The organism is Billgrantia campisalis, from assembly GCF_022341425.1.
In the GTDB taxonomy this organism is placed as follows: Bacteria; Pseudomonadota; Gammaproteobacteria; order Pseudomonadales; family Halomonadaceae; genus Halomonas; species Halomonas campisalis.
Genome location: NZ_JABFUC010000015.1, coordinates 1 through 57,671 on the forward strand (window position 1 = coordinate 1; position 57,671 = coordinate 57,671).

General features: G+C 65.9%; 42 protein-coding genes and 1 pseudogene (1 of these 43 running past the window's edge). 20 read left to right on the forward strand and 23 right to left on the reverse strand.

Annotated features, from left to right (window positions below):
* Positions 1 to 634: 634 nt before the first annotated feature.
* From HOP52_RS16210 to HOP52_RS16220, 3 genes and pseudogenes are all read left to right on the forward strand, one after another.
* A complete protein-coding gene (locus tag HOP52_RS16210; protein ID WP_238978453.1) occupies positions 635 to 1,135 on the forward strand; it encodes a hypothetical protein in 501 nt (166 codons plus the stop codon).
* A 32-nt stretch (positions 1,136 to 1,167) separates the two neighbouring features.
* Positions 1,168 to 1,281 (forward strand): annotated as a pseudogene (locus HOP52_RS19735) (transposase); the annotation flags it as partial.
* 502 nt (positions 1,282 to 1,783) lie between these two features.
* Positions 1,784 to 1,936, forward strand: a complete 153-nt coding sequence (locus tag HOP52_RS16220) for an MOSC N-terminal beta barrel domain-containing protein (RefSeq protein WP_238978454.1) — start codon at positions 1,784 to 1,786, stop codon at positions 1,934 to 1,936.
* Between the two features lie 144 nt (positions 1,937 to 2,080).
* Here HOP52_RS16220 and HOP52_RS16225 read toward each other — a convergent pair whose 3' ends face one another.
* From HOP52_RS16225 to HOP52_RS16235, 3 genes are all read right to left on the reverse strand, one after another.
* Positions 2,081 to 2,272, reverse strand: coding sequence for an alpha/beta fold hydrolase (locus tag HOP52_RS16225; protein WP_238978455.1), 192 nt, complete (start codon positions 2,270 to 2,272; stop codon positions 2,081 to 2,083).
* A gap of 81 nt (positions 2,273 to 2,353) precedes the next feature.
* Positions 2,354 to 2,803 (reverse strand): GNAT family N-acetyltransferase, encoded by a 450-nt coding sequence (locus tag HOP52_RS16230; protein ID WP_238978456.1) that lies wholly within the window; start codon positions 2,801 to 2,803, stop codon positions 2,354 to 2,356.
* A gap of 89 nt (positions 2,804 to 2,892) precedes the next feature.
* Positions 2,893 to 3,633: a dienelactone hydrolase family protein gene (locus HOP52_RS16235; protein WP_238978457.1), complete on the reverse strand. Its 741-nt coding sequence runs from the start codon at positions 3,631 to 3,633 to the stop codon at positions 2,893 to 2,895.
* 259 nt (positions 3,634 to 3,892) lie between these two features.
* Between HOP52_RS16235 and nosP the strand changes: the two genes are divergently transcribed.
* Entirely contained in the window at positions 3,893 to 6,253 is a 2,361-nt protein-coding gene (nosP, locus tag HOP52_RS16240; protein WP_238978458.1) for a nitric oxide-sensing protein NosP, read from the forward strand.
* A 68-nt stretch (positions 6,254 to 6,321) separates the two neighbouring features.
* Here nosP and nirD read toward each other — a convergent pair whose 3' ends face one another.
* The 5 genes from nirD to HOP52_RS16265 all read right to left on the reverse strand — a co-directional run bounded on the left by nirD (position 6,322) and on the right by HOP52_RS16265 (position 12,668).
* Complete coding sequence (gene nirD, locus HOP52_RS16245; RefSeq protein WP_238978459.1) at positions 6,322 to 6,720, reverse strand: nitrite reductase small subunit NirD; 399 nt, start codon at positions 6,718 to 6,720, stop codon at positions 6,322 to 6,324.
* A 109-nt stretch (positions 6,721 to 6,829) separates the two neighbouring features.
* A complete protein-coding gene (gene nirB, locus HOP52_RS16250) occupies positions 6,830 to 9,358 on the reverse strand; it encodes a nitrite reductase large subunit NirB (RefSeq protein ID WP_238978460.1) in 2,529 nt (842 codons plus the stop codon).
* Positions 9,355 to 10,662 carry an NAD(P)/FAD-dependent oxidoreductase gene (locus tag HOP52_RS16255; RefSeq protein ID WP_238978461.1) on the reverse strand — a complete coding sequence of 436 codons (1,308 nt, stop codon included), beginning with the start codon at positions 10,660 to 10,662 and terminating at the stop codon, positions 9,355 to 9,357. The genes nirB and HOP52_RS16255 overlap by 4 nt, the downstream gene beginning before the upstream one ends.
* Before the next feature lie 285 nt (positions 10,663 to 10,947).
* Positions 10,948 to 11,973 carry a CmpA/NrtA family ABC transporter substrate-binding protein gene (locus HOP52_RS16260; protein ID WP_238978462.1) on the reverse strand — a complete coding sequence of 342 codons (1,026 nt, stop codon included), beginning with the start codon at positions 11,971 to 11,973 and terminating at the stop codon, positions 10,948 to 10,950.
* An 89-nt stretch (positions 11,974 to 12,062) separates the two neighbouring features.
* Positions 12,063 to 12,668, reverse strand: a complete 606-nt coding sequence (locus HOP52_RS16265; RefSeq protein ID WP_238978463.1) for an ANTAR domain-containing response regulator — start codon at positions 12,666 to 12,668, stop codon at positions 12,063 to 12,065.
* Between the two features lie 433 nt (positions 12,669 to 13,101).
* On the opposite strand from HOP52_RS16265, the gene HOP52_RS16270 reads away from it, so the two are divergent.
* Positions 13,102 to 15,849 (forward strand): nitrate reductase, encoded by a 2,748-nt coding sequence (locus tag HOP52_RS16270; RefSeq protein ID WP_238978464.1) that lies wholly within the window; start codon positions 13,102 to 13,104, stop codon positions 15,847 to 15,849.
* On the forward strand, positions 15,809 to 16,762 hold the full coding sequence (gene cobA / locus HOP52_RS16275) for a uroporphyrinogen-III C-methyltransferase (RefSeq protein ID WP_238978465.1): 954 nt from the start codon (positions 15,809 to 15,811) through the stop codon (positions 16,760 to 16,762). Before HOP52_RS16270 ends, cobA begins: the two co-directional genes overlap by 41 nt.
* A gap of 17 nt (positions 16,763 to 16,779) precedes the next feature.
* Here cobA and HOP52_RS16280 read toward each other — a convergent pair whose 3' ends face one another.
* The 8 genes from HOP52_RS16280 to HOP52_RS16315 form a co-directional block, all read right to left on the reverse strand.
* On the reverse strand, positions 16,780 to 19,152 hold the full coding sequence (locus tag HOP52_RS16280) for a putative bifunctional diguanylate cyclase/phosphodiesterase (RefSeq protein WP_238978553.1): 2,373 nt from the start codon (positions 19,150 to 19,152) through the stop codon (positions 16,780 to 16,782).
* A 217-nt stretch (positions 19,153 to 19,369) separates the two neighbouring features.
* Positions 19,370 to 23,986, reverse strand: coding sequence for an EAL domain-containing protein (locus tag HOP52_RS16285; protein ID WP_238978466.1), 4,617 nt, complete (start codon positions 23,984 to 23,986; stop codon positions 19,370 to 19,372).
* A 4-nt stretch (positions 23,987 to 23,990) separates the two neighbouring features.
* The gene (gene nosR, locus HOP52_RS16290) at positions 23,991 to 25,364 is read right to left on the reverse strand and encodes a response regulator c-di-GMP phosphodiesterase, NosR family (RefSeq protein ID WP_238978467.1); all 1,374 of its coding nucleotides are present in this window, start codon (positions 25,362 to 25,364) and stop codon (positions 23,991 to 23,993) included.
* A gap of 115 nt (positions 25,365 to 25,479) precedes the next feature.
* Complete coding sequence (locus HOP52_RS16295) at positions 25,480 to 25,962, reverse strand: peroxiredoxin (protein WP_238978468.1); 483 nt, start codon at positions 25,960 to 25,962, stop codon at positions 25,480 to 25,482.
* 81 nt (positions 25,963 to 26,043) lie between these two features.
* Positions 26,044 to 26,466 (reverse strand): GFA family protein, encoded by a 423-nt coding sequence (locus HOP52_RS16300; protein ID WP_238978469.1) that lies wholly within the window; start codon positions 26,464 to 26,466, stop codon positions 26,044 to 26,046.
* 38 nt (positions 26,467 to 26,504) lie between these two features.
* The gene (locus HOP52_RS16305; RefSeq protein WP_238978470.1) at positions 26,505 to 27,611 is read right to left on the reverse strand and encodes a histone deacetylase family protein; all 1,107 of its coding nucleotides are present in this window, start codon (positions 27,609 to 27,611) and stop codon (positions 26,505 to 26,507) included.
* A gap of 216 nt (positions 27,612 to 27,827) precedes the next feature.
* Positions 27,828 to 29,180, reverse strand: a complete 1,353-nt coding sequence (locus tag HOP52_RS16310) for an MFS transporter (protein WP_238978471.1) — start codon at positions 29,178 to 29,180, stop codon at positions 27,828 to 27,830.
* Positions 29,181 to 29,465: 285 nt separating this feature from the next.
* Positions 29,466 to 30,197, reverse strand: a complete 732-nt coding sequence (locus HOP52_RS16315; RefSeq protein ID WP_238978472.1) for a murein L,D-transpeptidase catalytic domain family protein — start codon at positions 30,195 to 30,197, stop codon at positions 29,466 to 29,468.
* A 168-nt stretch (positions 30,198 to 30,365) separates the two neighbouring features.
* Between HOP52_RS16315 and HOP52_RS16320 the strand changes: the two genes are divergently transcribed.
* Positions 30,366 to 31,991: a L,D-transpeptidase family protein gene (locus HOP52_RS16320; RefSeq protein ID WP_238978473.1), complete on the forward strand. Its 1,626-nt coding sequence runs from the start codon at positions 30,366 to 30,368 to the stop codon at positions 31,989 to 31,991.
* 3 nt (positions 31,992 to 31,994) lie between these two features.
* Here the strand turns inward: HOP52_RS16320 and HOP52_RS16325 are convergent, their stop codons facing one another.
* The 3 genes from HOP52_RS16325 to HOP52_RS16335 form a co-directional block, all read right to left on the reverse strand.
* Positions 31,995 to 33,851 (reverse strand): ABC transporter ATP-binding protein, encoded by a 1,857-nt coding sequence (locus tag HOP52_RS16325; RefSeq protein ID WP_238978554.1) that lies wholly within the window; start codon positions 33,849 to 33,851, stop codon positions 31,995 to 31,997.
* Between the two features lie 108 nt (positions 33,852 to 33,959).
* Positions 33,960 to 35,684 carry a peptidoglycan DD-metalloendopeptidase family protein gene (locus HOP52_RS16330; protein WP_238978474.1) on the reverse strand — a complete coding sequence of 575 codons (1,725 nt, stop codon included), beginning with the start codon at positions 35,682 to 35,684 and terminating at the stop codon, positions 33,960 to 33,962.
* Positions 35,685 to 35,921: 237 nt separating this feature from the next.
* Positions 35,922 to 36,773, reverse strand: coding sequence for a pirin family protein (locus HOP52_RS16335; RefSeq protein ID WP_238978475.1), 852 nt, complete (start codon positions 36,771 to 36,773; stop codon positions 35,922 to 35,924).
* 101 nt (positions 36,774 to 36,874) lie between these two features.
* Here HOP52_RS16335 and HOP52_RS16340 point away from each other — a divergent pair, with 101 nt between their 5' ends.
* Together HOP52_RS16340 and HOP52_RS16345 are read left to right on the forward strand one after the other, a co-directional pair.
* Positions 36,875 to 37,774 carry a LysR family transcriptional regulator gene (locus HOP52_RS16340; protein ID WP_238978476.1) on the forward strand — a complete coding sequence of 300 codons (900 nt, stop codon included), beginning with the start codon at positions 36,875 to 36,877 and terminating at the stop codon, positions 37,772 to 37,774.
* A gap of 103 nt (positions 37,775 to 37,877) precedes the next feature.
* Positions 37,878 to 38,882: a glutathione S-transferase family protein gene (locus tag HOP52_RS16345; protein ID WP_238978477.1), complete on the forward strand. Its 1,005-nt coding sequence runs from the start codon at positions 37,878 to 37,880 to the stop codon at positions 38,880 to 38,882.
* 159 nt (positions 38,883 to 39,041) lie between these two features.
* On the opposite strand, the gene HOP52_RS16350 is transcribed toward HOP52_RS16345, so the two are convergent.
* Positions 39,042 to 39,491 carry a YaiI/YqxD family protein gene (locus HOP52_RS16350; RefSeq protein ID WP_238978478.1) on the reverse strand — a complete coding sequence of 150 codons (450 nt, stop codon included), beginning with the start codon at positions 39,489 to 39,491 and terminating at the stop codon, positions 39,042 to 39,044.
* A 436-nt stretch (positions 39,492 to 39,927) separates the two neighbouring features.
* Here HOP52_RS16350 and HOP52_RS16355 point away from each other — a divergent pair, with 436 nt between their 5' ends.
* The 3 genes from HOP52_RS16355 (at position 39,928) to HOP52_RS16365 (ending at position 42,426) form a co-directional block, all read left to right on the forward strand.
* On the forward strand, positions 39,928 to 41,637 hold the full coding sequence (locus HOP52_RS16355; RefSeq protein ID WP_238978479.1) for a DEAD/DEAH box helicase: 1,710 nt from the start codon (positions 39,928 to 39,930) through the stop codon (positions 41,635 to 41,637).
* A gap of 241 nt (positions 41,638 to 41,878) precedes the next feature.
* Positions 41,879 to 42,136, forward strand: coding sequence for a type II toxin-antitoxin system Phd/YefM family antitoxin (locus HOP52_RS16360; RefSeq protein ID WP_238978480.1), 258 nt, complete (start codon positions 41,879 to 41,881; stop codon positions 42,134 to 42,136).
* A complete protein-coding gene (locus tag HOP52_RS16365; RefSeq protein WP_238978481.1) occupies positions 42,124 to 42,426 on the forward strand; it encodes a type II toxin-antitoxin system RelE/ParE family toxin in 303 nt (100 codons plus the stop codon). Before HOP52_RS16360 ends, HOP52_RS16365 begins: the two co-directional genes overlap by 13 nt.
* A 135-nt stretch (positions 42,427 to 42,561) precedes the next feature.
* On the opposite strand, the gene HOP52_RS16370 is transcribed toward HOP52_RS16365, so the two are convergent.
* Positions 42,562 to 42,882, reverse strand: a complete 321-nt coding sequence (locus HOP52_RS16370) for a hypothetical protein (RefSeq protein ID WP_238978482.1) — start codon at positions 42,880 to 42,882, stop codon at positions 42,562 to 42,564.
* Positions 42,883 to 42,964: 82 nt separating this feature from the next.
* On the opposite strand from HOP52_RS16370, the gene HOP52_RS16375 reads away from it, so the two are divergent.
* The 6 genes from HOP52_RS16375 to HOP52_RS16400 all read left to right on the forward strand — a co-directional run bounded on the left by HOP52_RS16375 (position 42,965) and on the right by HOP52_RS16400 (position 52,980).
* Entirely contained in the window at positions 42,965 to 43,906 is a 942-nt protein-coding gene (locus HOP52_RS16375; protein ID WP_238978483.1) for a pirin family protein, read from the forward strand.
* 171 nt (positions 43,907 to 44,077) lie between these two features.
* The gene (hsdR, locus tag HOP52_RS16380) at positions 44,078 to 47,590 is read left to right on the forward strand and encodes a type I restriction-modification system endonuclease (RefSeq protein ID WP_238978484.1); all 3,513 of its coding nucleotides are present in this window, start codon (positions 44,078 to 44,080) and stop codon (positions 47,588 to 47,590) included.
* A gap of 238 nt (positions 47,591 to 47,828) precedes the next feature.
* Positions 47,829 to 48,989, forward strand: coding sequence for a Fic family protein (locus tag HOP52_RS16385; protein ID WP_238978485.1), 1,161 nt, complete (start codon positions 47,829 to 47,831; stop codon positions 48,987 to 48,989).
* The gene (locus HOP52_RS16390; RefSeq protein ID WP_238978486.1) at positions 48,986 to 50,641 is read left to right on the forward strand and encodes a class I SAM-dependent DNA methyltransferase; all 1,656 of its coding nucleotides are present in this window, start codon (positions 48,986 to 48,988) and stop codon (positions 50,639 to 50,641) included. Before HOP52_RS16385 ends, HOP52_RS16390 begins: the two co-directional genes overlap by 4 nt.
* Positions 50,638 to 51,957, forward strand: coding sequence for a restriction endonuclease subunit S (locus HOP52_RS16395; protein WP_238978487.1), 1,320 nt, complete (start codon positions 50,638 to 50,640; stop codon positions 51,955 to 51,957). Before HOP52_RS16390 ends, HOP52_RS16395 begins: the two co-directional genes overlap by 4 nt.
* A 72-nt stretch (positions 51,958 to 52,029) precedes the next feature.
* Positions 52,030 to 52,980 carry a DUF4268 domain-containing protein gene (locus tag HOP52_RS16400; protein WP_238978488.1) on the forward strand — a complete coding sequence of 317 codons (951 nt, stop codon included), beginning with the start codon at positions 52,030 to 52,032 and terminating at the stop codon, positions 52,978 to 52,980.
* Between the two features lie 176 nt (positions 52,981 to 53,156).
* On the opposite strand, the gene HOP52_RS16405 is transcribed toward HOP52_RS16400, so the two are convergent.
* Complete coding sequence (locus HOP52_RS16405; RefSeq protein ID WP_238978489.1) at positions 53,157 to 53,891, reverse strand: glutamine amidotransferase; 735 nt, start codon at positions 53,889 to 53,891, stop codon at positions 53,157 to 53,159.
* Between the two features lie 34 nt (positions 53,892 to 53,925).
* Complete coding sequence (argE, locus tag HOP52_RS16410) at positions 53,926 to 55,083, reverse strand: acetylornithine deacetylase (protein ID WP_238978490.1); 1,158 nt, start codon at positions 55,081 to 55,083, stop codon at positions 53,926 to 53,928.
* Between the two features lie 164 nt (positions 55,084 to 55,247).
* Here argE and HOP52_RS16415 point away from each other — a divergent pair, with 164 nt between their 5' ends.
* A complete protein-coding gene (locus HOP52_RS16415) occupies positions 55,248 to 55,607 on the forward strand; it encodes a DUF1428 domain-containing protein (protein ID WP_238978491.1) in 360 nt (119 codons plus the stop codon).
* Positions 55,608 to 55,783: 176 nt separating this feature from the next.
* Positions 55,784 to 57,671, forward strand: the 5' portion of a protein-coding gene (gene katG, locus HOP52_RS16420) for a catalase/peroxidase HPI (protein WP_238978492.1). The gene runs 302 nt beyond the window's last position; 1,888 of the gene's 2,190 nt are visible here — the first part of the coding sequence; the start codon lies at positions 55,784 to 55,786; its stop codon lies off the right edge, out of view.

Genomic DNA, 57,671 nt, shown 5'->3' on the forward strand with positions numbered 1-57,671 from the left:
TCACACCTCTACCTGCTCGGCGGGGAGAGCTACCGGCTGAAGCAGAAGACGCTCAGCTGACGGTCATGGGTGGGTCAATTTTGTTGACCGCTGGTGGGTCATTTCTGATGGCCATTGACACCAGCGAATCCCCCAGCGTCAGTTCGACCCCTCGAGGTGGGGCGCCAAGCGCTCATACTCATCCCTCGGCAGGGCCGCCAGCAGGTGATTCTGACGAGGATCATGCGGCAGGACCATGGCTGATACTCCCGTATCGGTAAGCCAGCCCCGACCCCAGGGTCCGGAAAGTGAGCTTGCCTGATGGTGGTTGACGTGAGGAGGCAGGCGCGCAGGAACCGAAGCCCATGCTATGTACGCCAGCGCACAGAAGCGATCCCGTCACGCCACTACGCTCGTACGCGCCAAGACGCAAGCGGCAGGTCAGGAAATTCCGTCCCACCGGGGCGCCGGAACGGGGAACCGACCCATGGCACTCTTATCGCTCTGCAATGATAGCGCCTGTTTTCACACGAGCGCGAGCGGCACACCGGGCGTGGCGGCGCAGGCTTCACCTCTAGGAGTGGTTGTAGGGGTGGTTTCCCCTAGGCCCAGCCTCGGGGTATCGACCACTATAATAAGGCAGGAATCCCACACCATGAATGATTTGACAGCCCTCACCCTGCTGCCACAGGAGCAGCTCACCCTGGCCAGCTACCATGAGCTCGCCGAGATGCATCGCTACCGCAGAACCGCCCTGTGCTTCTTGCCCACCGCGCGACACGTCAGCCGGCTGATGGCAACGCTGGGCATGGAGTGTGAACAGCGTCTCGAGCGATTGCGCTCGGTGGCCGAGCAGCTGGAGTTGAGCGCCTGCGTCGCCGCCGACCGGCGCCTGCCCCCACCCTCAACGTCCGAGACCGCAAAGCACTTCTTCATCGTCGACGATGCCATGGCCGCCCTGCGGCTCGACCAAACCCTAGACGCCGCCTGCCACTCGCGGCGCTTCTACGACCGGCTCCTGGAAACCAACGCCACCTCCGAGCTCCACCGCATCCTACAGGCATTCGCCAGGCAGAAGCAGGCCGAATGCCAAGTCCTTGCGGAGTTTCGTGCACAGTGGAATGAAGTGGTCCCCGAAAATCGGACCAGGCGCTAAGCTCTGATCAGATCGACCAGGAGTGCCTGATCATGAGCAAGATACGTCGGCACTACAGCAGTGACTTCAAGGCCAAGGTGGCCCTCGCCGCCTTCAAGGGCGACCAGACGACCTCGGAGCTGGCCGCCCGCTTCGAGGTGCCCCCCTTCCATGGATCGCCAGCAGACCCAACGCCTGGAACCGCACCAGCGCACGCCCCACGGTTTCTTCGGTAAGCCCTTCTCGCAGCCCTGAGAGTTTCGAACATAAGTGGCTGTGCAAATATTTTCGCGCAGCATTTTCGGCAGTTCGATTTAAAATCAATAGGTTGCGCGTGTTCCTTGTTGGAGATTCACTGCACAACCACTTAGGGAACCACTGATCAATTCGTCTTTGAGCGGCTGAAGGGCTCAGAGTGGTACAACCACCGCGCCAGCGATCATTGAATTAACCGCACTAAGCGCATCAGCTGCCAAGCTGAAAATTGATCAGCGGTTCCTTAGGAGAGAAGCACTGGCGTTGACAACCACGGTATACCGGGCATAGCCGCCCGGAGTGGCAACCACGCGAGCTCTGGTACACTCGCTCCATGACAGAGGTAGACAGATATCCAATTTAAATGAATCTTTGCCAGTTCGACCAGCAGATTTGCCGTGGGACCACCCGGCTATGAAAATTACCCAACTCAATATCTATCCGGTCAAGTCGCTGGGTGGCATCAGGCTCGACGAAGCCGTGCTCACGGCCGAGGAGCTTGCCTGGAAATCGCCCCAGTGGCTTCGGCAGACGAGCTCTATTCCGGAAAGTATGCCAGCTGCATGAATGAGTCGGGCGGTGTCACCGTCAATATGATGAACTGCACAGTGAGGAAATCCGGACAACCTTCAGTGGCGTTGACAGCACAGCAGGTAGGCGGTTTCCTTCAGGGTTTCATACTCCTCCAGCGACATTATGGTGGCGTGCCGATCATCCGCTCCAGCCATGGATGAAGATGAGCGTCGGTTCGCCACTACCCTGCACTTCGTAGGCAATCGGCACACCGTCCGCTGAGTCGGTCATTCGTGGCCAGTTGACTTCGGCTGCCAGCGCTTGATTGGTAAGCGCCAACAGCAGAATCAGCCCCAAGTAACCCACGCCGTGTAACGCATAGCCCCTCATGACGCTCTCCCTATCATTATTCGTGGCTGGCGAGGTTGCCGCATCGGCGGTGAGCATCAGCCTGGCCGCCGCTCGTTCTCGTCAACCCCTGATCTCGGCGATGACCTCGCCGGTCTCCTCGTCCAGCCCGGTCTCGGTGAAGCCAAGGCTGGCGTAGAAGTCCCGGGCGACCTGGTTGGTTGGTACGTAACAGATCGCAATCCGCTCGAAGGGACCCTTTGCCCGGATCTCGTCCACCACACACCGCATGGCCTTGTGCCCGATGCCTCTTCCTTGTTGATGCCGATCGACCATGAGACGGAAGATATTGTAGGCGGGCGGCCTACCATCGTGGTCGAAGGACTCGTACATCAGAAAGCCGACCACTTCCCCGTCACAATAAATGGCGCGGGGTCGATAGGTCGGATGGACGCTCGACTCGGCAATGGAATACAGGTTGCTCGCGACATAGTCGCGCTGTGATTCCGCGACCTCCAGCGTGATGATGGCGTCGAAGTTCTCCCGCGTGACGTCCTTCAGCTCTACGTACATCGTGATGACTCCAGACGGGATATGATCTGTGTAGTGTGGCATGCCGGGCGCCTCGGCGAATCACCGCTGTCGCGAGCTGAAGCTGCTTCCTACAGCGTCTCTTCCAGGAGCATGGCGAGCCGCTTGTGATGCAGGGCGTCGGCGGTTGCGTCAAAGGAGGGGGCGTCCTTGGCCGTGAAGCCGTGGGCGGCACCCTTGTAGAGCTCCGTGGTGAAGTGTACGCCGGCCTTGGCCAGCGCCTCGTCCATGCGGGCGATCTGCTCGGGGGGCAGCAGTTCGTCCTTGTCGGCGTGGCCGAGATAGACGCGCCCCTCGATGCTGCCGACTACGTGGACTGGGCTGTTCGGGTCGTCGGCCTCCGCCAGCCGGGCCGAGTGGAAACCTGCCGCGGCGGCAATGCGGTCGGGGTGTTCGGCCGCCATGCGCAGCGCGAAGGCGCCGGTCATGCAGTAGCCGACCACGCCGATCTTGCCGTCCGCGAACTCGGCCTCGTTATCGATGCAGCCGAGCAGGGATGCGAAATCGCGGCATTGCGCCTCGGGCGTCAGGTGGCCGGCATACTCGAACAGGGTGGGACGCACGTCCGGATCGCGGAAGGTTTTGCCCGCCGGCACGACGGCGCCTCTCGCATCCCGGTAGTAGACGTTGGGCATCAACACGGCATAGCCGTTGTCGGCGATCTGCTGGGCCTTCTCGTGATAGCAGGGACGCAGGCCGCCGATATCCGTGAACAGCACCACTGCTGGCAGTGGACCTGCGGCGTTCCCGGGCGTGAAGACATGGGCGTCGATGGTGCCGTCGGCGGCGGGAATGTCGATAGCGCGAGACATGGGCGGGCTCCGGGGTGTCGATGGGATCCAAGACGCATCTAACCAGAGACGGGCCCTGTTGACGAGGCTGTTTCTCTTCCGCTCCTGGCCGATTTCTGGCGCTTGTGCCGATCGCCGGTTAGCGTGCCGGCCTGGGGGCGTACAGCCTGCTCTGACAATGCCGAGCGTTGAGTGAATCGCTGACCCGCGCAGTCAGTGAGCCGGGGGTTAGGTGATACCCTGACCCTGCCGATCGATGACGGTCACTGACGGAGGCGCCATGAGCCAGATCTTGAGCATGCAGACCTGCGCAGGCGATGCCCGCAGCGCCGTTCGCGAGTTCTACCAGGGTGTCATTCAGCCCGATACCGAGCTGGTGATGTTCTTCTGTTCGAGCCACTATGACTTGACGGCGCTGGCCGACGAAATGAGTTGCCTGTTCGGCGACATACCGGTGGTGGGCTGCACCACGGCGGGTGAAATCGGCCCCTTGGGGTATCGCGACCACACGCTCACTGGCGTCAGCTTTCCGGCTGGCAGCTGTACGGCGGTGACGGGGCGGCTGGATTCCCTGCAGCGATTCAGCATCGGCCGGGGTCAGGCATTCAGCCAGTCGCTCCTGCAAGACCTCGAGGCGCGAACCACGAGGCCAAGCGGTGGCAACAGCTTTGGTTTCCTTCTGATCGATGGCCTTTCCGTGCGCGAAGAGCAGGTGGCACAAACGCTGCAAACGACACTGGGCGATATCGTGCTGGTGGGTGGCTCGGCTGGGGATGACCTGCGCTTCGCCCAAACCGGGGTCTACCATGACGGGGTCTTCCACCGCGACAGTGCCGTACTGGTTCTGCTGAACACGGACTTTGCGTTCCGCCTGTTCAAGACCCAGCACTTTCTCTCCCAGGAGGAGCGTCTTGTGGTTACCCGGGCCGATACGGAACGGCGGGTCGTACACGAGATCAACGGCATGTCCGCCGCCCAGGCCTATGCCGATCTGATCGGCGTCACAGTGGACGTGCTCGATCCCGGTCATTTCGCCGCCGCGCCGGTGGTGGTGCAGATCGATGGCACCGATTACGTGCGCTCGATTCAGAAGGCCGAGCCGGACGGTAGCCTTACCTTCTACAGCGCCATCGACGAGGGACTGGTTCTGCGCGTGGCGCAGGGCCTGGACCTGGTCTCCGATCTGAAGGCGACGATGGCGCAACTCCGTGATGAGCTTGGCCCACTGCAATTGGTGCTCTCCTGCGACTGCATCCTGCGCAATCTGGAGGTCACCCAGAAGGAGAGCAAGGCGGCCGTGGAGGCGGTTTTCATGCGCCACCGTGCGGTTGGCTTCAGCACCTATGGTGAACAGTACGGTGGCGTTCACATGAACCAGACGCTGACCGGCATTGCCATTGGCAGTTCTCCTCGCAGCGCAATGAGTGGATCGTCGAATTGCCTGAGCGAGTCCCACCCTCAGCGGCAGCGGAGCTCACGGGCCGCTGGGCCCCCGCTGGAACCGCTGCGGCAGATCGAGACCGCAAGGCTGCACCGAATGATTCAGGCGCTGATGGACCGTGCCGAGCGCAGCATCAGTGTGCGCAGCTCGGACTTCAGTCTGTTCCAGACCGCGGTGATGCTGGAGGATCAGGTACGAGCGAGAACCGGCGAGCTGGAGGTGGCGCTGCGTGAGAATGAGCAGATCAATCAGGCCCTTCAACTGGCCCAGGAGGGGATGGCGAGAGAGATACGCGAGCGGCGGGAGGCCCTCGAGGCCCTGGAGCGGGAGAGGGAGGAGCAACAGGTTCTCATCCGCAAGCTCGAGGAAGCCCATAACCAACTGCTGCAGTCGGAGAAGCTCGCGTCCATCGGCCAGCTTGCCGCGGGGATCGCTCATGAAATCAACAATCCCATCGGCTTCGTCAATTCCAACCTCAACACCCTGAGCCAGTACATCGATGATCTACTGCGATTGATCGCTGCCTACGAGACGCTAGAGCCAACGTTGACGACCGAGGACGCGGGGAAAATCGACGCCCTCAAGAGGGAGCTCGAACTGGATTACCTGCGCGAGGATGTCGGCTCGTTGCTCGCCGAGTCTATCGATGGTACCGCACGGGTATGCCGCATCGTCCAGGACCTGCGGGACTTTTCCCGCACCGGTGCCGCCGACTGGCAGTTCGCCGACCTCCACCAGGGGCTCGATAGCACGCTCAACGTGGCGGCCAACGAGATCAAGTACAAGGCCAAGGTGGTGCGCGAGTATGGTCAACTGCCTGAGATCGAGTGCGTGCCGGCACAGCTCAACCAGGTTTTCCTCAACCTGCTGGTCAACGCGGCACAAGCGATCGAAGAGCATGGCACCATTACCGTTCGAACCGGCTGCGAGAGCGATCAGGTCTGGCTCACCTTTGCCGACAATGGAAAGGGAATGCCAGACGAGCTGCAGTCGCGGATCTTCGATCCCTTCTTCACCACCAAGCCGGTGGGCGAGGGGACCGGTCTCGGTTTGTCGCTCTCCTATGGCATCGTGCAAAAGCACGGCGGCCGCATCGAGGTGGATAGTCGGCGCGGTGCGGGGACGACCTTTACCATCTGGCTGCCGGTTCGGCGTGCCTCCTCGGACGAAAGCGCCTCAGCGCTTGAACGGCCGCAATAACCCGCCGATGCGCGGATCCAGCCTATCCGGAGCCGCCGCGCCCTGCAGCGCTGGCGGCTTCTCATCTCTCACGCCTCGATCCACACCTCATCGCCCTTGAAGCACACCTTCCAGGTGCGCAGCGCCACGCTCTCCTCTTCCAGGCACTGGCCGTCTTCCAGGCGGAAGTGCTGCTTGTAGATCGGCGAGGCGACAACGGGCTGTCCCTGGATATCACCGACGATGCCGCGGGCGATGACGTTGGCGCCGGAGAAGGGGTCGTGGTGGTCGATGGCGTAGAGCTCCTGGGTTCGGCCGGGGAGCTGCGACGTGCTCGGGTCGTGGGGAAGGTAGAAGAGGGCCACCTGGGCGGGGCCTTCCGGGGTTTCCACCCAGGCGGCGACGCCGGAAAAGGGCACCAGGTCGGCGCGGGTACACAGGGTTTGCCAGGTTTGGGTCATGGTCTTGGCTGCGGTTGCGGTGTTCATGGAAGTGTCCTTGTTCGTTCGGCAAATGCGAGGCCAGGTATCCAGTAAGGGCGGCGCTGTGCGCTGCTTCGCCCGATGAATCGGCCTCCCACAAAGCCAGGAGGTGCCGTTAGGCGGGCCTTAGCTGGCCGCGCTCGCTGGTGTATATGATGTCCGGGTCGGGGCGGGCGTCGTTGACGAAGCTGCGGAAGCGCTTGAGCTTCTCCGGGTCGCTGATGGCGCCCGCCCACTCGCATTCGTAGGCGTCGATGACGGTCTGCATCTGCCGTTCCAGCTCCTCATTGATGCCCAGGCTGTCCTCGAGGATCACCTCCTTGAGGTAGTCCAGGCCGCCTTCCAGGTTCTCGCGCCAGACCGAGGTGCGCTGCAGGCGGTCGGCGGTGCGGATGTAGAACATCAGGAAGCGGTCGATGATCCGGTAGAGCTGCTCGTCGTCGAGGTCGGTGGCGAAGAGCTCGGCGTGGCGCGGGCGCATGCCGCCGTTGCCGCAGACATACAGGTTCCAGCCGTTCTCGGTGGCGATCACGCCGATGTCCTTGCTCTGGGCCTCGGCACACTCACGGGTGCAGCCGGAAACGCCGAACTTGATCTTGTGAGGCGCGCGCAGGCCCTTGTAGCGGTGCTCCAGCTGAATCGCCATGCCCACGCTGTCCTGCACGCCGTAGCGGCACCAGGTGCTGCCCACGCAGGACTTCACCGTGCGCAGCGACTTGCCGTACGCGTGGCCGGTCTCGAAGCCGGCGTCGATCAGCTCGCCCCAGATCGCCGGCAGGTCCTCCAGGCGGGCGCCGAACAGGTCGATGCGCTGGCCGCCGGTCACCTTGGTGTAGAGCTCGTACTTCTGCGCCACCTGGCCCAGCACCACCAGCTTGTCGGGGGTGATCTCGCCGCCCGGCACCCGCGGCACCACCGAGTAGGTGCCGTTCTTCTGCATGTTGGCCATGAAGGTGTCGTTGGTGTCCTGCAGCGGGATGTGAGCCGCGTCGGTGATCGGCTCGTTGAAGCAGGAGGCGAGTATCGAGGCCACCGCCGGCTTGCAGATATCGCAGCCAAGGCCCTGGGTTTGGGGAGAGCCGTGCTTCTCGATCAGCTCGCTGAAGGTCTTGATGCCCTCGACGCGCACGATGTCGTAGAGCTCCTGGCGGGTGTAGTGGAAGTGTTCGCAGATCGACTTGTCGACCTCCACGCCGCGGCTCTCGAGCTCGTGGTCCACCAGGGTCTTGAGCAGCGCGGCACAGCCGCCGCAGCCGGTGCTGGCGCGGGTGGAGCCCTTCACCGCGCCGAGGTCCACGGCGCCGCCATCGATGGAGGCGCAGACATCGCCCTTGGTGACGTTGTGGCACGAGCAGATCATGGCGGTGTCGGGCAGGGCGTCCGGCCCCAGCGTGGGGGCGGCGTCGCCGCCGGCCGGCAGGATCAGTGCGGCCGGGTCCTCGGGCAGTTCGATGCGGTTGGCGTAGTACTGCAGCAGGGTGTCGTAGACGCTGTTGTCGCCCACCAGCATGGCGCCCACTACGCGCTTGCCGTCGCTGGATACTACTAGCTTGCGGTACTGCTGCTTGATGGGGTCGAGGAAGCGGAACTGACGCGCGCCGGGGGTGCGGTCGCCGTGGGCGTCGCCGATGGAGCCCACGTCCACGCCCATCAGCTTGAGCTTGGTGCTCATATCGGCGCCGCGGAAGGCCTCGCCGGGGCGCTCTCCGGGGGAGGCGAGCAGGGTGGAGGCCGCGGCCTTGGCCATCTGATAGCCGGGGGCCACCAGGCCGAAGATGCTGCCCTGCCACAACGCCACTTCGCCCACGGCGAGAATCGCCGGGTCGCTGGTCAGGCAGCTGTCGTCGATCACCACGCCGCCGCGCTCGCCGATCTCCAGGCCGCAGTCGCGGGCCAGCTCGTCGCGGGGGCGAATGCCGGCGGAGAACACGATGAGGTCGGTCTCCAGCACCTTGTCGTCCTGGAACACCATGCGGTGGCGGCTGGCCTCGCCGTCGATGATCTCCTGGGTGGCGCGGCCGGTGAGCACCTGCACGCCCAGCGCCTCGATCTTCTCGCGCAGCAGCTCGCCGCCTTCGCTGTCCACCTGCATCGGCATCAGGCGCGGGGCGAACTCCACCACGGCGGTGTCGAGGTTGAGCCCGCGCAGGGCGCCCGCCGCTTCCAGGCCGAGCAGGCCGCCGCCCACCACCACGCCGGTGGTGGCGCTGTCTGCGGCGTCACGAATGGCGTCGAGGTCTTCCAGGGTGCGGTAGACCAGGCAGCCTTCGCGGTCGTTGCCGGGAATCGGCGGCACGAAGGGGGTGGAGCCGGTGGCCAGCACCAGGCGGTCGTAGGGGAAGCGGTGCTGGTCGGTGACCACTTCGCCGACGTCCCGGTCGATGGCGAAGACCGCCTCGCCGAGGCGCAGCTCGATGCCGTGCTCGGCGTAGTACTCCCGAGTGGAGAGCGCGAGCGAGTCGGCGTCGCGGCCGCTGAAGTACTCGGAGAGGTGCACCCGGTCATAGGCCAGATGGCGCTCCTCGCCGAACACGGTGATGGCGTAGCGCTGGGTGGCGCCCTGTTCGACCAGCTGCTCGACCAGATGGTGGCCGACCATGCCGTTGCCGATGACGATCAGTTGCGGTTTAGCGGGCGTGTTCATGCGGCCTCCTTCGCGGGGCAGTGCGGTGATTCGTTCGATTCGTCGAGCAGGGCCTGGGCGTCGGTGGCGCCGAGCAGCAGGGCCGCGCGGCAGGGGCCGAGGTCGACCCCGGCCAGGGCCTGCTCGAAGTACCAGGGGCCGGAGGCGGTATCGCCATAGAGCACGGCGCCCTCCAGGCGGCCATTGCGCAGCAGCAGGCGGCGGTAGTCGCCCTGCTCGGGGTCGTGATAGGCGAGCACCTCGTGCTCGGGGTCGGGATCAATGGGGCCGAAGGCGTAGAGCGACACGCCGCTGACCTTGAGCTTGGTGGCGCTGGGCTGCTCGACATAGCCGTCGACCGTCTCGCCGGCCAGGTGGGCGGCGAGCACCTCCACCTGGCGCCAGATCGGCTCCACCAGGCCATAGGTGGTGCCCTGGAATTCGCAGCATTCGCCCAGGGCGTGGATCGCCGGGTCGGCGCTGGTGAGAGTCTCATCGACGACGATGCCGCGGTTCACGTCGAGGTCGGCGCGACGGGCCAGGGCCACGTTGGGCACGATGCCGATGGCCACCACCACGCAGTCGGCGGCGAGCCGGGTGCCGTCGGCCAGGTGCACGGCGCCTACGCGGCCGTCGGCGCCGGCTTCCAAGCGCTCGAGCTGGGCGTGGGTGTGGATGTCGAGTCCGCGTTCGCGCAGCTCGCTTTCGAGCAGGCCGGCGGCGGTGGCGTCGAGCTGGCGGTTCATCAGGCGGTCGTCGCGCTGCAGCAGGCTGACTCGCATGCCCTGTCCGCGTTTACGCAGCCCCTCGGCGGCCTCCAGGCCCAGCAGCCCGCCGCCGATCACCACGGCGCTGCCGCCGCGCCCGCCGGCCGGGTTCTGGCTGTAGTGAATCAGGGCTTCGGCATCATCGAGGTCCCGGAAGACGTGCACCCCGGGGAGCTCGAGCCCCGGCACCGGCGGACGGGCCGGGCTCGAGCCGGTGGCCAGCACCAGGCGGTCGTAGGCCAGGGTGCGGCCCGCATCGGTGGTCAGCCGCTGGACCTGGCGATCGATGTCGCTGACCCGCTCCCCCAGGATCAGCTCGATGCCCTGGTCGGCGTACCAGTTGGCGTCGCGCAGGGTCAGGGCGTCGCGCTCCATCTCGCCGGCCAGCAGCGGTGAGAGCAGGATACGGTTGTAGGCCGGGTCGGGTTCCTCGCCGATCACGGTGATCCGCGACGGGCGCCCCGGCTTGCCGACCAGGGCTTCCACCAGGCGATGGCCGGCCATGCCGTTGCCGACGATCACCAGGTGTTCGGTCGGTGGGTAGGTGGCTTGGTGCATGGTCTGGCGCCTCCGCAGCGTCGAATAAGGGTCACGAAAAAAACGAAGGCGCCCCGGCGCGTCGCCTCCCGGAGGAGGGTGCGCTGGGACGCCTTCGTCCAATGCATGTCGGTGTGTCGAAGGTGATCGCCATTGATCACCGGGCGGTTCGACTTCCAGGTTCTTCCAGGTTTCTTTCAAGAACCTGGCCAGGGCGCCATTTCTTTGGTTTTTGTCCTTGTTTTTCAGTTGTCTATGGCTGGTTCGGTGGGGCCGGGTGGTGCGCTTCGATCCACGCGGTGCACATCACTGGTGCATGGCGGCATCGAAATGCACGGGCGCGTAGCACTCGTGCAGGGTGCGAATATCCAGCCGGCGAGCGCTGCCGGCCAGGTGACGGGCCAGCGGGTCGGCCACCCGGCCCATGGCCTCGATGTCGGGGCGCAGCACCCCCTCGCCGAACAGGCGCTGGTACAGCGGGGCGCTGTTCAGGCGAAGGTCGTCGAGATGGCCCACCGAGCGGTCGAGGTAGGGGGGCAGGGCGAGCCAGTCGCGGGCCTGGCGCTGGTGGTCGGGGGCGGTGGCGAGCCACTGGCTGGCCGCCACCACCGCCCGGATCAGGGCGGTCAGGGTGGCCGGGTAGCGTCGGGCCCAGGAGCGGGTCACACCCAGTACCTTCTCGGGATGGTCGGGCCACAGGTCGGCGCCGCCGGCGACAATCTGGCCGACGCCGTCGTGCTCGGCCAGGCTGCCCCAGGGTTCGCCGACGCAGAAGCCGTCGATGGCGCCCTCCCGCAGCGTCGCCACCATTCGCGGCGGGGGCAGCACCACCAGTTCCATGTCGCGATCCGGGTCAAGCCCGCCCAGGGCCAGCCACTCGCGCAGCAGGTAGTGCTGGCAAGAGTAGGGGTAGACCATGGCCAGCCGGGGCCGGCGGCGGGGGTGCTCGGCGAGCCAGGCGGCCAGGGCGCGGGCGCTGGCGCGGGGCGGCGTGCCGCCTGCGGCGCCGCAGGCGTCGGCGAGCGCCGTGGACAGCACCAGGGCGTTGCCGTTGCGGGACAGGGTGACGGGGGCCAGGGTATCGCAGGGCGCGCGCTCCAGGCCCAGGCTCATGGCCAGCGGTAGGGGCGAGAGCATCTGGGCGCCGTCGAGCAGGCCAGCGGCCACCTTGTCGCGCAGCGTGGACCAGGTGTTCTCCCGGGACAGCGTGACCTCCAGCCCCTGCTCGGCGAAGAAGCCGTACTCGCGGGCGATGATCAGCAGCGCCGCGTCCAGCAGCGGAATGAAGCCCAGGGTCAGGTGTGGCAGTTCCGGGGGTTGGGATGTCTCCATGGTCGCCCTCTTCATGGTTGCCCTCTGTGGATGGTCGTTTCCTTCGGGCGGTTTGGGGGAAAGGTCCGCGCTAGCCATGGCGGGGTCTCCTACTGCGCATCGGGCGGTCGCATGTTCAGGCGTTCGAGGATATCGATGACGCTGTCGGCCACCTGAGCGATGCGCTGGCCGCGGTCCATGGCCAGCTTGCGCAGCATGCGGTAGGCCTGCTCCTCGTCGCAGTCCTGGTGTTTCATCAGCAGGCCCTTGGCACGCTCGATGCGCTTGCGCTCGGCCAGCTGGTTGCGCGTGCGGTCGAGCTCCTGGCGCATGCTCTGGAAGGCATCGAAGCGGGCAATGGCCACCTCGACGATGGCCTCGACCCGCTCGGGTACCAGGCCGTCGACCACATAGGCGCTGACCCCGGCCTTGAGGGCCGCTTTCAAGGTGTCGGAGTCGTGCTCATCGGCGAAGAACACCACCGGCCGGGGGTTCTCCCGGCTTAGCAGCGCCATGCTGTCGAGGGTGTCGCGGTCGGGCGATTCCATGTCGATGATCACCACGTCGGGCTGGTGGCGCGCGACCATCTCGTTGAGGCTGGCGGGGCTCGTGAGCCGGCAGATGACCCGGTGTCCCTCGGCCATCAGCGCTTCCTCGACCATGGCGGCGCGAACCACTTCGTCGTCGACCAGCAGTATGTTCAGGGGGGAGGGCATAGGTCGTCGCTCGTGTCTGGCTTAGGCTCTGTGTCTGTGTCCATTAAGCAAGAAGTATTCCACTTGCAGCTTCGGTGGCGTCTTCCGCCGCTTTTGGCAGGCCTTCGACGAGGAAAATCGCTGAGCCGTCGCGCTGCAAGCGGCTTCCCGGCACCGGCCTGGTGCATGGGGCTCTCGCTCGTGCCTGCTTATGGTGCGTAGCAGCATCGCGGGCGACCAAAGGGCCCCTGTGATCTGTGCCATCTCGCTGAAAGTGTCAGGTTATTCACGGTATGGCATGCATTCTGCTTGATACGTGTCAGGTGAATTTCGACAGGGCGCCACGTTGTGTGCCCGAACGGCAACGACGCCCGCCAATACGCCCCCTCTCAACACGACCCCGGGGAGCGTTGGCGGGCGTCGTCGTTTCGAGAGCGTTCCAGAGGAGATCGACATGCACGAGGCCCGAACCACCTGCCCCTACTGCGGCGTTGGCTGTGGCGTAACGGCCTGCGTCGACAACGACGAGATCGTCGAGGTGCAGGGCGACCCGGAGCATCCCGCCAACTTCGGCCGGCTGTGTGTGAAGGGCTCGGCTCTGCATGAGACGCTGGGTCACCATGGTCGATTGACCCGGCCCATCGTCGACGGCGTCGAGACCGACTGGGCCACGGCGCTGGAGACGGTGGCCAAGCGCCTGACCGAAGTACGCGAGGCGCAGGGGCCGAAGGCCCTGGCCGCCTACCTCTCCGGGCAGCTGCTCACCGAGGACTATTACGTCGCCAACAAGCTGTTCAAGGGCTTTCTCGGCACGCCGCACCTGGATACCAACTCGCGGCTGTGCATGGCCTCGGCGGTGGCCGCCTACAAGCGGGCCTTCGGCGCCGACGCCGTACCCTGTCGCTACGAGGATATCGAGGAGGCCGAGGTGGTGGTGCTGGTAGGGTCGAACCTGGCCTGGAACCACCCGGTGCTCTATCAGCGTCTGAGGACCGCCAAGCAGCGCAATCCGCTGCTGCGGGTGGTGGTGATCGACCCCCGGGTGACCGATACCTGCGAGATCGCCGATCTCTATCTGGGCGTGAAACCGGGCAGCGATGCGCGCCTGTTCAACGGCTTGCTGGCCTGGATGGCCGAGCGTGACAGGCTGGATCGGGTCTATCTGGAGCGGCACACCAAGGGGTTTGAAGAGGCGCTGGCCGCGGCTCGCGAAGGCGACGGTTCGCTCGAGGCCATCGCCGCCGACTGCGACCTGGACCCGGAGCGGCTGGAGACCTTCTTCTACTGGTTCGCCAGCCACCTGCATGTGGTGACCCTCTACTCCCAGGGCATCAACCAGTCCTCCAGCGGCACCGACAAATGCAACGCCATCATCAACTGCCACCTGGCCGGCGGCAAGCTGGGGGTGCCCGGTGCCGGGCCCTTCTCGATCACCGGCCAGCCCAACGCCATGGGCGGGCGTGAGGTGGGGGGGCTGGCCAACCAGCTGGCTGCCCATATGGACTACGATACGCCCGGCGCGCGGGACCGGGTGGCCCGCTTCTGGGCCACCGATGGCCTGACGCCCGAGTTGCCCCAGGGGCCGGGCCACAAGGCCATCGAACTGTTCGAGGCGATCGAGCGCGGCGAGGTGCAGGCGCTGTGGATCATGGCCACCAACCCGGCGGTGAGCCTGCCGGAGGCCAACCGGGTGCGTGCAGCGCTCGAGGCGTGCCCGCTGGTGATCGTCTCGGAGTGCATGGCCGACACCGACCTGCTGCGCTATGCCGATATCGTGCTGCCGGCCTCGAGCTGGTCCGAGAAGGACGGTACCGTGACCAACTCCGAACGATGCATCTCGCGCCAGCGCGGCCTCTTGCCGCCACCGGGGGAAGCCCGCCACGACTGGTGGATCATCACCGAGGTGGCCAGGCGGCTCGGCTTCGGCGAAGCCTTCGCCTACGCACATCCCGGCGAGATCTTCGATGAACACGCCCGGCTCTCCGGCTTCGAGAACGCGGGTGACACCCCGGACGAGGGGCGGCGACTGTTCGATATCTCCGGGCTGGCCGGGCTGGACCGCGCCGCCTATGATGCCCTGGCGCCGATCCAGTGGCCGGTGACCGCCGCCGCCCCCCGCGGGACGCCGCGGCTGTTCGAGGACGCTCGCTTCGCCACCCCGGACGGCCGGGCGCGGCTGGTCCCGGTGCGCCCTCGGGGGCCCGAGCAGGTGCTGTCCGAAGCGCGGCCGCTGCGTCTTAATACCGGCCGGGTGCGCGACCAGTGGCACACCATGACCCGCACCGCTCGCTCACCGCGGCTGATGAACCACCGGGCCGAGCCGTTTATCGAGATCGCCCCGGAGGATGCCCAGGCCTATGGTGTCGATGACCAGCAGCTGGCGCGGCTCGTCGGCGCCGGCGGCGGCGAGTATCGGGGACGGGTGCGGCTCTCCAAGGGGCAGCGCCGCGGCGAGGTGTTCGTGCCCATGCACTGGAGCGATCGCTTCAGCGGGGCCGCACGCATGGGCGGCCTGCTGGCGGCCCACCTCGACCCCGTCTCCGGCCAGCCGGAGTCCAAGCACGGCGCGGTGGGGCTCGAGCCGCTGGCCCCAGGCTGGGAGGCCACGCTGCTGGTCGCCGAGGCGCTGGACGATCAGGCGCCATGGCGGGAGGGCGTCGACTACTGGGCACGCGTTCCCCTGGCCCAGTGTCAGCGCTGGCAGCTGGCCGGCGGCGAGCCGGGGCAGGTGCCGGAATGGCTGGCCTGGCTGGAGGCCACGCTGCCGGTGGCACCCACCCTCTGGTGCACCGACCCGTCCAGCGGACGGCTGCGCGCCGCGGGCCTCGATGCCCAGGGACGCCTGCGCTGGTGGTTCATGTCGGGGCCGCCCAGGGAGCTGCCCAACCTGGCCTGGCTCGCCGAGCGCTTCGGCGAGGCCGCCAGCGGCGATACCCTAGCCACCGAGCATCGCCGTCGGCTGCTGGCCGGCTGTGACGACGGCGCCGTGGACACAGGCCCGGTGGTCTGCAGTTGCCATCAGGTGGGTCAGCGCTGCATTCTCGAGGCTATCCGCGGCGGCGACGGCAGCGTCGAGGCGCTGGGGGCCCGGCTCGCCTGCGGCACCCAGTGCGGCAGCTGCATTCCCGAGCTGAAATCGCTTATCGAAGAGGAGAAGGTCCATGCGCGCGCTGAGCCAGCTCAAGACCCTGCTGTCGCCTGAGCGTTTCCAGGTGCAGTCCCCGAAAGCGCTGGGGCAGGCTGCCCTGTCGCGCCTGCACGGCCTTGGCCATATCGTGCGCTCGCCGTTCGGCGGCGCGCGCCGCACCCCGGCACCCACCGTAACCCTGGACGGCGAGTGTCGCCCCGGCTGCGTCTATCTGGTGGGGGCGGGCAGCGGCGATGTGGAGCTGCTCACGCTCAAGGCCGCGCGCCTGCTGCAGCAGGCCGATGCGGTGGTCTACGACCGCCTGGTGGGCGACGATGTGCTGGCACTGATTCCCGTCGGCCGCGAACGCTACTACGTGGGCAAGGAGCGCGGCCACCACAGCGTGCCCCAGGCCGAGATCGGTGCGCTGCTGGTCAAGCTGGCCGGGCAGGGCAAGTCGGTGGTGCGGCTCAAGGGCGGCGACCCGGGCGTGTTCGGGCGCCTGGGCGAGGAGCTTGCCGCCCTGGCCGAGGCCGGTGTGGAGGCCGAGATCGTGCCGGGGATCACCGCCGCCTCGGCTGCTGCCGCCGGCATGGGCATTCCGCTCACCGATCGTGCCCACGCCCAGCAGCTGCGCTTTATCACCGCGCAGCTGTGCCGCCAGGACGGCGAACCCGACTGGGCCACCCTGGCGCGCCAGGATGAAACGCTGATCTTCTACATGGGACTGACCAAGGTCGATGCCATCTGCCGTGGGTTGCGCCATGCCGGTTTGCCCGACGACTGGCCGATCATGCTGGTGGCCAATGCCAGCCTGCCCGAGCAGGCGTCGCTGGTGGGCACCCTGGCCGACATGCCCGGAAAGCTAGCCGCCTCGCCGCTGCCGTCGCCGTGCCTGATCGTGGTGGGCAGCGTGGTGCGCATGGTGGAGCAGCGCCCGGCGGCCCTGCAGACAGCGCTTGGGCAAGAAGGAGAAGCGCCACTCTGAGGCGTGTCATCCCGCAGTCAGGACCGTGGCCACGGCGTCTCAGCCGCCAGCGTCGGCTGTCGGCTGGTTAGCAGATCCTCGAAGCGGCAGGGGCGATGCACGCCATTGCCCTGAACGTAGTCCACGCCCATCTCCTCGAGCAGTGCCAGCGCCTCCCGGGTTTCCACGTACTCCGCGACGACGGTCTTGTTTAGGGTCCGGCCGATCTCGTTGATGGCGCGCACCATGGCCAGGTCGGTCTCGTCGTTGGCGATGTTGCGCACGAAGGTGCCGTCGATCTTGAGGCAGTCCACCGGCAGCCGGCGCAGGTAGCCGAACGAGGAGAGTCCGGTGCCGAAGTCGTCCAGGGCGAAGCTGCAGCCCCGCTCGCCAAGCCGCGTCATGAAGGCGGCCACATCGAGCAGGTTGCGGGCAGCAGCGGTCTCGGTGATCTCGAAGCAGAGTTTCTCGGCGGGCAGGGCGTAGCGGTCGAGCAAGCCGATGACGAAGTCCTGAAAGTCCTCGTGATCGAAGGAGCGTCCCGAGAGGTTGATATGGCAGGCCTCCAGGGCCGCCAGGTGGTCGGGGTGCGCCGCCAGCTGGCGGCAGACCTGCTCGATCACCCAGCGGTCGATCTGGTGGGCCATCCCGAAACGCTCGGCGGCCGGGAGAAAGGCGGCGGGAAGCACCGTGTTGCCCTCTTCGTCGAGCAGTCGCACCAGGACCTCGTAACGTAGCGAGGCTGGCCGCTTGAGGGAGACCAGACGCTGGGTGTCCAGATACAGGCGCTGTTCATGCAGGGCGGCACGAAGGCGGCTCAGCCAGGCCATCTCGCCGCGTCGCTCGGCCAGTTGCTGGTCGTTATCGCGCAGCAGGTAGACGCGGTTGCGTCCCTGCTCCTTGGCCAGGTAGCAGGCGATATCCGCCGCCTGTAGCAGGTGGCCGGGGTCGAGGCTCTCGGCATCGACCAGCACCACGCCGATGCTGCAGCCGGCGTTGAAGGAGGCGCCTTCCCAGTGGAAGCGGGTATTGGCCACGGCGGAGCGCAGCTTCTCGGTGACCTCGCGTGCCCCCTCCAGATCGCAATCGGCGAGGATGATGGCAAACTCGTCGCCGCCGAGGCGGGCCAGCAGGTCGCCTTCGCGTAGCTGGCGATGCAGGGTGTCGGCAATCTGGCGCAGGAACTGGTCGCCGGCCACGTGCCCCGCGGTATCGTTGACCACCTTGAACTGATCGAGATCCACGAAGCACAGCGCATGAACGGACTCCTCGGTCCGTGCTTGGCGCAGTACCTCCGCCACGCTGCGTTCGAAGGCGCGGCGGTTGTAGAGGCCGGTGAGGGGGTCGTGGTTGGCCTCGTGCTGGAGCTTGGCGGAGAGGCGGCGCGGCTCGGACACATCCTCGAGGATGGCCACATGGCAAGCCCCCAGGTCGTCGTCATTGCGGATCTTCGACACCGTCAGCTTGCCCCATACGGTGTCGCCGTCCCCGCAAAGCAGCCGGTGCTCGATGGTATAGCTGTCTAGCTCACCGCTGTTGATGCGACGCTGTTCCTGGCGGCCGATCTCCTGGTCATCGGGATGCACCAGGTCCGGGTAGCGCTGGCCGACCAGTCGGGCCCGCGGGTAGCGAAGAATCTGGCACAGGGCCTGGTTGACGTCGAGCAGGTGGCCCTTGCCATCCACCTGGGCCATGCCCACCGCGGCCTGCTCGAAGGTGGCCCGGAAGGTGCGTTCGGCGGCGGTCAGCGCCCGGGTCAGGCGCCAGGTCAGCAGCCAGGCGATCAGCACCAGCACCAGCAGGAAGAGCACGCTGGCGGCGGTCAGCAGCTGTGCCAGCCAGCGGGCGGCGTCGGCGATGGCCAGGCGAAAGGCCGCGCTGAGCGGTGTGAGCGCCTGGTCGACCTCATGGAGGCGCACGCGCAGCGCCGCCAGTCGAGCCGGCGAGGGAGCGCTTGACTCCCATTCGGCCTCCAGACGGTCGGCCAGGCTTGCGAGCTCGAGAATGTAGGGATCGGAATCCCGCCAGACCGCCACGGCCTCGCGGAAGTAGGGGGCGGTGGCGAAGTGGCGGAACAGCCGGATCATGTTGGGGATATCGTCGGGGTGGTTGCGCCCCTGCAAGAGACCGTCGCGAGCCGCCTCTCGGTCCAGCTCGGCTGCCTCCATGGCTCGCCGCGCCTGGAGATCGCCGAGTGGGATTTCCAGCCACTCCCGCGCCTGCGCCAGTGCGGCGCTGTCGTCACTTTGCGCATAGCGGTCGAGATGCTGAACCGTGGAGACCTGGGCCCGCGACCAGATGCTCTCGCCGCTGACATAGGCGGACGCCGCCGCCTGCATCTGCACCACCACCACGTTGAAGCCGGTGGCCAGCGCGGCCAGCAGCAGCAGACCCGCGATCAGCGAGAACATCTTCAAGCGCTGTGGATCCCTACCGCGATCACGCGCCTTTCGCCATTGCATCGCAGCCTCGCAGAGTGGGGAGGAGGGGGGCGGTGGCCTCCGTACTGCTTTCACCATAGCAACCGGGGCCTGAGCGAAGGGCCTGAGGATTCAACGCTGATCTCAGGAGTGTCGAGACGCTGCTGTTCGCCTTGCCTGATCGTTATCCTGCGTGCCAGCCGAGGGGCTAGCCGTCGTGGCGCTCCTTTGCCTGGTCGCGGACCTTGAGCATGGCCGCCTTGCGGAAGGCCTGTTGGACCACCAGACGCAGCTCGTCGTCGTCCCAGGGCTTGGTGAGGAACTTGTCGACGGCGCCCTCGTTGATGGCGGCCGTTACCGACTTGAGGTCGGTATAGCCGGACAGCACGATCTGGATGGTCTGGGGGTAGAGCTCGGTGACCCGCCCAAGGAACTCGGTGCCGCTCATTTCCGGCATGCGCTGGTCGCTGATGATCACCTGTACCTCCTCGGTGGCCAGCACCTCGAAGGCCTGCTGAGCGGTCTCGGCGGTGAAGATACGGTAGCCGTCGCGGCGCAGCGTGCGTGTCAGAGCGCGCAGGATATTGGCCTCGTCGTCGAGTAGCAGCAGCGTCTGGCTGCCGGCGTCGCCGTTCTGGCGCGCCTGCTGCAGTCGCTGGGTAGCCTGGTACTCGCGCAGGAAGCCCTCCAGTTCGGCCAGCGGCATGGGACGGGCGAAGTGATAGCCCTGGAAAGCATCGCAGAGGTGTTTCTTCAGGTAGGCGAACTGGGCCTGGGTCTCGACCCCCTCGGCGACCACCCTGAGCTGCAGCGGTCCGGCCATGGAGAGAATGCCCTGCACGATGGCGGCATCGCGATGGTCGCTGATCACCTCGCGCACGAAGGAGCGGTCGATCTTGATCTTGTCGATGGGCAGCTGCTTCAAGTAGCTGAGACTGGAAAAACCGGTGCCGAAGTCGTCGATGGCGATGTGGATGCCTCGGCGGCGCAACTCGTGGAGGCTGTCGATGGCGCTCTCGGAGCTGTCCATCAGCACCCCCTCGGTGAGCTCGAGTTCCAGCAGCCTGGGGGGCAGCTGAGAGGCCTCCAGGGCCTCGAAGACGCTATCGAGGAAGTGCGGGCGATGGAACTGCATGGGCGAGACGTTGACTGCCATCAGGAAGTCGCCCAGACCCAGGCCGTTGAGGTGGACGCTATCGCGGCAGGCGGTGTTGAGCACCCAGTGGCTGATCGGAATGATCTGGCCGGTATCTTCTGCCAGGCCGATGAAGTCGATGGGCGAGATATAGCCGCGCTGCGGATGACGCCAGCGAATCAGCGCCTCGAAGCCGATGATCGCGCCGGTGGCGCCATCGACCTGGGGCTGGTAGTAGAGTTCGAACTGCTGTTCGTCGATGGCGCGCTGCAGGGCATTGCGCATCGCGACGCGCTCGCTCACCTTGTGGTTGAGGTCTCGGGTGTACCACTGGTAGGTGTTGCGCCCCTGGCGCTTGGCCTTGTACATCGCCAGGTCCGCCTGCTGGATGAGGCGCGCGGGCTGACTGATCTCGCCCTCTCCCATGGCGATGCCGATGCTGGCGGTGAGCCGCAGCTCGCCGCTGCCGTCGTGGTAGGGGCGGGCGATGCTGTCGAGCAGCCGCTCGACGACGGCCAGCACATCGTCTTGGCGGGCCAGGTCGGGAAGCAGGACCACGAACTCGTCGCCCCCGAAGCGCGCCACGGTGTCGCCAGGCCGGACTCCCTGCTCCAGCCGCCTTGCCACCTCGACCAGGATACGGTCGCCGAGCTCGTGCCCCAGGGTATCGTTGATCGGCTTGAACTCGTCCAGGTCGACGAACAGCACGGCCAGGCTGCGTTCGTAGCGGCGGGCGAACTGGCAGCTCTGCACCAGCCGGTCTTCCAGCAGCGCCCGGTTGGGCAGGCCGGTGAGGGCGTCGTGGCTGGCGTGGTGGGCCAGCTGCGATTCGTACTCGCGCTGGGTGGAAATATCGCTCTGCACCCCGATGAAGTGGGTTACCTCGCCTCTGTCGTCCTGCACCGGGGAGATATAGAGGTCGTTCCAGAAGGGGCTGCCGTCCTTGCGGTAGTTGAGCAGGGTAACGTGCAGCTTGCGCCGGGCCTGGAGCGCCTGGCGGATGGCCTGCCGTGTGCCGGGATCGGTGTTACTGCCCTGTAGAAAGCGGCAGTTGCGACCCATGACTTCATCCCTGGTGTAACCGGTGATCTGCTCGAAGGCGGCATTGACATAGATGATCGGCAGCTCCGGCTGGCGGGCATCGGCGATCACCACGCCGTTGACGCTGGCCTCGACGCTGCGCTCCAGGATGCGCAGCTGTTGATCGGCGGCCTTGCGCTCGTTGATGTTCTGGAAATAGACGGCCAGCCCCTCGTCGGTAGGGTAGGCGTGCACCTCCACCCAGAGATCGAGACGCGGATTGTACTCTTCGAAGGCGACGCTGATGCCCTCGGCCATGGCCCGCCGATACTCCGACTCGAAGAGGGTGCCGAGGGCCTCGGGGAAGGCCTCCCAGACGTTCTGGCCCAGCAGGCGGTCGCGCCGGTGGCGAAGCAATTTTTCCGCCTCGCGGTTGAGGTAGGTGAAGCGCCACTGGGTATCGAGGGTGAAGAAGCCGTCGGTGATGCTCTCCAGGGTGTTGGTCAGCCGCTCGGCGAGCTGCGAGACCTCAAGCTGTAGGCGCCGGTACTCGGTGATGTCCTGGGTGGAGCCCTGAGCGCGGATGATTCGGCCCTGGTCGTTGCGTACCGCCTCGCCGATCACCCGCACCGTGCGCTGTCGCCCCTTGGCGGTGATGATCTCGAACTCCTCGTCGAACGGCTCCCCTCGGTGAGTGCAGCGCTCGAAGGCCCGTAGCATCCGATTCCGGCAGTCGGGGGTGTAGTAGGCGATGGTGTCTTCCAGGGTGGGCTGGAAGCCGGGCGGCTCGTCGTGAATGCTGCACAGCTCGTCCGACCAGATCGGCATGCCCTCGTCGAGGTCGATATACCAGCCGCCGATCTGGGCGGTACGCCCGGCGATCTGGAACAGCCGCTGATCGTGCAGGCGCTGCATTTCGTTCTGCTTGCGCTGGGTGATGTCGCGGGCCACCACATAGATGACCTCCTCCTCGCCGAGGTCGGCGTTGATCTCTACCCAGTGCAGGTGGCCACGGGTATCGGTGATTCTCGCCTCCAGTTGCTGGACGCGCTGCCCTCCGGCCAGCTGCTGGATGGCAGCGTTGATCAGCGCGTGGTCGTCCACGACGATCAGTTCGCTGTAGTGATGACCCACCAGTGCATCGGGAGCATAGCCCAACTGCTGCTGGAAGGCCGGATTCACCTGCAGGAATCGCCCTTCCAGGTTCATGCGACAGAACAGCTCCAGCGACAGGGTGAAGAACTGGTCACGCTGCTGCATGGCCTTGCGCAGCGCCCGCTGGTTGGCATCGAGGTGGCGTCGGCGCTGGTTCGACAGCTGATAGAGTTCCTGGCGGGTCATCAGCAGGAAGGCGAGCAGCAACCCGCTCATCAGCAGGCCGCTGGGCAGCAGGGCACTTTGCATCATCTGGCGCCGGGGCAGCAGCACGGAGAGGGTCCAGGAGGTCTCGCCCGGCAGCGCGATCTCGGCGCGGCTGACAGGATTCAGGCGGTCGGTGGCGACCTCCGGATGGCTGGAGAAGAGCAGGCTGCCGCTCTGGCTCAGCTGGATGACGTACTGGCCGGTATAGGGGGCCTCACGGCTGAGCAGGGTGGGAATGTCCAAGCTGGTGAGCAGCCAGTGGCCAGGCCGGTCGGGCAGTGCCAGCGGCAGCGCCAGCAGGTTTCGACGTTCGCCATGGGGGCCCTCGATGAGGGGGCTTAGCCGCTCTTGGCCGCCCTGTTCGCGGCTGGCAAGCCAGCCGGTGAGGGCGGGCTTGCCCAGGGTCTCGTCGAGCCAGGCGGCATCGATGCCAGGGTGTCGGGACTCCAGGCGCCAAGTGGTCAAGGTGTTGTCCAGCAGGGCAATGAAACCCAGCGAGGGGTAGTCGTCGAGGTAGCTGTTCAGTTCGTGCTGCCAGAGGGGCGCCTCCGGGAGTCGGCCGAGGGCCTCCCAGCGTCCGACCTGACGATGCATCAGCCGGATGCGCTCGGCCAGGGTGCGCTGGATGGCGGTTTCGATCTGGGCGATGGCGACTTCACCGCCCCGATCGAGGCGCTCCAGGCTCTGACTGCTGAGCAGATACCAGCCGCTCACCGAAAGCAGTGCCCCAAGCGCGCCGGCGGCAATCGACCGGGGGGAGGGCGGAGCAGCGGGCTGTCGGTCGGGGTGTGCCAGATGGGCCAGCGTCAGGCCGGTGCCGACAATCACCAGGCCGGCGATACCCGCCGTGTGGTAGTGGGTAAAGAGGGCCTCGGACAGCCCGGTGAGCCAGCCGGTGAGCAGGAACAGGCCGCCCACCAGGGCGACCCCCCTGCCCAGCCAGCGGCAGAGGCCCAGTGATCGAGGGGTGTGAAGGCCCAGCAGCAGCAGGCCCATGGCCAGCAGGGCGAACAGCAGCGCCATGGCATGGGGCATGCTGGTGTCGGCCGGGAGCCAGGGGCTGGCCGAAGTGGTGGCCAGCAGCGCCGCGGCGGCAGCGCCGGCGAGCCGCCGGCGGCCGTGCAGCGACAACAGCAGGGCGAGGCCCAGCAGCGCCGTGGCCAGCCCGCCGTCGGGATGGATCAGCGAGCGAGAGGCGGCCGAGAAGGCCTGCAGCCAGCCGTCCAGCAGGGCGATGGCCCCGATCGCCAGGCAGGTTATCGCCACCAGGTAGGAGAGGGTGCTATGCGTCAGAGACTTCGTTGACATGAGATTAGGGGTTGCGCTCGGACTGGGCGAGGTGGGGCTCGGCGTTGGCCGCCTCGGGCGGGTGGACCAGCAGGGAGAGCTGGGTGTCTTCCAGCTCCTCCAGGCGGATCAGCTTGTCGATCAGCTGGCGGGTCAATGCCTTGCCCTGGTTCAACAGCAGCATGCCGCTCGGCGAGTGCAGGTCCTGGGCCAGGGTCATATCCGGCTCCAGCTTGCGGGGCGGCAGCGACAGCACCTTCTTGCCGGCGAGCCCCAGGTCGGGGGCCTGCTCGATGCACAGGGCCACGAAGGACTTGCACAGGGCGGGGTCGTAGACCCGTCCCGAGAACTTGCGCAGCAGGTCCAGGGCATCCTGGCGCGGCACCTTGCGCGGCAGGATCATGCCGCGCTGCAGCTCGATGAAGTCCACTGCCAGGGCCAGCAGGCGGGCGCCGTAAGGAATCGCCTCCCCCTGCAGATGATCGGGATAACCGCTGCCGTTCCAGCGCTCGCGGTGGTGGCGAATGAGCCGTGCGGCTCCCTGGAGGGGCTCGAGGGTCATCAGCAGGCCCTCGCCGGTTTCGGGATAGTGCCGGTAGGCGGTCTGCTCCCTGGCAAAGAGTCGCTGCGCCGGGGTGCTGAGCAGGTGGTCGTCCCAGGTCAGCTTGCCCAGGTTATAGAGGGCCGCGGCCATCATCAGCTCACGCTGCAACTCTTCTTCCAGGCCGTGGGTTTCGGCAAAGGCCTTGATCAGATCGCCGACCTGGGCGTTGGTCTGCAGGTGGCGGGGCAGGCGCTGGTTGAGCAGCGAGGAGAAGACCTGGGTGGCGGTGACATAGCTGTGTTTGAGGTCGCCGTAGGCGGCATCGAGCATGTCGGCGACCTGCTGAAGCTCCTGGGTGCGGGCGGCCACGCGGGCTTCGAGGTTGGCGTTGAGCTCGACCAGTTCGCGGTTCTGGGCCTGGGTCAGGGCTTCCAGGCGCTGCTGTTCGCGCTTGGCCTGCTGGTGCGCCAGGGCCTGGCGGATCGTCAGGCGCAGCTCGTCGTCGTCCCAGGGTTTGGCGATGAAGTGGTAGATGTGGCCCTCATTGATGGCCCGTACGGTGGCCTTCAGGTCGGCCCGACCGGTGAGCAGCATGCGCAGGCAGTCGGGCCAGCGCCGCTGGATATGGCCGAGCAGCTCGGCGCCGTCCATGCCAGGCATCAGGGAGTCCGATACCACCAGGTCGACGGACTCCGTGTCCAGCAGCGCCAGCGCCTGTTCGCCATCGGCGGCGGTGAGCAGACGATAGTGCTCGCGGCGCAGCGCCCGTTTCAGTGCCGAGAGCACATGGGGCTCATCATCGACCAGCAGCAGCGTGGCGGTGGGGCGTTCCTGGGGGGCGTCGTGCTCCTGCATGCTGTCTCCCTGGGCATCGCTCGGCCCGCGCTGAATAAGAAAAACTGCATATTACTAGGTGTATCGGCCAAACGTTGCCGGGCTTAAGGCCTACCTTGGGACTAGGGTCGGCGGGTTAAAGATGCGCCAGTACGGCGTCAACGCTGCTCTGGTCGACCACCCCGCGCTCGGTATCCACACCGAGGAAGCGGACCACGCCGTCCTCGGCGACCAGCGCATAGCGCAGGCTGCGCATGCCCATGCCGGCGGCATGGCGGTCGTTCTCCATGCCGATGGCACGGGTGAAGTCGGCATTGCCGTCGGCCAGCATCAGGATCGACTGGGCGTTCTGGCTCTGCTGCCAGGCACGCATCACAAAGGCGTCGTTGACCGACAGGCAGGCCAGGACGTCGACGCCCCGGGCCAAGAGCACATCGGCCTTGACCACGAAGCCGGGCAGATGGGTCTCGGAACAGGACGGGGTGAAGGCGCCGGGCACAGCGAAGAGTACCACCCGCTTGCCGGCGAACAGCTCGCCGGTGGTGACCTCCGCGATGCCATCAGCGCCGTGGGATTTGAGGGAAACGTCGGGCAGGGTGTCACCAACGGAGAGGGGCATCGGCAGGTTCCTGGTCGATCGGGCCGGAGTGGCTCTCTCCCAGCCTACTGCAATGCCGCCGCCGGTCCAACAATGCTGCCGTCAACTCCCCTTGTAGGCCTCGAACACCTGCTGGCCGGTCAGGTCCTGGGTCTGGTTGGCGAAGGTGTAGAACTCCGGCTTCTCGTCGATGAAGATCTGGGTGTCGAAGGTCCAGGCCTGGCCGTTGTCCACCAGCCCCACCGGCACGGCGTAGTGGTTGCCGGTCTTCAGCCGGTAGAAGAGGTGGGTGCCGCAGCGCCGGCAGAAGGCGCGCTCGGCCCAGTCGGAAGAGGGGTAGATGGTGACGTTGTCCTCACCCTCGATCTCCACTCGGGCCACCGACTCCAGCGCCAGCAGCGGGCCACCGCCCCAGGTGCGGCACATGCGGCAGTGGCAGGCGCCGAGATTCTGCTTGCGGGCCTCCACGGCCAGGCTGACGGCGCCGCACAGGCAGCTGCCTCTTGCCGTCATGGCATCCTTCATGGTCTCTCCTCCTTTGGGTACTTGGTTGATGTTGATCGTCAGCGGCTCTCCTGGGAGAGAAACGCCGGCGCATGGAAAGCGGCGGCGGTGTCGACTTCCGCCAGGCCGCGGGTGCCGGGCTCCGGTGAGGGAGCACCGGCCAGCACCTCGAGCACCGTTCTGACCCCGCGTGACAGCGACAGCAGGTGGTAGCCGCCCTCGAGCACGAAGACCAACTGCCCCTTGCAGTGCCGCTGTGCCAGCTCCTGGAGCAGGCCGGTCATGGCCGCAAAGCCGTCGTAGGAGACGTTGAGGGCCAGGTCGAAGCTGTGGGGGTCAAAGCCCGCCGAGACCAGGATCAGGTCCGGCTGGAACCAGTCCGTGGCGGGCAGCAAAATCTCGTGAAAGGCCTTGAGGTAGGCCCGGTCGCCGGCCCCCGCCGGCATGGGCACATTGATGGTGGTGCCTTCCCCCAGCCCCACGCCAACCTCTTCGAGTTTGCCGGTGCCGGGGTAGAAGGGGGGCGCGCGGTGGATATCAAAGAGCATCACGTCGGGGTCGGCCCAGAAGATGTCCTGGGTTCCGTTGGCGTGATGGGCGTCCCAGTCGACGATCAGCACACGCTCGCAGCCGAGCTCGGCCCTGGCATGGGCCGCCGCCACCGCCACGTTGTTGAACAGGCAGAAGCCGCGGGCGCGAACCGGTTCGGCGTGATGGCCGGGCGGCCGGACCAGGGCGAAGGCGCTCTGGGTTCGCCCCTGGACGACGGCTTCTACCGCGGCGATGGCGGTGCCGGCGGCGACTTCCGCCGCTTCGACGCTGCCGGGGGAGACCGCGGTGGTATCCATGTCCAGCCAGGCGTTCTCGCCGCGCAGTTCGTAGACATGGTCCAGATAGGAGCTGGTATGCACTCGTCCCAGCTGCTCGCGGGTGGCGGCCCGGCCGCTTTCGAATAGCAGCCCGGGGACCGGTTCGAGTTCGAGTAGCTGTCGAATCGCGGTCAGTCGCCCGGCATGTTCCGGATAGACCCAGGGCACGTTCAGCGCCGAGAGCAGTTCACGGACACGCTTATCCATGCGCCCAGGAAGGAAGGGCGCATCGCTATTCGGCTGGTGCGCCAACATGCGCTCATCGAAGAAGGCGATCACGCGAGTCTGGTCGGCCATCGGTAGTGCTCCCTGAAGTTCTCGGCGGGCCGGGGAGTCGCCCCGGCGCATGTCCGCCGTCCTGTCGAAGGATAGTCGCCAGGGCGTGAGGCTGCCTTCTTGCCTCGCTGCTTGCCGCCTGGTTTGGGGTGGTGGGCGCCAACGCAAGGCCGCCGCCCGTAAGGGGCGGCGGCCGGTTGCGCCATGAGTCTGGCCTGGTGTCGCCAGCGGATGGGCTCAGCGCAGCGACAGGGCGCCGGCGCCGGTGTCATCGCCCACGGCATCCTGGTAGGCCTTGGCCTCTTCGGCTTCGGTTTCATCGGAGAAGCGCACCAGCAGGGCGCAGGAGGCCAGCACCAGCACGGTCAGACCCAGGTAGAAGAGCCCCTGCTGGTAGGTGATGGCTTCGGAGCGGAAGAGGAAAGCGGCCGCCACGGCGCCCACGTTGCCCCCGGCGCCGACGATGCCGGCCACGGCCCCCAGGGCCTTCTTGTTGATGAAGGGCACCACGCCGTAGGTCGCACCCTCGGCCATCTGCACGAAGAGGCTGAACACCAGCATGATGCCGATGGCGTAGGAGAGCACGTGCATCTGCGAGAAGGCGACCAGGGCGATGCCCTCGCAGATCAGGGCGATGAACAGCCAGCGCACCCGGCCCTTGAGGCCGCCCTGCTTGGCGAAAAGGTCTGAGAAGATGCCGCCCATGGTGCGGGCGAAGATGTTCATCAGGCCGAACAGCCCGGCGATCAGGCCGGCGGTGGCGAGTGTCAGGTCGAAGTGGTCGAAGAAGTAGATGGCGGCAATGTTGTTGATGGTCAGCTCCACGCCGAAGCAGATGGCGTAGACCACGAACAGTGCCCAGACGCGAATGTCCTTGGCGGCGGCCATGAAGGTCTGGCCGGCACCGCTGTCACCGTTGGCCTCCGGCAGTTCGCCCCGGGCGCGCAGCTCATCGAAGTTGCCGTTGGGAGCGTCCTGGGTGAACAGCCAGTAGCCGATGCCGGTGGCGAACATCACCACACCCGGTACCACCATGGCCAGCCGCCAGCCCAATGTCTCGCTGACCCCCAGCATCAGCAGGCCCGAGAAGATCAGCGGCATCAGGATCTGGGTGGTGCCGCCGCCGAGGTTGCCCCAGCCCGCGCTGGTGGCGTTGGCGGTGCCCACCACGTTGGGGGCGAACATCATGGTGGTGTGGTACTGGGTGATCACGAAGGCGGCGCCGATGGCGCCAATGGCCAGGCGGGCCAGCAGGAAGGTCTCGAAGCTGTTGGCAAACCCGATGCCCATCACCGGGATCGAGCCCAGCAGCAGCAGGCCGGAATAGGTTTTGCGCGGCCCGATGCGGTCGCAGAGTACGCCGATGGCCAGGCGCACGATGACCGTGATCAGCACCGAGGCAATGATGGTATTGCCGATCTGGGTCTGGGTCAGGTTGAGGTCCTCACGGACCACCGCCATGAGCGGGGCGATGCCGAACCAGCCAAAGAAGCAGATATGGAAGGCGAACCACGAGAAGTGGAAGGCGCGCATCTGGGGGGTGCTGAAATTCAACAGGCGAATCCTGTTGGCCTTGTTGAGAATTTCCATGGGAACAAACTCCTGCTGTGACGATTACATGAACGTGTCCTTCAGCGTTGAAGGTCAGGTTCGACGCACTCGTACTCCGGGGAGCCTGGTCCACGCCTACCAATGTTTGATATGCATCAAGCAAGGTGCTTGCCGGAATTTTTTTTTATTTTAAATATCAGGTATTTATTATCTTTAAGAGGGTGGGGAGGGGCGCCCCGTCCGGCTCGGAGGGGGGCGAGATGGTGCGGTGCAAAAGGGTCATGCCCCGTCATGGTGCCGCCGCAAGTGCGGCGGCGGTAGGCATCACTGCATGGCCAGCTGGCGGGATTCGCGCTGACAGTCCAGGAAGGCGGAGCTATTCAGCCACTGCTGGTCGGGGTAGTAGACGAACAGGTACTGCTCCTCCTTGATGCTGTCGATCAGCGGGTAGGTGACCTCCTGGCGTACCGCGGGGCAGCCGTGGCTGCGCCCGAGCCGGCCGGTCTGCTCGATGAAGGCGTCGCTGACGTAGTCGGCGCCGTGGATGACGATGGCGCGCTGGTAGGCCAGATCGTTGATGCCGGCTTCCAGTCCTTCCAGGCGCAGCGAATAGCCGTTGCGTCCGTAGTAGGTGTTCATGGTGCGAAACAGCCCCAGGCTCGACTGGTAGCTCTCCGGGGTGTTGGAGAACACCGTGGCCTCGGCGTCGCCGGACCCGCGGCCGTGGGAGACCAGCTCCTCGAACAGCAGTTCCTGCTCGGCGAGATCGAAGACCCACAGGCGCGGCTCGGTGGAGGGGCGGGAGTAGTCGATCACCGCCAGACGCTCGGCATCGGGCTCGGCGCAGGCCAGGGCGCGGGCGGCAAGCCCGAGCACCTGCTGGTCGGCCGCGGGAGCCAGACGTGTCAGCGTGTTGTCCAAGGTGTGCCGGGTGTGCTGGTCGGGGTGAAGCGCCTGGGCCAGGAAGTCATCGGCCAGCAGGCTGGGCGGTATCAACAGCAGGGAAGCTGCCAGGGTGGCAAGCGGCAAGGGAGAGAGCGGTCGCGTTCGAGGCATGGGAAACCTGTCGTGTTCAAGGGAGCTGGCCATGTCGGGCCATGCCGTAGGCGGCATGGCGCGGACACACGAAACGGGGCCCGCTTCCCTGTGGCCCCGTGGCAGCCACCATTATGAAGGCGAGGGCCGGGAAGGCTAGTTGAGCTATCAACGAAGCAGGAGGCGAATATGCGAGCATTTCTCGCTATGGGCACTGTCCTGGCCGTGCTGGTCGGGTTGCCCGGTACGGTGCTGGGCGACACGCCGTCGGCCGGCGACCGGGCCTCAGTGCCGGTAGCGGCCCAGATCGAGCGTCTGGTCGAGGATGCCGGCAGCGAGCTGCAGGCGTTCTATGCGCTGCGCGACCATCGCCCGGCGTGGCACGATCGCGAGACCGTGGCGGCCTTCGCCGCGGCGCTGCACACCCTGGATGGCGATGGCCTGCGGCCCGCGGATTATCGGCCGGACGCGCTGGTGGCCGGGCATCGACAGGCCGATGCCTCGGAGCAGCCGGGCGAGCAGGCGCGTTTCGACCTGCACGCCACCCGCATGCTGATGACCGCGCTCGAGCATCTCCAGCGAGGCAAGGTCGACCCCAGCGGGCTCGAGACTCACTGGGAGGTGCCCGTCGAGGCGCCCGCCCTCGACCCGGCGGCCATCTCCCGGGCCATCGATGGCCAGCGCTTCGAGCAGGCCTTTGCCGAGGCGCGACCCTCCTATGCCCCCTACGAGCGGCTGCGCACGGGGCTGGCCCGCTACCGCAACATCGAGCGGCTCGGCGGCTGGGAGCCCTTTCCCCAAGAGCCCCGTGTGCTGCGTCCGGGCGATGTGGATGACGCGGTGGTGCTGCTGCGCTCGCGGCTGGCGGTGATCGGCGAGCTGGAGGTGATGGCCGCCAACGTCGACGCCTTTCCGGAGGCGCGGCTCGAGACCCCCGACCTGCGGCGCTATGACACCACCCTGGAGGCGGCGGTGAAGCGCTTTCAGCGCCGTCACCTGCTGGAGGTGGACGGTATCGTCGGGCCCCAGACCCGCCGCGCCCTGAACGTGCCCGTGGAGGCGCGCATCGACCAGATCCGCGTCAACCTGGAGCGCTCCCGCTGGCTGCTCCACGGCCTGCCGGAGACCTTCGTGCTGGTGGATATCGCCGGCTACCAGCTGCGCTACTTTCGCCCCAATGGCGAAGTGTGGCGCTCGCGCATCGTGGTGGGGCGTCCCTATCGCCGCACCCCCTCGCTGCGCTCGGAGATCACCCACATGACCGTCAATCCGAGCTGGACGATTCCTCCCACCATCCGGCGCAACGACGTGCTGCCCGAGGTGCGCCGCGACCTCGGCTACCTGTGGCGCGAGCGGATCCAGGTGCTCAGCCCCTCGGGGCAGCCGCTCGACCCCTGGGAGGTGGACTGGGACAATCCCGGCAACGTTGTGCTGCGTCAGGCGCCAGGGCCGCACAATGCCCTGGGCAAGGTGGCGATCCGCTTCCCCAACGATCACATGGTCTATCTCCACGATACCCCGTCCCAGGGGCTCTTTTCTCGCCAGCAGCGCGCCTTCAGCTCGGGCTGTATCCGGGTCGAGGGGGTGCTGGAGTTCGCCCAACTGCTGTTCGACGATACCGACAGCGGCCGGAATATCCACGGGCTGATCGAGGCCGGGCGCACGCGCAACGTCTCGCTGGGCGAGCCGGTGCCGGTGATCCTGCACTACTGGACGGTGAACCCTGACGAGGACGGCGAGCTGGCCTTCCGCCCCGATATCTACGAGCGGGACGAGGCGCTGCTGCGCGCCCTGGACCGCCCCCTGGCGCTGTAGGCGTTATTCATAGCCCTTGGCCTGCAGCCGGAAGAGCCGGGCATAGCGGCCGTTGGCGGCCAACAGCGCCTCGTGGTTGCCCTGCTCGATGATCTCGCCGCCGTCGATGACCAGGATATGGTCCGCGGCGCGCACCGTGGAGAAGCGGTGGGAGATCAGGATGGTCATCTTGTCGCGGCTGTGTTCGCGGAAGTCGGCGAATACCGCCGCCTCGGCGGCGGCGTCCATGGCCGCGGTGGGTTCGTCGAGCACCAGGATGTCGGCGCTCTCGCGCATGTAGGCCCGCGACAGGGCGATCTTCTGCCACTGACCGCCGGAAAGCTCCTGGCCGCCCTTGAACCAGCGCCCCAGCTGGGTGTGGTAGCCCCCCGGCATGTCGGCGATGAACTCCTCAGCCAGTCCGCGGCGGGCGGCCTCCTGCCAGCGCGCCTCGTCCTCGAAGGCGGCCACGTCGCCGGCGCCGAGGTTCTCGCCGACCTTCATCTGGTAGCGCACGAAGTCCTGGAAGATCACCCCGATGCGCCGGCGCAGGGTCTGAACGTCCCAGTCGCGCAGGTCGCTGCCGTCGAGCAGGATGCGCCCTTCGCTGGGCTCGTAGAGCCGCGTGAGCAGCTTGATCAGGGTGGTCTTGCCCGAGCCGTTGGCGCCCACCAGGGCCAGGCTCTCCCCCGGCTTCAGGTGCAGCGAGATGTCCGCCAGCGCCGGGGTCTCGGCGCCGGGGTAGGTGAAGCCGACGTGCTCGAAGCGGATGCCGTCGCCGGGGACGCTGCCTTGGGTGAGGGTGCCACGCTGGGGGGCCACCGGCTGCTCCAGGTACTCGTAGAGATTGGAGAGGTAGAGATTGTCCTCGTACATGCCGCTGATCGCGGTGAGGCTCGCCGACAGCGCCGACTGGCCCTGCTTGAAGACCATCAGGTACATGGTCATCTCGCCCAGGGTGAGCCGGCCGGTCACGGTCTCCGCCACCACCCAGGCGTAGGCGCCGTAGAAGGCCAGGGTGCCGAGCAGGCCGAGCAGAAAGCCCCAGGTCTCGCGGCGGATGGTCAGCCGGCGGTCCTCGGCGTAGAGGGTGTCGAAGATGTCGCGATAGCGGCCCAGCAGCAGCGGCTCCAGCCCGAACAGCTTGACCTCCTTGATGCTGTCCTCCCGGGCCAGCACCGTCTCCAGGTACATCTGCATGCGGGTCTGGGGCGAGCGCCAGCGGAACAGCCGGAAGGCATCGCCGGAGAACTTGGCCTCGGAGAAAAACACCGGCAGCGCGCCGATCACCAGGATCAGGATCGCCCAGGGCGAGAACTGCACCAGCAGCACGCCGAAGCTGATCAGCGAGATGGCGTTCTGGGCCAGCCCGAAGGTCTTGTTGACCAGCCCCAGCGGGCGGATCGAGGCCTCGCGGCGGGCCCGGGTCAGCTTGTCGTAGAACTCCGAATCCTCGAACTGGGCCAGCGTCAGGGTGCCGGCCTTCTCGAGGATCATCACGTTGACCTTCTGGCCGAGCAGGGCGCGCAGCAGCGACTGCTGGGCCGAGAGGCCGCGCTGGGCCATGGCGATCAGCGCGATCACCCCGGCCTCGGCCAGCACATAGCGCAGCACCGGCCAGGCGGTGGCAAAGCTGAGGGCCTCGCCGGTTTCCCGGTGGTAGGCCATGGCCTCGACCACCGAGTCGACGATCAGCTGGCCGATCCACGCCGCCACCGCCGGCAGCACCCCGGCCACCAGGGTGCAGACGGCGAGCCCCAGGGTGAGCGGCCGCGAGGTCTGCCACACCAGGGTCAGCGCCCGCCGGCTGTAGCGGAACACCCCGAAGAAGGCGCTCAGGCGGTTGCCATCGGGGGGCGGGGTGGGGATGGCTCGGCGCATATGGGGCGAGGACAAGCGGGCTCTCCGAGGCGTTTAGCGAAGCGGGCGCCGAACGCGCCGACGCCCCGCTGGCGTGCGGGGCGTCGGCAGGTGGGGCGAGCGGCGGCCTCAGCCCTCGTCGTCGTCGGAGCGCTCGGCGGTGCTGGCTACCACCGGCCCGGTTTCGCCGCTCTCCAGCACCGCCAGCAGCGGTTCGGCCTCACGCTGGAAGGCCATCAGCTTCTCACCGGAGAGGCTGGTGTTCTCCGGTAGATCCACGGTCATTGGGTTGACCTGGCTGTTGCTGACCAGCACCTCGTAGTGCAGGTGGGGGCCGGTACTGCGACCGGTGTTGCCGGAGAGCGCGATGCGCTCGCCCATCTCGACCCGGTCGCCGCGGCTGACCAGCGGGCGCGACAGGTGCAGGTAGCGGGTCTGGTAGCCGTTGTCGTGGCGGATGACCACGTAGCGGCCGGCCACCGGATGGTTGGCGACCTTCTCCACGCGACCGTCGGCCGGGGCGATGATCGGCGTGCCGATGGGCATGGCGAAGTCGGTGCCGCGATGGGGGCTCACCCGGCCGGTGACCGGGTGCTTGCGGCGCGGATTGAACGACGAGCTGATGCGGTAGCTGCCCTCGAAAGGGTAGCGGGCGAAGGCCGGGTCGAGGCTCTCCCCTTCGGGGGTGTAGAAGTTGTTGTCGGCGCTGTTGCGCACCACGGTCAGGTTCATGCGCGCGCCCTCGTACTGGATCGCCAGCACTCGGGAGTCGAAGCTTAGACCGTCGATGATGTCGGATTCGATCAGCACCTGAAACTGATCGCCGCGACGGGTATCGCGGCGAAAATCGAGCTTTTTCTCCAGCAAGCGGGCGACCTGGGCGACCTCGGTGCTGGACAGGCCGGTGGCCTGGGCCGAGCGGGCGAAGCTGCCGCTGACGCTGCCGGCGAACAGCCGCTGGGTGGCCTCGCCGGCGCGCTCGATGCTGGCCACCTCGAACTGTTCCTCGTCACGTTCGACCCGCACCCCTTCCCGGGCGTTCTTCATCATCTGAAGCTTGAGCAGGCGCCCGGTTTCATCGAGCTGGTACTCGAACTGGTTGCCGACCCGCCAGTGGGTCAGCAGGCGCTGGTCGGGCAGGCTCTCAAGCAGCCGTATGGCCTCGCTGTAGCCCAGGCCGAGCCGATTCTGGGCCAGCACCGCGAAGGTGTCGCCGGACTGCACGGTATAGGTTTCCCATTCCGGTACGAAGGCCTCGGTGGCGGCGAGCTCCTGTTCGAAGACGATGGGGCCATCGTCTAACAGGCCGAGTTCCTCGTCGGGAATGTCCTCGTAGGAGGTGGCGTCGGCGACCAGCGCTTCGTCGAGCGGGTCGTCGTCCAGCAGCCCGCTGGCCAGGGTGCCGAGCACCAGTGCCATATGCAGCGCGCCGGGATCGAGGATCTCCGCTGGGGCGATAGGCTCCACGGCCGCGGCATCGGCGGTGAGGGGGGCGGCGGCCAGCGACGCGGGTGGCGCGGTGGCGGCGTCTTCGGCCTTGCCCGGTGTGCCGAGATCGACGATTTCAGTGGGGCGAAGCTGGGAAAGCGGGATGGTGTTGCGGGTGGCGTCGAGGGTCTGGGTGGCGATCTCCAGAGCATCGGCGACCGGGAAACGCTCGGAGTTCAGTGACGGCAGCCCAGGCTGGCTTTCGGGCGACAGGGGCAACAATAGAGTGTCGGCGGTTTGTGGCTGTCGCTGAGAATCTTCGACGAGGGTGACGATCTTGTGTGCGCCCAGCACAGTGACCATGGTGGCGACCGGTAACAGCAGCAATTTATGCGTGCGGGGCAGCGAATGGAGGATTCGCAACATGGGTAAGGGCCATATTAAAAATAAATGAAAAAAGCAAAAAAAGGCAGTGGAACCTTAACCCATGACATATGGCCTGCCTAGTCTGTATATCCATACAGAAAGCCACGCCTCGCCGGGACCTCGAGGGCCTGACGGGGCGTGGCGTTTGGCGTCATAGCCGTCGAACGCTGTTCCTTAATCTCTCCATAGTGAACGCGAACGGCGTTCGAAATTCAACCCGTATCGATGCCGGCGGCGTTAGCCGCTGGTAAAGGTGCCGTTACGATAGTCGCTCAGGGCCTGTTCGATCTCACGCATGTCGTTCATCACGAAGGGGCCGTAGTGGGCGATGGGCTCGCGATGCGGGGTGCCGGCGAGCAGCAGCGCCTGGCCGCCACCGGCACTGGTCAACGCCAGGGTCTGGCCGTCGCCAAGCCGGCCCAGCTCGCCGGCACCGAGGCGCTCGCCGGCGATCTCGAGCTCACCCTCGAAGACATAGACGGCGAGGGTGTCGTCGCTTGCCGCCAGCGTCATCTCGCCGCCGGCCTCGAGGCGCAGGTGTCCGATGGCGGCGTTGCCGGCCAGGGCGTCCAGGGGGCCGTTCACGGCGTCGCCTTCGGGGATCTGCCAGCGGCCGCCCAGCGCGATCAGCTCGGCGCCCGCCGCGTGCAGGTGCGGCATCTCGACGCCGCGCACGTCCCGGTAGGTGGCCGGGCTCAGCTTGTCCTTCGCCGCCAGGTTGATCCACAGCTGGAAGCCGTGCAGGCCGTGGCTGTCGGTGAGCGGCATCTCGGAGTGGATGATGCCGCGGCCGGTGTGCATCCACTGGGCGTCGCCGGCGCGGATGGTGCTGGAATGCCCAAGGTGGTCCTCGTGGGTCAGGCCGCCATGGAGCACATAGGTCAGCGTTTGCATGCCGCGGTGGGGGTGGGGCGGGAAGCCGCCGATATAGTCGTCGGGCCGGTCCGAGCCCAGCTCGTCGAGCATCAGGAAGGGGTCGAGGCCGCCGCCGAAGTCATGGATGCGCTTGATCTTGACACCGTCGCCGTCCTGGCTGGGCTGGCTGGTCAGGCGACGCTCGATATGGCGTAGCTGAGTGGAGGCTGTCATGGAATCCGTCCTCGGGTTCAGGGGATATGTCTGGCATTCTAGAACGGAATTTTCGAAAATTAAGCGCATAGTTTCGCTGTTACTGTTCGAGGGAATCGAAAATGTCGCGAGTCACCCTGGCCCAATGGCAGATGCTTGCCGCGGTGGTCGACCACGGCGGCTTCGCTCGTGCCGCCGAGGCGGTTCACAAGAGCCCGTCGACGCTCAACCATGCGGTGCACAAGCTCGAGGAGCAGCTCGGCGTCAAGGTGCTGGAGCCGGTCGGCCGCCAGGTGCGCCTCACCGAGGCCGGCGAGATGCTGCTGCGCCGGGCGCGCCAGCTGATCGAGAGCGCCGAGGCGCTGGAGGATGTGGCCGGGCGGCTGGCCGAAGGGCTGGAGGCGGAAGTGGTGCTGGCCCTGGATCAAATCTTCCCCAGCGACGCCCTGGCCCTGGCGCTGGGGCGATTCTCGGCGGCCTTTCCCCATGTCCGCATCCAGCTGCACGAGACGGTGCTCAACGGCGGCATCGAGATGCTCTACGACGGGCGCGCCGACCTGGTGGCCTCGGGGCTCGCCGCCCAGGGGTTTCTGGGCGAGCCGCTGGTGACGGTCAATTTCATTGCCGTGGCGCACCCCGACCACCCGCTGCATGGGCTGGGGCGTCGGCTCGATCTGCGCGATCTACAGCGCTATCGCCAGCTGGTGGTGCGCGACTCGGCGCTGCGCCACTCGATGGATGCCGGCTGGCTCAAGGCCGAGCAGCGCTGGACCGTCAGCCACCTGGAGACGTCCCTGGACATGGTGCGCCGTGGCCTGGGCTTCGCCTGGCTGCCGGAGACCCGCATCCAGCCTGAGCTCGAGTCGGGCCAGTTGATTCCCCTGCCGCTCAGTGCCGGGGGCCTGCGCGAGGCGCCGATGCAGCTGATCTATCGCGACCGGGACCGGGCCGGTCCGGCGACCCATGCCATGGCGCAGGCGCTGCGTGAGGGGGTGGCCAGCGCCTGCCCGGGCAGCGACTGAGGCGTCATTCGATTTTTTCGAAGAAAATTCGGGAAAAACTGCGCTTGAGCGTCGATCGAATCGGCCTATTCTGGGAGGCAATCTACTCAGAACCGGAGGCACCATGGGCCTGTTGATCGACGGCAAGTGGCACGACCAGTGGTACGACACCGACAAGCACGGTGGCGAGTTCGTGCGCGAATCCGCCAAGCTGCGCGACTGGGTGACCCGCGACGGGGCCCCGGGGCCTGATGGCCAGCCGGGCCTGCCGGCCGAGGCCGATCGCTATCACCTCTATGTCTCCCTGGCCTGTCCCTGGGCGCATCGCACCCTGATCCTGCGCAAGCTCAAGGGGCTCGACGCGCTGATCGGCGTCTCCCACGTCAGCCCGCTGATGCTCGGCGAAGGCTGGAGCTATGACCGGGAAACGGGCTCCAGCGGCGACCCGGTCAACGGCGTGGCGTACCACCGCGAGCTGTATACCCTGACCGATCCGCGCTACACCGGGCGAGTGACCGTGCCGGTGCTGTGGGACAAGCAGCAGAAGCGCATCGTCAACAACGAGTCGGCGGAGCTGCTGCGCATGCTCAACGACGCCTTCGACGACCTGGCCGGCAATCGCCTCGATTTCTACCCGGCGGATCTGCGCGAGACCATCGATGCGGTCAATGCCGATGTCTATGAGCACATCAACAACGGCGTCTACAAGTCGGGCTTTGCGACACGTCAGGCGGTCTACGACAAGCACGTGGTGGCGCTCTTCGAGGCGCTGGAGCGCATGGAGGCGCGCCTGGCCGAGCGCCGCTACCTGGCCGGCGAGTGGCTCACCGAGGCCGACGTTCGGCTGTTCACCACCCTGATTCGCTTCGACGCCGTCTACCACGGCCACTTCAAGTGCAACCTGCGCCGCATCGAGGACTATCCGAACCTGTCGAACTACCTGCGCGAGCTCTTTCAGTGGCCGGGCGTCAAGGAGACGGTGGACTTCGCGCATATCAAGCGCCACTACTACTACAGCCACGACACCATCAATCCCACGCGTATCGTGCCGAGGGGCCCGCTGCTCGAGCTCGAGCGTCCCCACGACCGGGAGCGGCTGGCGGGGCAGGGGATTCGCGAGAAAGGGTGATCAGGGTCGAGGAGCGAGGTGAGAGGAGCAAGGAAACCCCTTGGTTTGCTCCTCTTGCATCCGCAAGCCTGTTTGTCGAACCTCGAACCTCGAACCTCGAACCTCGAACCTCGAACCTCGAACCTCGAACCTCGAACCTCGAACCTCGAACCTCGAACCTTACCGTTTCTTAGCCAACCACCTGTCGAGGGCATTGGCAAATTCGCGCCGGTCGGTGTCGCTATAGCCCTTGGGCCCGCCGGTGTGTTCGCCGCTGGCCCGCAGGGTCTCCATGAAATCCCTCATCTGTACCCGCGCCTTGATATTGCCCTTGTCGAGCATCTCGCCGCGGGTGGTCATGACCGCCGCGCCTTTTTCGATGGCCTCCAGGGCCAGCGGCAGGTCCGAGGTGAGCAGCAGGTCGCCGGCCTGAATCCGTTCGACGATCTCGTTGTCGGCGGCGTCGAAGCCATGGCTCACCGAGAGCGACTTCACCCACTTCGATGCCGGCAGCGGCACGCTGTGGTTGGCCACGAACCAGGTGGGCGTGGCGGTACGCTCGGCGGCTCGCACGATAATGTCACGCGCCACCTTGGGGCAGGCGTCGGCATCGACCCACAGGGTTGGCATTGGCAGGCTCCTCGATCAAGGGTGACATGGCCGTTAGCATTGAAAGTACTGGCCAGGGGGGAGCGCCGATGATAGCATGCGCCCTCCTCGCATGTGCTGACCCCGCCATCATGACGATTCGCCGGTGCTGACGTTGCCCGAGCCGAATCACCGAGACCTGCGGTCATCTACCGACAGTGTCCGAGATGTGAAGATGGAGCGCCATTAGATGCCGCCAACCGGCGACATCGGCGCAGAAAGGTCGCCTTAGCGGTTCGCAAGCCCCAGGGCGCGAACCGGATGCCAGGTGCGACCGGCGTCCCCGATACCGTGACTCGCTCTGCCCTTCGGCCGCTGATGGCCCTCGACAAGCGCAGCGCGCCCGACCGTTGTTGATTGCGTCGGGGATGCCTCAATGTGATTTGCCGGCCACTGCCGGCCTACCAAGGTGTGATTGATGACCTCGACTTCTGTCGCCTCGCCGAGCTTCGGCGATCTTGCTCTGCTGCCTGCCGTTCTCTCTGCCGTCGAGACCCTGGGCTACCAGACGCCTTCTCCGATTCAGATCCAGACCATTCCGGCGCTGCTGGAAGGTCGCGATATGCTCGGCCAGGCCCAGACCGGCACCGGCAAGACCGCGGCCTTCGCGCTGCCGATCCTGTCGCGTCTCGAGCTGACCCGTCGTGAGCCCCAGGTGCTGGTGCTGGCGCCGACCCGCGAGCTGGCCCAGCAGGTGGCCGTCTCCTTCAGCAAGTACGGCCAGAACCTCCAGGGCCTGGAAGTCGCCACCCTGTGCGGCGGCCAGGAGTACCGCGAGCAGCTCGGCGCGCTCAAGCGCGGCGCCCAGGTGGTGGTGGGCACCCCGGGCCGGGTCATCGATCACCTGGACCGCGGCAGCCTCAAGCTCGACGGGCTCTCCTCGCTGGTGCTCGACGAGGCCGACGAGATGCTGCGCATGGGCTTCATCGACGACGTCAAGCGCGTGGTGGCCGACACGCCCAAGGACGCCCAGCGGGTGTTCTTCTCCGCCACCCTGCCGACCGAGATCGAGCGCATCGTCAACCGCTATCTGGTCGACCCGGTGAAGGTGGCGATCGAGTCGCGCACCACCACCGGCGAGAACATCGAGCAGCGCCTGGTGCGCGTCGACGGCGGTGCCAAGCTGGAGGCGCTGTCGCGCATCCTCGAAGTCGAGGCGGTGGATGCCGCCATCGTCTTCGTGCGCACCCGGGCCGCCTGCACCACCCTGATGGAGCAGCTCTCCGCCCGCGGCGTCAACGTGGCGAGCCTCTCCGGCGACCTGGACCAGAGCCTGCGCGAGCGCACCATCACGCGCCTCAAGCGCGGCAAGGTCGACGTGCTGATCGCCACCGACGTGGCCGCCCGCGGCCTCGACGTGCCGCGCATCACCCACGTCTTCAACTACGACCTGCCCCAGGACAGCGAGGCCTACACCCACCGCATCGGCCGCACCGGCCGGGCCGGGCGTACCGGTATCTCGATCACCTTCGTCGGCTTCCGCGAGGGCCGCAAGGTGGGCTGGATCGAGCAGGCGACCGGTCAGAAGATGACCGAGATGGCGGTGCCCGACGAGGCGGCCATTCGCGCCCACCGCGACGAGGTGTTCCACCAGCGCGTCATCGCCGCCCTGACCGCCGGCGCCGAGGAGCAGCAGGCCCTGGTCGAGCGGCTGGTCGAGGAAGGCCATGACCCCATCGAGCTGGCCTGCGCCTTCGCCCGCCTGGCCCGCGCCGACGAGGCGCCGATCGGTCGCCTGCAGGCGCCGCGCAAGGAGTCTCGCAACGAGCGCGCACCCCGCGACGGCAAGCCGCCGCGTCGCGAGAGTCGCGGTCCGAGCGAAGGCATGACCCGCTACCGGGTGGCCGTGGGCCACAAGGACGGCGTCAAGCCGGGTCAGCTGGTCGGCGCCCTGGCCAATGAGGGCGGTATCGAAGGCGCGCGTATCGGCCGCATCGATATCCGCAACGCCTTCTCGGTAGTGGAGCTGCCCAGCTCGCTGCCGGCCAGCATCCTGGCCAAGATGGCTCGCGCCCGGGTCGCCGGCCGCCCGCTGGAGATCAGCGAAGACGGTGGCGCCCCCGAGCGTGCTCCGCGTCGTCGTCGTGACGACGGCGAGGCGCCGATTCGTCGCCGCAACAGCGCCTGAGTGTCGCCGGGCCCCAAGGCCCGGCACCGCACGTAAAAGCCCTGACACCGTCTGACGGTGTCGGGGCTTTTCGCTTGTTGGATCTTCATGGGGCCGCTCAGATAGGGGCCGCAGCGCACCGATGGCCCGGAGGACGGGTTGCGACGCTTTGCGCCGTGCGGTTCCGCATGCGCGCTGATTGTCTCACTCGGGGAGTGATACTATAGTGTCACTTGCAGGCCGACTCAGGCAGGGAGACCCCATGAAAGTTGAACTCGTTACAAACCTTAAGCGCCAAGCGACAAAGATTCTTGCCGAACTGCACGTGTCGAAAGAGCCAATACTGATCACGGAGCACGGTCAGCCCTCTGCTTATCTCGTTGATGTGCAGGATTTCGAGTTTATGCAGCGACGACTTGAGTTGCTTGAGGGGCTCTCCCGGGGAGAGCGTGCTGTACTTGAGGGCAGGACGTACAGTCAAAGTGAGGCCAGGGAGAAACTGAGTAAGTGGCTGAAGTAACCTGGACGGAGTCGGCCCTCCAGGATCTGGATGCTATCGCTGAGTACATCGCTCTGGATAATCCCGCAGCGGCAAGGCATCTGGTTGAGAAAGTGTTCGACAGGATAGGGCGCCTGGAGGAATTTCCGCAATCCGGGCGGATTCCTCCGGAGCTACCCAATTCCATTTACAGGGAAGTGGTGGTGCCGCCCTGTCGCATTTTTTACCGTGAAGATGAGAATCGAGTGCTTATTCTCTATGTGATGAGAGATGAGCGGCAGCTTCGCGCATACATGCTGGAAAACAGCTAAACCAGACGCGGCCCGTGGATGCCAATATCTCCGCTTCGCTGCGCCAGAGTCACCGGTGCGCTTCGGCGTTATATCAGGTCTTTCTGAACATCCGCTGCCGGCCCGGCAGCGGTCTCACGCCGTGATCGTGTCCGATCACTGCCCGGCGCCGATGGTCAGGCGCAGGGCCTGCAAGCCGTCCAGCTCCAGGCGCACTTCGTCCGAAAACACCGGGTGGCCGATGATGCGGATATCCAGGGTGGCCTCGGCGCCGCGGTAGTGGACGGTCGCCGAGACACGGCTGTCCGTGCTGGCGGGGGCCAGCAGGCCATAGTCGATGCGCTCCACCTCCAGCGCGGCGAGGCCGAGGGCCTCGAGCTGCCGTTCGATGGCCTGCTTGGCGGCGACACCGTAGTAAAAGTAGAGCCCGCCGTAGGCCAGGCCCGCGATCACGATCAGTGAGAAAAGACGGCCCATGGAGTCTCCCTGGCGGCTTGCCGTTTGTATCCTGCGTGTTGGAGGGTTATACCACAGGAGACGCCACCCGGAGGAAGCACTCATGAGTAACCTGATCAAGGACGCCTCGGCGTCATCATCGCTGGACTGTCCGGTGGTGGACGGCCGGCGCCAGATACAGCACGTGGCCGCGCGCGTGGCCGACGTGGGCGGTATCCCGATCCACCGGGTGCTGCCGTCTCGCCAGCGGCGCCTGGTGGGGGCCTGGTGCTTCCTCGACCATGCCGGGCCGGCGGTGTTCAAGGGCAACAGCGCCGGCATGCGCGTGGGGCCCCATCCCCATACCGGCCTGCAAACCTTCACCTGGATGATCGCCGGCGAGGTGCTGCATCGCGACAGCCTGGGCAGCGAGCAGGTGATCCGCCCGAGGCAGGTCAACCTGATGACCGCCGGCCGCGGCATCAGCCACACCGAGGAGTCGCGGCTGGAGGACCCGCAGCTGCATGCCGCCCAGCTGTGGATTGCACTTCCATACGCCCATCGCGATACCGCGCCGCGCTTCGATCACTACCCCGAGCTGCCGGTGTGGCGTGAGGGGAGTGCCACCCTGACGCTGCTGGTCGGTGACTTCGCTGGTCGCCAGGCCCCCACCCTGACCTTCTCGCCGCTGGTGGGGCTAGACCTGGACGCCGAGGACGATACCCGGCTCTCGCTGCCGCTGCGGCCCGAGTTCGAGTACGCCCTGCTGCCGCTGGAAGGGAAGCCGACCCTGGAGGGCGAAGCGCTTGCCACCGACGAGCTGGCCTATCTGGGCCGCGGCCGAGACACCCTCGAGCTGGCTCTGCCGGCGGGGGCCAGGCTGCTGCTGATCGGCGGCGAGCCGCTGGGCGAGGAGGTGCTGATCTGGTGGAACTTCGTCGGCCACAGCAAGGCCGAGATCGCCGAGGCGCAGCGCGAGTGGGAGGCCGGCAGCGAGCGCTTCGGCAGCGTTCCCGACTACGACGGCGAGCGCCTGATGCCGCCACCGCTGCCTTGGAAAGTATAGCGGCACGGCCGGCCGCCACGGTGCAGGGGGTGTCGTAACGAGGCGCTGGTGGGCCTCACCTGGGCGAGCAACTGCTGGTTCAGCCCGAACTTTAGTGGCAGGCTAAGTAGGTACTGAACCAGTCTGCCGGAAGCGCAGATGGCCCCAGATAACCAACGGCAGGGAAGGCGCATGCAGGAATATCCGGAACATGTGGGGAGCAGAAACTTCGGTTTCCTCTCCGGCCACGACCCGGTGTTTCTCGAGCTCGCCGTCGCCGCCGAGTGCGCCTTCGCCCATGATCCCAACACCACCCTGATCAAGCTGCGCCAACTCGGCGAAGCCATGGCTCAGGACATTGCCGCCCGTCTCGGCATCGAAGTGGACGAGCGTACCGGCCAGCGCGACCTGCTTTATCGTATCGACAGCTCGCTCGGGCTCGACCCCACGGTTCGAGAACTCTTCCATACCCTGCGCATCGAGGGCAACAAGGCCACCCATCAGTTCCGCACCCAGCACCGTGAAGCGATCCAGGGGCTCAAGGTCGCCCGCAGCTTGTCGGTGTGGTTCCACCGCGCCTTCGCCAATCCCGACTTCAAGGCAGGTGCCTTTACTCCTCCCGACGATCCCAGCCAGGAACTGCGTGAGCTTCAGGCTCAGATGGAGCGCCTGCGCGGCGAGCTGGCCACTGCCACCGAACAGGCCGACGCCCAACGCAAGTTGGCCGAGCTGGAGGCCCGTGAAAAGCAGGAGTACGCCGAGCTGGCCGAGGCCATGGACGAGGAGGCCCGCGCCTTGGCCGAGCAGTCGCGGGCCCAGCAGGCCGAACTCGAGCGACGCGAGCGGGAATTCCAGCGGCGCCTGGCGGAGCAGGCCAGTGAGGGGGCCGAGAGCGAGCCGCCCCAGGCGCTGCGCCAGCGGGTCGGGCAGGCCGATCGAGCGCTCAACGCCCAGCTAGGCCTGGACGAGGAGCTCACCCGCCTGCTGATCGACCAGCAGCTGCAGGAAGCCGGCTGGGAGGCCGATAGCCTCGAGCTGACCTGGAAGCGAGGGGTGCGCCCCGAGGCAGGTCGGTATCTGGCCATCGCCGAGTGGGAGTTACCCAACGGCCAGCGCGCCGACTATGTTCTGTTCCATGGGCTGACGCCCATCGGCGTGGTGGAGGCTAAGCGCCAGAATATCGATGTGGCCGGCAAGCTCGGCCAGGCGGAGCGCTACTCTCGCGGCTTCGACCGGCGCAGCTTTGCTAACGGCATCACCCCGGCGTGGGAGGCGGAGGGGCGCACCGTCGCCTGGCCCGACGATGCCGAGGGCCACTTCCACGTGCCCTTCGTGTTCTCCTGCAACGGCCGGCCCTACCTTCCTCAGCTCGCCGAGAAGTCCGGCATCTGGTTTCGCGACGTGCGCGAGCCCGGCAACCTGGCCCGGGCGCTTCCGCACTTCCACAGCCCCGAGGGGCTGCTCGACCGCCTCAAGCGCAGCCGCGCCCGGGCCGAGCATAAGCTGCGTGAGGAGGGCTTCGGCTACCTGCGCCTGCGCGACTACCAGGAAAATGCCATCCGCGCCGTGGAGGCCGCCCTGGAGGGAGGCGCCCCCCGTGTGCTGCTGGCCATGGCCACCGGCACCGGCAAGACCCGCACCATCATCGGCCTGATCTACCGCTTCCTGAAGACCGAGCGCTTCCGCCGCGTGCTCTTTCTGGTGGACCGTAACGCCTTGGGCCAGCAGGCCCAGGATGCCTTCGACGAGGCGCCGCTGGAGCAGAACCACACCCTCTCCCAGATCTACAACATCGCCACCCTGGGCGACATGACCGCCGAGGCCGAGACCCGGGTGCAGGTCGCCACGGTGCAGGCCATGGCGCGGCGACTCTTCATGGCCGACGACCCGCCGCCGGTGGACGCCTACGACTGCATCATCGTCGACGAGGCCCATCGCGGCTACACCCTGGACCAGGAGATGACCGAGGGAGAGCTGGCCACCCGCGACGCTGGCCAGTACCTTTCCCGCTATCGCCGCGTGCTTGAGCACTTCGATGCCGTGCGCATCGGGCTCACCGCTACCCCGGCCAAGCACACCAGCGAGATCTTCGGCCGGCCGGTGTTCACCTACTCCTACCGCGAGGCGGTGGCCGACGACTGGCTGATCGATCACGAACCGCCGATCCGCTACGAGACCCTGCTCAGCCAAAAGGGCATCCACTTCGAGAAGGGCGAGGCGGTCAGCCTGATCGATTCGCGCACCGGCGAAGTGGAGAGCGCCGAGCTGGAGGATGAGCTCGACTTCGAGATCGAGGCCTTCAACCGGCGGGTGATTGCGCCGGAGTTCAACCGGGTGATCTGCGAGCAGCTGGCCCGGGAGCTCGACCCCTTCGGCGAGGAGAAGTCGCTGATCTTCTGCGCTACCGACCTGCACGCCGACATGGTCAAGCGGCTGCTCGATGAGGCCTTCCACGCCCATTATGGCGAAGCCTACCGCCAGGCGGCGGTGGCCAAGATCACCGGCAAGGCGGACAAGGTCGACGACCTGATCCGCCGCTACAAGAACGACAAGTACCCCAACATCGCCATCACCGTGGACCTGCTCACCACCGGCATCGACGTGCCGCGCATCTGCCACCTGGTGTTCCTGCGCCGAGTGAAGTCACGCATCCTCTATGAGCAGATGATCGGCCGTGCCACCCGCCGCTGCGACGGGATCGGCAAGACGGTGTTCACCATCTACGACCCGGTGGACCTCTACGCCGCCCTGGCCGAGGTCAACACCATGCAGCCGCTGGTCAAGGACCCCGGCGTCACCCTGGAGCAGCTGCACGAGGAACTCAGCGACCCCGAGCAGCTGGCACGCGCCCTGGAGGCTCCCGGCCAGGCGGCGGGGGAGAGCCACGCCGACGACGTTCTCGACCAGTACAGCCAGATGCTGATGCGGGTGATGCGCAAGGCCACCAAGCGTGCCGAAGGGCGCGACGACCTGCGCCAGCAGCTGGATTCGCTGGAGCAAAGCTGGGGCGTGGCGCCGGATAAGCTTCACCAGCACCTGCGGGAGCTCGGTCCCCAGGCGGCGGCCACCTTCCTGCACCAGCACGCAGGCTTGCTCGACCAGGTGGCCGAGGTGAAGGCGCTGCTCGGCAGCGAACGCATGCCGCTGATCTACGAAGGAGCCGATGAGTTCAAGAAGCGTACCCAGGATTACGGCGTGCACGAGAAGCCCGCCGACTACCTGGAGAGCTTCGAGGTCTTCATTCTCGAGCGGCTCAACGACTCGGTGGCGCTGGGCGTGGTAGTCAACCGCCCCCGGGACCTGACCCGTGAGACCCTCAAGGAGGTGCGACTGCTGCTCGACGGCGCCGGCTACAGCGAGGCGCGGCTGGAGAGCGCCTGGCGCAACGCCACCAATCAGGAGATCGCCGCCAGCATCGTCGGCCATATCCGTCGCGCCGCCCTGGGCGAGGCGCTGGTGCCCTTCGAGCAGCGGGTGCGCGACGCCATGCAGCGCATCTACGCCCTGCACGGCTGGACCCCCGCCCAGCGCAAGTGGCTCGACCGCCTAGCCAAGCAGCTCACCCACGAGGTAGTGCTCGACCGAGAGCTTATCAATCGCAGCTTCTCGACCCATGGGGGATTCAAACGCCTGGATATCGTGCTCGGCCACCACCTCGACGAGGTGCTCGAAGCCCTCAACGACGCCCTCTGGGAAGCAAGCTGATGTCCCATGTCGGACCCGGATATGTCCACGCCATCGACCCATCGCCGCGACGTGTTTACGAAACGCGATTTTTTCGACAGGTCCCGTGGACATGTCGACGGCATCGACATGATGGCCGCTGCGGAGAGGCGTGAAGTTAAAATAGCGGCAGGCCTTATTTTAATTTCAGGCGTAACTTAAAATAAGGCGCGACGCTATTTTACCCAGGCCCGCTTTCGAGCGGTGAGGTGGAGCCCCAATGGAACGCGGACTCACAGGCCACTACGTGGACAGCATCGCCGGAGGCGTGCGCTGTCAGGCGTTCATCCCCGACCCGCTGCCGCCCCGGCCGGCGCTTGTGCTCGACGGCAAGCTGCAGAGCCGCATCAACCAGGCGATGCTGGCGCTGGGTCGTCTAGACGCCATCAGCACCCTGCTGCCCGATGCCTCACTCTTCCTCTACAGCTATGTGCGCAAGGAAGCCGTCATGTCGTCCCAGATCGAGGGCACCCAGTCCTCGCTCAGCGACCTGATGCTTTATGAGATGGAGGGCATGCCGGGAGTTCCCATGGACGACGTACAGGAAGTCTCCTGCTACGTGAATGCGCTCATGCTGGGGGTGCAGCGTATCCGCGAGGGCTTCCCCATCAGCTATCGCCTGGCGATGGAGATGCACACGGCGCTGATGACCTCCGGGCGCGGCATCAACCGTGGACCGGGCGAGTTTCGCAGCAATCAGGTGTGGCTGGGTGGCCATCGTCCGGACGAGGCGGTCTTCGTGCCGCCCCCGCCTCACCATCTGGCAGAGTGCTGGGCGGCGCTGGAGCGCTTCATCAACGATATACCCGAGGCCACCGATCCGCTGATCAAGGCCGCCCTGACCCATGTGCAGTTCGAGACCATCCACCCCTTCATGGATGGCAACGGACGCCTTGGGCGCCTGCTCATTCCGCTGATCCTGGTGGAGGCCGGTATCCTCCACGAGCCCTTGCTCTACCTGTCGGTGTTCTTCAAGAAGCATCGCCAGACCTACTACGAGCGCCTGCAGCAGGTGAGGGTGACCGGTGACTGGGAGGCCTGGCTGCTGTTCTTCGTGGACGCCGTGGCCGACACCGCCAACCAGGCAGTGTCCACGGCCCGGCGGCTCAACCAGCTGCGCGAGCAGGACAGGGCGCGCCTCGGCGAGTTGGGACGCCAGGCCGGCTCGGCGGGGCTGCTGCTGGATGCGCTCTTCCAGCAGCCCATCGCCAATGTCGCCCACCTCTGTGAACATACGGGATTGACGCCGGCCACCGTCGGTCGTGTGCTGCCCTCCCTCGAGGAGACGCTCGGCATCGTCCACGAGGTCACCGGGCAGAAGCGCAACCGGATCTACGCCTACCGGACCTACATCGACATTCTCAATCAGGACACCCCATGACCCAGAATGACATCGTCCAGAAGTTGTGGAGCCTCTGCGACGTGCTGCGCGACGACGGCATCAACTACTCCGACTACGTCACCGAGCTGGTGCTGCTGCTGTTCATCAAGATGGAGTACGAGAACACCCAGGCCGGGCTGCTCAACGCTCATGCCTTGCCGGAATGGGCTCGCTGGCCGCAGCTGACGAGCCGCTCCGGGCTTGCACTGCTCAACTACTACAGGCAGATGCTGCTGGACCTCACCAAGAGCGATGACCCACTGATCGCCGCCATCTATGCCGACGCCCAGACTCGTCTGCGCGAGCCGCGCCACCTGGAGCAGTTGATCCGCGATCTCGATAGGATCGACTGGTTCAGCGCCCAGCGCGACGGCCTGGGCGATCTCTACGAGGGCCTGTTGGAGAAGAACGCCAACGAGACCAAGTCCGGCGCCGGCCAGTATTTCACACCCCGCGCGCTGATCAACGCCATGGTGCGCTGTATTCGCCCCAGGCCGCGTGAAATCATCCAGGACCCCGCCGCCGGTACCGCGGGCTTCTTGATCGCCGCCGATGCCTACATCAAGCAGCAGACCGACGAACTCTTCGATCTCGATACCAAGGCCCAGGCCTTCCAGAGACTCAAGGCCTTCACCGGCATCGAGCTCGTTCCCGGCACCCGCCGCCTGGCGTTGATGAACTGCCTGCTGCACGGCATGGAGGGTGACGACGAGGGCGTGGTGCACCTGGGCAACGCCCTGGGCGAGGCCGGCAAGGCGCTGCCCCGCGCCGACGTGGTGCTTGCCAATCCGCCCTTCGGCACCGCCAAGGGCGGCGAGGCCAGCATCACCCGCGACGATCTCACCTACCGCACCAGCAACAAGCAGCTGGCTTTCCTGCAGCATATTTACCGCGGACTCAAGCCCGGCGGCCGCGCCGCCGTGGTGCTACCCGACAACGTGCTGTTCGAGGCCGGTGTGGGCACTGAGATCCGCCGCGACCTGATGGAAAAGTGCCACCTGCACACCCTGCTGCGCCTGCCCACCGGTATCTTCTATGCTCAGGGCGTGAAGACCAACGTGCTGTTCTTCACCTGCGGCACCGCCGAGAATCCGAACCAGGACGAGGGCTGCACCGATAGCGTCTGGGTCTACGACCTGCGCACCAATATGCCGAGCTTCGGCAAGCGCACCCCCTTTACCGAGGCCCACCTGGCCCCCTTCGAACAGTGCTACAACCCGGCGGGCAGCGACGCCCTGGCCGAGCAGCTCGCCGCCCGTAAAGAGGGTGAGTGGAGCTTCGGTGCCGAGCAGATCGAAACCGACCGCGCCGCCGCTGCCGATGATGCCAACGCTGGGGTGGCCGTCGTTATGGAAAAGCGGCTGCAGACCTCCCGCTGGCGCCGATTCAGCCGCGAGTGGATACGCGATACCAAGGGCGACTCCCTTGATATCACTTGGCTCAAGGACGCCGACAGCCTGGCCGCCGAGAACCTGCCCGAGCCCGATGTGCTCGCCGCCGAGGCGATGAGCGAGCTGACCGAAGCCCTGCGCGAACTCGACGGCTTGATGGCCGCCCTCGGCAGCCAGGACGAAGCCGCCGCCCAGAAGCGGTTGCTGGCCGAGGCGTTGGGGCTGGAAGATGACGCTGGTAACGATGAGGTGAGGGCATGAGCGAGCGGGTATTGCCGGAGGGGTGGATAAAACTTCCCTTTTTGGAGACTTGCCAGCAGGTTTCTGTCACTGGTAAGAAATTGAAAGCATCTGCATATCAGGATGATGGTCAGTACAGAGTGGTTGACCAAGGCCAAGAAGCGGTTTCAGGCTTTAGCGATAATGAAGCAATGGTTGTCGATGTAGATGCTCCTGTCATAGTTTTTGGTGACCATACTAGAATTGTTAAATGGGTACCATGGAGCTTTGTGCCTGGGGCGGATGGAATAAAAGTTCTCTCGCCATTTGAGGGCTTGTATCCTAGGTTTTTTTATTACCAGCTGTCAGCAATAGAGCTTCCCGACAAAGGGTACTCTAGGCACTTTAAATTTCTCAAAGAGTGTGATGTGCTGCTTCCGCCATTGTCAGAGCAGAAAGTCATCGCCGATAAGCTGGATGAGTTGCTGGCTCAGGCCAATAATCTGAAATCCCGCCTGGAGGCCATTCCCGCTATCCTCAAGCGGTTTCGGCAGTCCGTGCTGGCGGCGGCGGTGAGTGGCGATCTTTATAGTTTCGATGACGCTGAGTATTGGCAGGATGCGAGTATTGGTGACTTGGCATCTTTGGTTACCAGTGGGTCTCGAGGATGGTCGAAATATTATGCAAGCTGCGGAGACATTTTTGTAAGGGCTCAGAATATAAAAAATGACATTCTCGATCTTGAGGATGTGGCTTATGTGGTGCTTCCTGAAAAGGCCGAGGGAACTCGTACCAAAATTGAAGACGGTGACTTTCTGATAACCATAACTGGGGCAAACGTAACGAAGTGTGCTTCAGTGAGTGGAAATATTGGCGCTGCGTTTGTAAGCCAGCATGTTGGTTTGGTCAGGTGGAAAGATAGAAGTGTTGCACCTTATCTTGAGCTATTTCTCAAAGCAGAGAGTCATGGAAGAAAACAGCTTTTGGATATGGCCTATGGTGGGGGAAAACCTGGGTTGAATCTCAAGAATATCCGCGACGTCTCTTTAAGGTTGCCTAGTGTCGAAGAGCAAAAAGAAATCGTCCGTCGTGTCGACCAGTTCTTCGCCTTTGCCGACCAGATCGAGCAGCAGGTCAAGAACGCCCAGACCTGCGTCAACAAGCTGACCCAGTCCATCCTCGCCAAGGCCTTCCGCGGCGAACTCACCGCCGAATGGCGCGCTGCCAATCCCGAGTTGATCAGTGGAGAGCTCTCGGCCAGGGCGCTACTGGAACGGATCAAGGCTGAGAAGGCCAAGCAGAAGCCGGCGGGGAAGGGGCGTGGTAGAAAACCTAGGCAAGCAAGTGTGACGGTATAGAAAAAGTCGAGGCTGGATGCGATAAGCATAGAGCATAATCTATCAGATGACGCATAAACCAAGGGGGCGGTGATGGCTGATTTCGGAGAGCTGAAGAGGAAAGGCTTGAGGGAAATATGGCAGCATGAGGCCACCGCCTTTACGCCTTGGCTGGCAAGGAATATAGACGCTTTGGGTGATGCGCTGGGGATGGAGTTGGAGCTGGCGGGGGAAGAGGTCGCGGTGGGTGATTTTTCGCTGGACCTTTTGGCCAATGACCTTGGGACAGGTGGCAAGGTGATCATTGAGAACCAGCTGACGCCTTCGGATCATGATCACTTGGGTAAGCTCATCACTTATGCAGCAGGTTTTGGAGCAGAAAAGGTCATTTGGCTTGCTGAAACTCTTCGTGAGGAGCATCGTCAGGCGCTGGAGTGGCTCAATCAGCGAACTGATGAGGAGACTCAGTTCTTTGCTGTTACCGTTGAGGTGTTGCAGATAGATAACTCAAGGCCTGCCTATGATTTTAAAGCTCTGGTGTTGCCTAATGAGTGGCAAAAGACCGCCAAGCGGAGGAGAAACGCTCCGAGTAGTGATAAAGGTGATAGGTATCGCGAGTTCTACCAGCGCTTGATTGATGAGCTGAGGGAAAAGCATTATTTTACCGGAGCTCGCATTGGGCAGCCGCAAAATTGGTACTCCTTTTCGTCAGGCCACACGGGGATTCGCTATGGGCTTGTCTTTACCCAGGGCAACAAGGTGAGAGTGGAGCTCTATATTGATCTTGGGGATGTCGAGAAAAATCAACGGGTCTTCGACTATCTGGAGCAGAGAAAGCCTGAAGTTGAAAATGATTACGGTGCTCCGCTTTCTTGGGAGAAGATGGATAATCGGCGTGCTTCAAGGATCGCCATTTATTGTGAAGGGTCGATCCAGGATGACGGTGAAACTCTGGATGATATCCGCGAGTGGTCCGTGGAAGAGTTGCTCAGGATGAAGCGGGTTTTTTCCGAAAGAGTCAGATCGGCTGTTCGCCTGCTGTAATCAGCGCGAAAGCTTTGGAGAGAGCCATGCCCAATCGCTCCGCCCTGCTGCTCCACTACAAACTGCCCGTGGTGCAGAGGATCTACGACGCCGCTCCCAGCCGAGTAGTAGGGTAATAACCGCTGAAGAGGCCGATCGCGACCGCACCGTCTACCGATCATCGTGTCGGTGCGGCGTCAGCGGTGGGGCGTCGTCTCTAGCCAGGCGGCCACCCGCTTGGCGAAGGTCGCCAGCAGCGAGCCGGCCTCGGGGGTGGCGGCCACGCCTTCGATCAGGGCCTCCGGGTCCTGGCCCTGGTCGCGCAGAGCGTCGACCTGGCGGGCCAGGTAGGCGCGCATGACCGGGGCGGTGAACTCCGGGTGGAACTGTACGCTCCACTGGCGCGGGCCGTAGCGCAGCGCCTGGTGAGCGTCGTGGGCGTTGCGGGCCAGGACCACGGCGTCCGCCGGGGCCTGGAGCACCGACTGGGCGTGGGTCAACTGGGCCGGGAAGCGCTCAGGCAGCGCGCCGAGCAGGGCGTCTTCGCGGCCGGCCTCGGTCAGCGTCACCGGGTGGGTGCCGGACTCCCGGCGGGCGGGGTGAAAGTCGCTCATCCCGCCGTAAGCCGCCGCCATCAGCTGATGGCCGTAGCACACCCCCAGCATCGGCAGGTTGCGTTCCCGGGCCTCGATCAGCCAGGGCTTGAGCGCCTCGCTCCACGGCTCGGCATGGCTGACCATGCTGTGGGAGCCGGTGATATAGAGGCCGTCGATCTCGGCCAGGTCGGGCAGCGGTTCGCGCCGGGCGTCGAATACCCTCGCCGCGAACCCGGCGCCGGCCAGGGCCTGTTGGAACAGCGCCTCGAAGTCGCCGTGGGTCTCCACCACCTCGGGGAAGGCGTCGCCGGTCTTGACGATCAGTAGTCGGGGCATGGGGATATTCTCTTCCTGGATCACGGTGCCTGTGTCACCCGGTGCGGCACAGCCGCTCGCCCAGCGCGGCCATGAAGCGGACTCCGGCCTCGAGCTGCTCGCGCTCGATGTATTCGTCGGGCTGGTGGGCCTGGGCGATGCTGCCCGGACCGCAGATCACCGTGGGCAGCCCCTGGCGCTGGAACTGGCCGGCCTCGGTGGCGTAGGCCACCGCGCCCGAGGGGCGCTCGCCGAGCAGGTCGCGGCACAGCGCGAGCACCTCGGCGTTATTGTCGTCGGCCAGCGCGGGCACGGTGTCGTTGAGCGCCTCGGTGACGATGGAGGCCTCGGGTGCGCGCCGGCGCATCTCGGTTTCCAACGCCTGGGCGTAGGCATCGACCCGGCCGATCAGCTCCTCGAAGCGGTCGCTGGGCAGGTGGCGGATCTCCCACTCGAAGGTGCACTCCCGGGCCATGATGTTGATGGCCGTGCCGCCGCTGATCTTGCCCACGTGCAGGCTCGAATGCACCACGTTGAAGGCCTCGTCGACGCGCCCCTCGGCCTGGAGTTCGGCCATGACGTCTTCGATCTTCGTCACCAGCCGGGCGGCCACGTGGATCGCCGAGACCCCCTGGTTGACCTGGCTGGAGTGGCTGGCGCGGCCGGTGACGGTGGTGCGCAGGTTGGTGGCGCCCTTGTGGGCCACCACTGGGTGCATGAGCGTCGGCTCGCCGACGATCACCGCCGCGGGGCGCGGATGCTCGGCCATCAACTTCTCGATCATGCGCGGCGCGCCGATGCAGCCGACTTCCTCGTCGTAGGAGAGCGCCAGCCAGATGGGCTTGTTCAACTCAAGGGTCACCCAGCGCGGCAGCTCGGCCAGGGCGCAGGCGATGAAGCCCTTCATGTCGCAGCTGCCGCGGCCGTAGAGACGGCCGTCGCCCTTGTCGACCAGGCTGAAAGGGTCAGTGGACCAGGGCTGGCCATCCACCGGGACCACGTCGGTATGCCCGGAGAGCACCACGCCGCCCGCCACGTCCGGGCCGATGCGTGCCAGCAGGTTGGCCTTTTTGCCGTCGTCGCTCTCCACCCGCCAGTGGGGAACGCCGTGCTCATCGAGCAGGCCCTCCACGAAGGCGATCAGATCCAGGTTGGAATCCCGGGAGACGGTGGCAAAGCCCACCAGGCGGTCGAGCATCTCGGCGGCGGTCATGGCGCGCTCCTTGTGAACGGTGAGGGAAGCCTACCACGGCTGCCGGGCGGGCCGAAGAGGGACGGGGCGGGGGCTAACACACCGGGCCGGGGAGAACGCAGCCCCGGCGCTCTCGGTCCAAACTAGGAGGGCAAGGCCCACTCGTAGACTAGGGAGATACGTCCATGAGCTATGTCGATGGCTTCATTATTCCGGTACCGCTCGAGCGGCTGGATGACTATCTGCGCTTCACGCGCCATGCCGGCGAGGTATGGAAGGAGTACGGTGCCCTGGAGTACGTCGAGTGCGTGGCCGATGATCTCAAGTCGGGAGAGGACGCTTCCTTCGCGCAGAGCGTCAGGCTCGAACCCGGTGAAACGGTGATCTTCGCCTGGGTGCGCTACGCTTCTCGGCAGGAGCGCGACCGTATCCTGGCGCAGGTGATGGATGATCCGCGGCTGGCCGACACGCTGGACCGGGCGAATCTGCCCTTCGATGCCAGGCGGCTATTCTGGGGCGGCTTTCGGGAACGCATTCGGCTGTGAGGCCTCCATAAGATTACATTCATAAAATCAGGCTATCGCTTCGGTGAGGAAAAATAACTCCATCCCAGGGTGTGCAGTTGCTATACCTTGGCTCAACCACTCGCGACGTTACGACCGCTGCCGGGTGACAGGCAGCAACCATCAAGACGCCTAATCAGTGATCAACGGAGAGCGATATGGATCAGAACTCTGGCAACACCGCAGGCAAGTGTCCCGTGATGCACGGCTCCAACACGCGACTGGGTGGCCGTGGCCCGACCAACAAGCACTGGTGGCCCGAACAGCTGAACCTGAGCATCCTGCATCAGCACAACCCCAAGTCGGACCCCATGGGGGCGGATTTCGACTACGCTGCCGAGTTCAGAAAGCTCGACCTGGCCGCGGTCAAGCAAGACCTCACCGATCTGATGACCGACTCCAAGGAGTGGTGGCCTGCCGACTATGGCCACTATGGCCCCTTCATGATCCGCATGGCCTGGCACGCCGCCGGTACTTACCGCACCGCCGACGGCCGGGGCGGCGCCTCCACCGGCAACCAGCGCTTCGCGCCGATCAATAGCTGGCCGGACAACGCCAGCCTGGACAAGGCGCGCCGCCTGCTGTGGCCGATCAAGCAGAAGTACGGCAACAAGCTCTCCTGGGCCGACCTCTACATTCTCGCCGGCAACGTCGCCCTTGAGTCGATGGGCTTCAAAACCTTCGGCTTCGGCGGCGGGCGCCGCGATATCTGGGCGCCGGAGGAGGACATCTACTGGGGCGCCGAGGATGAGTGGCTGGCCACCAGCGAGGACGCCAAGAGCCGCTACACCGGCGACCGTGAGCTGGAGAACCCCCTGGCGGCGGTGCAGATGGGCCTGATCTACGTCAACCCGGAGGGCCCCGACGGCAACCCGGATCCGCTGGCCTCCGCTCGCGACGTGCGCGAGACCTTCGCCCGCATGGCGATGAACGACTACGAGACCGTGGCCTTGACCGCCGGCGGCCACACCTTCGGCAAGACCCATGGCGCCGGCGATGCCGCCCATGTCGGCCCCGAGCCGGAAGCCGCCCCGCTGGAGCAGATGGGCCTGGGCTGGAAGAGCAGCTTCGGCAGCGGCAAGGGCCGCGACACCATCACCAGCGGCCTGGAAGGCGCCTGGACCCCGACTCCCACGAAGTGGGACATGAGCTACTTCGATGTGCTGTTCGGCTACGAATGGGAGCTCTCCAAGAGCCCGGCCGGGGCCCAGCAGTGGGTGCCCAAGGGGCTGGCCGACAAGGACAAGGCGCCGGATGCGGAAGACGCCTCCCAGAAGGTGGGCATCATGATGACCACCGCCGATATGGCCATGCGGGAAGACCCCGAGTATCGCAAGATCGCCGAGCACTTCCACAAGAACCCCGAGGAGTTCGCCGACGCCTTCGCTCGCGCCTGGTTCAAGCTGACCCACCGCGACATGGGGCCCAAGGTGCGCTATCTCGGCCCGGAAGTGCCCGACGAAGACCTGATCTGGCAGGACCCGGTACCGGCCGGCCCCACCGACTACGGCATCGATGCGGTGAAGACCCGCATCGCCGCCAGCGGTCTCTCCATCGCTGAGATGGTCGCCACCGCCTGGGACAGCGCCCGGACCTTCCGCGGCTCGGACTTGCGCGGCGGCGCCAACGGGGCCCGCATTCGCCTGGCGCCCCAGAAGGATTGGCCGGCCAACGAGCCCGAGCGGCTGACCAAGGTGCTGGGCGTGCTGGAAGGCATCGCCGCCGACACCGGCGCCAGCCTGGCCGATGTCATCGTGCTGGCCGGTAACGTGGGGGTCGAGCAGGCCGCCAAGGCCGCCGGCGTCAACGTCGAGGTGCCGTTCGCGCCGGGCCGTGGCGATGCCAGCCAGGAGCAGACCGACGCCGAGTCCTTCGAGCCGCTGGAGCCGGAAGCCGATGGGTTCCGCAACTACGCCCGCGCCAAGTTCACGGTCTCCGACGAGGAGATGCTGGTCGACCGGGCGCAGCTGCTGGGGCTCTCCGCGCCGGAGATGACCGTGCTGGTGGGCGGTCTGCGGGTGCTGGGCACCAACCATGGCGGCAGCC

What these genes read in the sequence shown, in the direction of transcription:
- HOP52_RS16210 (WP_238978453.1), top strand. Translation starts at nt 635, where the DNA reads ATGAATGATTTGACAGCCCTCACCCTGCTGCCACAGGAGCAGCTCACC.
- HOP52_RS16220 (WP_238978454.1), top strand. Translation starts at nt 1,784, where the DNA reads ATGAAAATTACCCAACTCAATATCTATCCGGTCAAGTCGCTGGGTGGC.
- HOP52_RS16225 (WP_238978455.1), bottom strand. Translation starts at nt 2,272, where the DNA reads ATGAGGGGCTATGCGTTACACGGCGTGGGTTACTTGGGGCTGATTCTG.
- HOP52_RS16230 (WP_238978456.1), bottom strand. Translation starts at nt 2,803, where the DNA reads ATGTACGTAGAGCTGAAGGACGTCACGCGGGAGAACTTCGACGCCATC.
- HOP52_RS16235 (WP_238978457.1), bottom strand. Translation starts at nt 3,633, where the DNA reads ATGTCTCGCGCTATCGACATTCCCGCCGCCGACGGCACCATCGACGCC.
- nosP (WP_238978458.1), top strand. Translation starts at nt 3,893, where the DNA reads ATGAGCCAGATCTTGAGCATGCAGACCTGCGCAGGCGATGCCCGCAGC.
- nirD (WP_238978459.1), bottom strand. Translation starts at nt 6,720, where the DNA reads ATGAACACCGCAACCGCAGCCAAGACCATGACCCAAACCTGGCAAACC.
- nirB (WP_238978460.1), bottom strand. Translation starts at nt 9,358, where the DNA reads ATGAACACGCCCGCTAAACCGCAACTGATCGTCATCGGCAACGGCATG.
- HOP52_RS16255 (WP_238978461.1), bottom strand. Translation starts at nt 10,662, where the DNA reads ATGCACCAAGCCACCTACCCACCGACCGAACACCTGGTGATCGTCGGC.
- HOP52_RS16260 (WP_238978462.1), bottom strand. Translation starts at nt 11,973, where the DNA reads ATGGAGACATCCCAACCCCCGGAACTGCCACACCTGACCCTGGGCTTC.
- HOP52_RS16265 (WP_238978463.1), bottom strand. Translation starts at nt 12,668, where the DNA reads ATGCCCTCCCCCCTGAACATACTGCTGGTCGACGACGAAGTGGTTCGC.
- HOP52_RS16270 (WP_238978464.1), top strand. Translation starts at nt 13,102, where the DNA reads ATGCACGAGGCCCGAACCACCTGCCCCTACTGCGGCGTTGGCTGTGGC.
- cobA (WP_238978465.1), top strand. Translation starts at nt 15,809, where the DNA reads ATGCGCGCGCTGAGCCAGCTCAAGACCCTGCTGTCGCCTGAGCGTTTC.
- HOP52_RS16280 (WP_238978553.1), bottom strand. Translation starts at nt 19,152, where the DNA reads ATGTTCTCGCTGATCGCGGGTCTGCTGCTGCTGGCCGCGCTGGCCACC.
- HOP52_RS16285 (WP_238978466.1), bottom strand. Translation starts at nt 23,986, where the DNA reads ATGTCAACGAAGTCTCTGACGCATAGCACCCTCTCCTACCTGGTGGCG.
- nosR (WP_238978467.1), bottom strand. Translation starts at nt 25,364, where the DNA reads ATGCAGGAGCACGACGCCCCCCAGGAACGCCCCACCGCCACGCTGCTG.
- HOP52_RS16295 (WP_238978468.1), bottom strand. Translation starts at nt 25,962, where the DNA reads ATGCCCCTCTCCGTTGGTGACACCCTGCCCGACGTTTCCCTCAAATCC.
- HOP52_RS16300 (WP_238978469.1), bottom strand. Translation starts at nt 26,466, where the DNA reads ATGAAGGATGCCATGACGGCAAGAGGCAGCTGCCTGTGCGGCGCCGTC.
- HOP52_RS16305 (WP_238978470.1), bottom strand. Translation starts at nt 27,611, where the DNA reads ATGGCCGACCAGACTCGCGTGATCGCCTTCTTCGATGAGCGCATGTTG.
- HOP52_RS16310 (WP_238978471.1), bottom strand. Translation starts at nt 29,180, where the DNA reads ATGGAAATTCTCAACAAGGCCAACAGGATTCGCCTGTTGAATTTCAGC.
- HOP52_RS16315 (WP_238978472.1), bottom strand. Translation starts at nt 30,197, where the DNA reads ATGCCTCGAACGCGACCGCTCTCTCCCTTGCCGCTTGCCACCCTGGCA.
- HOP52_RS16320 (WP_238978473.1), top strand. Translation starts at nt 30,366, where the DNA reads ATGCGAGCATTTCTCGCTATGGGCACTGTCCTGGCCGTGCTGGTCGGG.
- HOP52_RS16325 (WP_238978554.1), bottom strand. Translation starts at nt 33,851, where the DNA reads ATGCGCCGAGCCATCCCCACCCCGCCCCCCGATGGCAACCGCCTGAGC.
- HOP52_RS16330 (WP_238978474.1), bottom strand. Translation starts at nt 35,684, where the DNA reads ATGTTGCGAATCCTCCATTCGCTGCCCCGCACGCATAAATTGCTGCTG.
- HOP52_RS16335 (WP_238978475.1), bottom strand. Translation starts at nt 36,773, where the DNA reads ATGACAGCCTCCACTCAGCTACGCCATATCGAGCGTCGCCTGACCAGC.
- HOP52_RS16340 (WP_238978476.1), top strand. Translation starts at nt 36,875, where the DNA reads ATGTCGCGAGTCACCCTGGCCCAATGGCAGATGCTTGCCGCGGTGGTC.
- HOP52_RS16345 (WP_238978477.1), top strand. Translation starts at nt 37,878, where the DNA reads ATGGGCCTGTTGATCGACGGCAAGTGGCACGACCAGTGGTACGACACC.
- HOP52_RS16350 (WP_238978478.1), bottom strand. Translation starts at nt 39,491, where the DNA reads ATGCCAACCCTGTGGGTCGATGCCGACGCCTGCCCCAAGGTGGCGCGT.
- HOP52_RS16355 (WP_238978479.1), top strand. Translation starts at nt 39,928, where the DNA reads ATGACCTCGACTTCTGTCGCCTCGCCGAGCTTCGGCGATCTTGCTCTG.
- HOP52_RS16360 (WP_238978480.1), top strand. Translation starts at nt 41,879, where the DNA reads ATGAAAGTTGAACTCGTTACAAACCTTAAGCGCCAAGCGACAAAGATT.
- HOP52_RS16370 (WP_238978482.1), bottom strand. Translation starts at nt 42,882, where the DNA reads ATGGGCCGTCTTTTCTCACTGATCGTGATCGCGGGCCTGGCCTACGGC.
- HOP52_RS16375 (WP_238978483.1), top strand. Translation starts at nt 42,965, where the DNA reads ATGAGTAACCTGATCAAGGACGCCTCGGCGTCATCATCGCTGGACTGT.
- hsdR (WP_238978484.1), top strand. Translation starts at nt 44,078, where the DNA reads ATGCAGGAATATCCGGAACATGTGGGGAGCAGAAACTTCGGTTTCCTC.
- HOP52_RS16385 (WP_238978485.1), top strand. Translation starts at nt 47,829, where the DNA reads ATGGAACGCGGACTCACAGGCCACTACGTGGACAGCATCGCCGGAGGC.
- HOP52_RS16390 (WP_238978486.1), top strand. Translation starts at nt 48,986, where the DNA reads ATGACCCAGAATGACATCGTCCAGAAGTTGTGGAGCCTCTGCGACGTG.
- HOP52_RS16395 (WP_238978487.1), top strand. Translation starts at nt 50,638, where the DNA reads ATGAGCGAGCGGGTATTGCCGGAGGGGTGGATAAAACTTCCCTTTTTG.
- HOP52_RS16400 (WP_238978488.1), top strand. Translation starts at nt 52,030, where the DNA reads ATGGCTGATTTCGGAGAGCTGAAGAGGAAAGGCTTGAGGGAAATATGG.
- HOP52_RS16405 (WP_238978489.1), bottom strand. Translation starts at nt 53,891, where the DNA reads ATGCCCCGACTACTGATCGTCAAGACCGGCGACGCCTTCCCCGAGGTG.
- argE (WP_238978490.1), bottom strand. Translation starts at nt 55,083, where the DNA reads ATGACCGCCGCCGAGATGCTCGACCGCCTGGTGGGCTTTGCCACCGTC.
- HOP52_RS16415 (WP_238978491.1), top strand. Translation starts at nt 55,248, where the DNA reads ATGAGCTATGTCGATGGCTTCATTATTCCGGTACCGCTCGAGCGGCTG.